This window comes from Escherichia sp. HH091_1A, from assembly GCF_030295175.1.
Lineage (GTDB): Bacteria > Pseudomonadota > Gammaproteobacteria > Enterobacterales > Enterobacteriaceae > Escherichia > Escherichia coli_F.
Genome location: NZ_AP025747.1, coordinates 2,356,393 through 2,411,894, shown reverse-complemented (window position 1 = coordinate 2,411,894; position 55,502 = coordinate 2,356,393). Strand labels below are relative to the sequence as shown.

Below are 55,502 nucleotides of genomic sequence, written 5' to 3'. Positions count from 1 at the left end.
CTTTCTTTCGAAAGACGGGGTCAAGCTTGCCATTTTGCAGTAAGGGATAAACGGATTGCCAGACTCCATCCCAGTCACTGAGCGTTCGGTTTTGTACATTGGCATCATCAAAAACACCGTTAGCCGCTTTTTGTTCGACCTCTGTTAAGGGTTTGCCGTGTGAGTGATGACCATGCGAAAAGGCAGGAGCGCTAACAATAAAGACACCTAAAGCAATAGCCAGTTTATTAAGACGAATCGCCAAAACAGTTTCCTCCAGAGTTATTGTACATGACGTGTTATGTTATATTGTAACATATGACGAAATGCAATAACTCTTAGGAAACAAGAGCATAGTTTTCTCAGGTGTATTTACCTATCTTATTGAAATGAAATAAATTATGTCGATGATTTGAGGTTGATGACAAACGAAACATAACTTGATGCGATCTGTGTGGGCCGGATAAGGCGCTCACACCGCATCCGGCAGGGATAACGCGTACTTTGTCGGCAATATGAAGTTATAGAGATGATTTGTTGTGAACCTGCTTGCGTAATCGGTTGAAAAGGGAAAGTAGCTTTTTATACCGTAAGGCTAAAAGCAGTACAGCCAGCCCAGCGTAGATGAGTGGCTGCGGTGAAATAATCTTCACTGACCACAGATAATGTATTGGAGCCAGGATCGCGACAAGATAGACGAAGTTATGCAACTGTTGCCAGTGTTTGCCGAGTTTTCGCTGCATCGCCTGGGTTGAAGTGAACGCTAAAGCAAGCAAAATTACCCAACTAATAATACCTAACGTTAAATAAGGTCGGGTGATTAACTCCTTGCCTAATAACGCCAGATTATTCACGCCCAGCTCCAGTAATGCGTAACTGGTTAAATGCAGTGTCGCCCAGGCAAAGCACCATAAGCCTAACAGGCGTCGAGTCCGCATCAATAACGGCTGTTTTGCGTAACGTGCCAGAGGTGTAATTAACAAGGTCGCCAGCAAAAATTTCAGTGCAGTGCGTCCGGTAAAATGCTGAATATCTTTCACCGGATCGGCTCCTAGTCCACCGTGATTGATCGCCCAGGCAAGCCAGAGCAACGGCAACAATCCGGCAAGATGCAGGCAAAGTTTTAGCCATGTCACCTGTTTTGCTGTCAGACGCATTTAGAAATTCTCCCGCAAATCCAGTCCACGATACAGCGATGCCACCTGGTCGGCGTAACCATTAAACAGTAGCGTTGGCTGGCGCTGTACATCGAGGATGCCGCCTGAACCAATAAATCGTTCGGTAGCCTGTGACCAGCGCGGGTGATCAACATGCGGATTAACGTTGGCGTAAAAACCGTATTCGTCAGGCGCTGCCAGATTCCAGGTGGTTGGCGGACGCTCGCGGGTCAGCTTAATACTGACGATCGATTTAATCCCTTTAAAGCCATATTTCCACGGCACAATCAGTCGCACCGGCGCGCCATTTTGTGGCGGTAACGCCTTGCCATAAACACCTACGGTCATCAGTGTGAGCGGATGCATTGCTTCGTCAAGACGTAATCCCTCGACATAAGGATATTTAAGCCCGCCGCCAATAAAGCGATCCTGCTGGCCTGGCATCTGTTCCGGCGCATAAATCGTTTCGAAAGCGACATACTTCGCATTGCTTGTGGGTTCTACAAGCGCCAGCAATTTATGCAACGGAAAACCAATCCACGGCACCACCATCGACCACGCTTCCACGCAGCGCATACGATATATACGCTCTTCCAGCGGGAAGCGACGAGTTAAATCATCGTGATCGAGTGTTAATGGTTTTGCCACTTCGCCACTGATTTTCAGTGTCCATGGATCGATTTTCAGGCTACCAGCATTAGCGGCGGGATCGGCTTTATCCAGCCCGAATTCATAGAAGTTGTTATAGCCGGAAACTTTATCTTCTGGCGTCAGCGGTAGGTTATTTTGCCAGGCGGCAGGCTTGCTGAACTCCAGCGGTTTCCCTGCGGGGGCGGGCGGACGATCGTTCCCTTTAAACCAGCTAAGCAGATCAGCATGTGCGGCGTGAGGCAAAGAAAGTGCAGCTGCGCTGATGCCCAGTGCTTTTAACACCTGCCGACGCTGCATAAAGAATACCGACTCGGCAGTAATATCAGATTCTTTTAAAAATTGATTCTTTTTCATAAGCCATCACACTGTTTTGTCGTTAACCAGTAAGAGATTGTTAATCTGTCAGGGAGTCTCCTCCCTAACAGTAGCAGAGATCTGCTTTTACATATTTACGCATTAACTGCCACGATAGGTTGAATACCCATATTGGCTAAGTAACAAAGGTACATGATAATGCTCGTTCACTTTATTAATTTGAAACTCAACAGGGATCTCAGGGAAGAAACTTTCAAGATTTTGTTTCTTAAAATATTCTCCAGTTTTAAATACAACACGGTAATCGCCCGTGGTTGCAGTTTGCTCGGGCCACAGTGCCTTGATTCGTCCATCCTTATCTGTTTTGGCGGTATTAAGTTGTAACCAGCCGTTATCCGCTTTCTTTTCCAGAGTGACTGTCACGTCGGCAGCGGGTTTTCCTGTTTGCTGGTTCAAAATGTGCACGCTAAGAATGTTTTGTTGTGCGGCATAAACCAAAGAAGGTAATGAAAATGCAGCCGTTGCAACCGAGAGTAGTAAATAACGCTTTAACATGTTTATATCCTTGTCATGTGAATGAGTTTTTGAGGATAGCGAAAAAACGTCTGTGATAACCTTACAGAAGCATTACAATTTTGTAATGAACCAGGCTGTTTCTATAACATATGATTTATGGCATATTATTTTCATGAAGATTCTACTTATTGAAGATAATCAAAGGACCCAGGAATGGGTAACGCAGGGGCTTTCAGAAGCAGGTTATGTCATTGATGCGGTTTCTGATGGCAGAGATGGGCTTTATCTTGCGCTGAAGGATGATTATGCATTGATCATTCTGGATATTATGCTTCCGGGTATGGATGGCTGGCAGATCTTACAAACGTTACGAACGGCAAAGCAAACCCCCGTTATTTGCCTTACAGCAAGGGATTCTGTCGATGACAGAGTCAGAGGGCTGGACAGTGGGGCAAATGATTATCTGGTAAAACCTTTTTCATTTTCTGAGTTGCTGGCGAGGGTTCGGGCACAATTAAGGCAACATCATGCGCTGAATTCAACATTAGAAATCAGCGGATTAAGAATGGACTCTGTCAGCCAAAGTGTGAGCAGGGACAATATCAGTATTACACTGACGCGCAAGGAGTTTCAGTTACTTTGGCTACTGGCCTCCAGAGCTGGCGAAATTATACCCAGAACGGTTATTGCGAGTGAAATTTGGGGAATCAATTTCGATAGTGATACTAATACGGTGGATGTCGCTATTCGCAGGCTCCGCGCAAAAGTTGATGATCCTTTTCCTGAAAAGCTAATCGCTACAATCCGGGGAATGGGGTATTCATTTGTAGCGGTAAAAAAATAATGAAAAGATTATCTATAACCGTCCGTTTAACCTTGCTTTTTATATTGCTACTGTCTGTCACTGGCGCTGGAATTGTCTGGACTCTCTATAATGGCCTGGCAAGTGAGTTGAAATGGCGCGATGATACAACACTCATTAACCGGACAGCGCAGATCAAGCAGTTGTTAATTGATGGGGTAAATCCAGATACGTTACCTGTGTACTTTAACCGGATGATGGATGTTAGTCAGGATATCTTGATCATTCATGGTGATGGCATCAATAAAATTGTTAACCGGACGAATGTCAGTGATGATATGTTAAATAACATACCTACGACTGAGGCAATCAGTGCAGCTGGCATTTACAGAAGCATTATTAATGACACAGAGATAGATGCTTTACGAATTAACATTGATGAAATTTCGCCATCATTAACGGTTACTGTGGCTAAATTGGCTTCAGCCAGACATAACATGCTTGAACAGTATAAAATTAATAGCATTATAATTTGCATCGTCGCCATTATACTGTGCTCAGTATTAAGTCCGCTGTTAATCAGAACGGGATTACGAGAGATCAAAAAGTTGAGTGGGGTAACGGAAGCATTAAATTATAACGACACCCGAGAGCCTGTTGAGGTTATCGCACTACCGAGTGAATTAAAACCTCTTGGTCAGGCGTTGAATAAAATGCACCATGCTTTAGTAAAAGATTTTGAGCGCCTTAGCCAATTTGCTGACGATCTCGCTCATGAACTTAGAACGCCAATTAATGCATTACTGGGTCAGAATCAGGTGACGCTCAGTCAAACCCGAAGTATCGCTGAGTATCAAAAAACAATTGCCGGAAACATTGAAGAGCTGGAAAATATTTCGCGGTTAACAGAGAATATACTGTTTCTTGCCAGAGCAGATAAAAGCAATGTTTTGGTGAAACTGGATTCGCTCTCTCTTAACAAGGAAATTGGGAATTTGTTAGACTATCTGGAATACCTTTCAGAAGAGAAAGAGATTCGTTTTCAGGTCGAGTGCAATCAGCAAATCTTTGCGGATGAAATTTTACTTCAACGAATGTTATCGAATCTTATTGTTAACGCCATTCGATATTCACCAGAAAAATCGTGCATTCATATAACCAGTTTTCTTGATGCCAACGGCTCTCTTAATATTGATATCGCCAGCCCTGGATCGAAAATTAATGAGCCGGAAAAACTCTTCCGTAGATTTTGGCGGGGAGATAATTCGCGTCATTCTGCAGGTCAGGGGCTTGGCCTTTCTTTAGTCAAAGCAATTGCCGAATTGCATGGGGGAAGTGCTACGTATCACTATTTAAATCAACATAATGTGTTCCGTATTACGTTACCGCAAAGAAATTAACCTATGGCTTCAGTACGCCACAGGTTAACCGTGAAAAAACGCAGCCACGCCGTGAGTACTCACGTGGCTGCGATTGATTATGCGCTTACATTACAATGTAACAGGGATTAACCCACGTAAGCTGCCAGCATTTCCTGTGCTGCCAGTTTACCCAACGCATTCGCTGCGAAAGGACTGTCGCCGGTGAGAACTTTACGGTCCTTATGTACTCGCCCGGTGATGTCGTCATTAATGATGTTCATGCCCATTTTCTTCAGCTCTTCGCCGAAGTACCAGGTGAGATGACCCGGCATATAGCCAATATCTGGCGTTTGTTTGTCTGCGGCGTCTGGGAATGCGCAAATGGAATAACCGTTCAGTGGGTTATCGCCGTGGCGAAGCGCCAGAAATGCCGCCGGGCCGTGGCAAAGGGAGATAACAAAACGGTTATTTTTGATTGCCCACTGCAAAGCGTTAGCCACGTCCTGGCTTTCAGGTAAACCAATAAGTGCGCCATGACCACCAGGAACAAAGATTGCTGCATATTCGCTGTCAGCATTGAGGCTGGCGACAATATCCGCGAGTTTCTTCGGATTGCGGAACAACGATTTATGCTGCTCAAAGAACGGCATTACCTTTTCATCTTTGTGTGGCATAGCCCAGTATTCAAACTTGGTCATCAGGCCGGAAATGGTCGCCACTTCGAATTCGAAACCTGCCGCATGGAGATGATACAACGGCAGCAACGTTTCAATCGGATGATTACCGGTTGAGAACAATTTGCCATTGTCGGTCGGCAAATAACGTTCGTCCGCGGCGATCACCAGAATTTTGTGTTTACCGCGATACGGTTTTGGATAGTCCACGCCATCAAGATCAGAGACAGGACTGGTATATTGGCTAAGCGAATATTCTGAAGGGAAGAATGCATTATCTTCAGCAGTATCGACCTGCGGATCTTTACTTTTTTGAACAGTCATAGTGTATTCCTTGTTGTTGCTTAGTTAGGTTAGTCACTATATTTGCGACTGAGCTGGTCGCTATTTTTAACCAGGCTGGAAAATTGAGTCAATATATCGAAAGCGGTAGGCGACGAGGGAAAATATGTAATGATGATGCTGCACTGATGTTGAATGTTTCTCACGCCAAATTTTCCTTTTTGAGTCATGTGGTCACAAGTGACTTCAATGATTTTAGACCATTATTAGAGGTCTGGGACGACGATGAGAGATTTAGTGCTATGGAATATTGTTATTCTGTTGAATATTTATATCCCGGACTGCTATAGAAAAGGCTTTTTTTATGCACTATTTTTGCAAATATTTTTATATGGGAGGCGGTTTTGTTGCGGATTAATTCATAAAGAAATGCATTTGGGGTGGCTGGAAGAGTCGCTGGTAGATGTTATTGTGCCTGGAGGGGCAGGGTAAGGTGCTGTATCGATATGTTTGGCAATTGCGTGTGCCGTAGATGGAGATGAAATGATCTTACCCAGTAATAGTGGACACTCGGCTAAGTGAGTAAACTCTCAGTCAGAGGTGACTCACATGACAAAATCTGTATCAACCAGCAAAAAAGCACGTAAACAACATTCGCCTGAATTTCGCAGTGAAGCCCTGAAACTTGCTGAACGCATCGGTGTGCTGCCGCAGCCCGTGAACTCAGCCTGTATGAATCACAGCTCTACAACTGGCGCAGTAAACAGCAACATCAGCAGACTTCTTATGAACGTGAGCTGGAGATGCCCACCGGGGTTGCACGTCTCAAACGCCAGCTGGCAGAGCGGGATGAAGAGCTGGCCATCCTCCAAAAGGCCGCGACATACTTCGCGAAGCACCTGAAATGAAGTATGTCTTTATTGAAAAACATCAGGCGGAGTTCAGCATCAAAGCAATGTGCCGTGTGCTCCGGGTGGCCCGCAGCGGCTGGTATACATGGTGTCAGCGGCGTACAAGGATAAGCAAGCGTCAGCAGTTCCGCCATCAGGTGTGTGCGCTGCTAATGTCATACTCACAGACCAGCCTTGAACGATGACCATGACGTTACAGGACTGAGAATTGGGTAACGTTGAGCAGCCAGAAGAAGTCTGTCAGTCCTATCAGGTAAATATTTCAGCAGATCAAAACCTTCAGTGTGAAGTTGTGGATGTATCCGGCACGGCGTGTTTCGGCCTCATTCTTGAGATCGACCGGGGTGTACCGACGCTGCATATCGACACAGGGAGTGATTCACTGCTGCATATTCACGCAGCTCACAACGGACTGGTACTAATACCGGATTCACCAAGCCATGGATATGAAAATGCCCCAGTAGATCGTTTTTCGTATAACAGCCCGTCCCTGTGGGTGCCAGGGGTGTAACAAGGTATTAAACCCAGCGGCATAGAAGCCAAGGGTAATTAAACAAACAACTAAATAGCTCAGGGGATTACTGATGAGCGATTTTTGATAGTTCCGTTCAGATATATAAGGTGTAATTGTGCCAGAGATCATCTCAGGCACAATTTATTAGCCCAGGACGTTAATTTAAGTCGCTGCACTGGTAACTTGGGTGTTGACAGTTAGGGCTAAGATATTCAGCGATGGTGTTAAATTCGGATTGTTGTGTATAAATTAATAGTTCATCGTGAGGAATAGCGAGGTTACTATGGTTAGTGTGACGAGTAATATATATCCAAATAAAACAGAGAATGATAATAGCCAGTTACAAAATCAGAATCTAAGGGAGAGTATCGAAAAAAGCCTCGAGAGTAATATTTCTAAGTTAAATGCGATGGAACAAAGTGGCCTGCTCGATAATTATAGGGCAAGGTCTCACGATGACAGTTTTCGTGAAGTTTTTCGCAGTTTATTATTATACATTTTAGATTCTTTTCATATCTATCGGCATGATATTAGTGATAAATTGGTTCCTTATTTTCATGTTACGCCTGAATCGGAGAATGAGAATTATAAGACATGGATTGCCGTTACAGGCATGGATAGTTATACAAAAATTGAGCAGACCGGAAGTAATAAATTTAAAGTCACTGATATGTATCGTGAGCTCAATAACAAAAAAACATGTTTTGATCAAAAGAGTAGGGAACAGGATTTTAGTGGTCGAAATGTAAAAGAGTTTATAAGGTTATTATCAGATCACGATCAATTTGAAAAACATCAACTCTCAGAATTAACAGTTGCTGCAAATGCTCTTAAGCTGGAAGTTGCTAAAAATAACTATAACATGTCCTCCTGTACTGATAAGCAAACCGAATGCCGAATGATCGAGCTTCTAAAGGAACAAAAAGATTTAATTCCAGAACAGTATTTACATCAATCAGGTATGGAAAACCTTACGCTTGGAGAGGCGGAATTTAGCTCACTCCTTGCAGATGCAGAAAGACAAGTTCTGGAGGGAAGTTCATTTGTTTTATGTTGTGGTGAAAAAATAAACAGCACTATAAGAGACTTACTTAGCGAAAAATTTCATGCCAACGAATCTTTCACTCGCTCTGGATCTCTTTCTCATGATGTTTATGAGGAAATATTCAAAAAATTTATTTTCAAATCTGATGAATGTCATCTGGTGAGAGAGTCTTTAGAGCAGGATCGTATAACGCCAGAAAAAAGAGAAGAAATTATTTCTTGTTTATCCAGTCCTACCGGGATTGGAAATTTGTTTTATGCTTGTTCACAAGCATTTCATGTTGCTAATGATAACGCTGCACATGATGTGCGTAGCGCCGCTCTAGCTGTTAGCGATAAATTAATTGATTGTCCGAGTTTTGTTGCTTTGAATGGTAGACATAACCATTTTCATGCCGATTTCTCAGCAAACGGATTCACACAAACCCTTTACGTTTTAAGAGCAGTCGTAAATAGCGAGAATAACAACTTTGATATTGCTAATTATATCTATACCACTAAAGGCGAAAGTATCATCCCTAACAACGCTGAAGATGATAATCGGTCAAGGGATAATGATATCCGCAATATAAAGAGAAATTTCTCTGGCAATATTACGATTGCAACTTACAAATAATTCGCTTTTTTCAGTAATACGCGCAAAACGCTTACCTCTCAGGTAAGCGTTTTGACGATAAACCCAACATCATTAGGCCAATACATACCCCATATCTACTTGAACAACATCGCGCTTATCGTTAAGGTATGCGCGTTTTTATCCGCCAGGATCCAATCATGATCACCGTTGCCCTTACATACCCTTACCCACAAGTTTTCTGGGATATTTCTATGTCATTAATTGACAACATTAATCGTGTTAATCCTGACCATATTGCTTTTGGGCCTGGTGGCGAATCATTTTTTCTTGCCAGATATCCTCCAGGTCTCGCCACCATTACTGTTGCTGTTTTTATATCAGGAGGATTTTTCGGAGGTGCTGTATTTTCAACAAGAAGCCAGAGGTATTTCCACTCATTTCCGGGGGAAATAAATTTGCTAGATATTTCTGGCATAGTTTTATACAATGAGGTTATATACATGATTCGCCAGGCTATTATTTAATATAGTAACGGTCTGTTTCCACAACATATTGAACCATAGCTCGCTACGACCTCCCCGATGAAGCATGGACCATCATCAAGCCCTTGTTGCCCCCTGAACCTGCCACACGACGGGCCGGGCGCCCATGTGCAGAGCATCGTAAAATCATCAACGGCATGTTCTGGGTATTGTGTTCCGGCGCACCATGGCGCGATTTACCCGAACGATTTGGGCCATGGAAAACCGTTTATAACCGCTTTAACAGGTAGTCAAAGTCAGGCGTGATTAACATCATTTTCAACAGATTGCTTTCACTACTTGATGCGAACGGCTTTGTTGACTGGTCTGCCACAGCGCTGGATGGCAGTAATATCCGGGCACTAAAATGCGCCGCCGGAGCTCAAAAAAAATTCCGATATCGACGGAGATAATGGGCTGGGTCGCTCTCGAGGCGGTTTGGGCACCAAAATCCATCTGGCAACAGACGGAAGCGGCCTCCCGTTAAATATCGTGCTAAGCCCCGGGCAGTCTCATGAAAGCCAGTTCGCGCAACGACTTCTGGACGGCATTGGCGTTCATCGTCAGAACGGTTGCATGAAACGCCGTGGTCATGTTGTGCTGGCCGCCAAAGCGTACTCCGGACTCACATTGCGCAACGAGCTGAAAAATAAAGGCATAAAGGCAGTCATCCCCCGAAAATCAAATGAAAAAATGGCATCGGATGGACGAGCACGGCTTGATCGCGATGCATATCGCAATCGCAACGTCGTTGAACGGTGCTTTGGTCGCCTGAAAGAATACCGCCGCATCGCTACGCGTTACGACAAAACGGCGAGAAATTATCTGGCGATGGTGAAACTGGGCTGCATCCGACTCTTTTATCAACGGTTGCGTAATTAAGGGACACAGCCTAGTGTTATGTTTTACAGTAACACGCCGAGGCGTGTTGGCTGATTAGAACTGGTAGACGATACCAACTGCAAATTGGTCATCAGCTGCTGCGCCAGTAATGGCGGCGTCATCTTTATCCAGCATGTTGAATTTGTATGCTGTGTAAACGTTCATGTTCTTATTGAAGTAGTACCAGGTACCAACTTCGATGTAATTAACGCGGTCAGCGTCAACACCTTTATGTCCATCACGAGCATAAAGATCTTTGCCTTTGGAATATACGTAGCCTAAAGACGGACGTAAACCGAAGTCGAACTGATACTGTACAACAGCTTCAAAGTTTTGGGTTTTATTGGCGAATGCATCATTCGCCAAAACGGTCATGTTGCGGGTTTCACCGTACATCATTGCTGCATAGATATTATTTGCATCATACTTCGCGGCTAATGACCACACTTCAGCGTTATCACCGTAGCCGTCACCAGCTTGTTCATTAGTACGATCAGACTTGCTATACGCACCTACAAAACCAAAACCATCGATGTTGTAGTCTACAGACAACGCATAGCCATCACCATTTTGTTTAGTAACGCTACGATTGCTATTCTTACCTTGATATTGAACAGCAAAATTCAGACCATCAACCAGACCAAAGAAATCAGAGTTACGGTAGGTTGCAACACCGTTGGTACGACCGTTCATGAAGTTGTCAGCGGAAGCCCAGGAATCGCCACCCCATTCAACTAACATATCGGTATAAGCTGCTGCATCATACGCAACACCGTAGTTACGACCATAGTCGAAAGATCCTAACTCGTTATATTTCAAACCCGCGAAGGTTAAACGAGTTTTTTCCTGATTAGAGCCTTCAGGCTTGCTAGCGTCGAGGTTGTATTCAAACTGACCGAAACCAGTCAGTTCGCTGGTGATTTGAGTCTCACCTTTAACACCGAAACGAGCATACGAGGTATCTTCGTTTTCGCTGTTATTATCATCAGTGTTTGACCAGATGCGTTCGCCAACCATCTTGCCGTAAAAATCAACTTTATTGCCATCTTTATTATAAATTTCAGCCGCATTTGCTGCGCCAGCAACTAATAACGCCGGGACCAGCATTGCCAGAACTTTTCTTTTCATTATGTATTCCCTTGTGATTATAATCTTCATGAATATATCAATAAGTGCCGTTATCCAAAAAAAAGCACATTTGGATACTATTCTATGAAGTTCATTTTATTTTAAGGATTACATGTAACAAATGTATTTAAAAGATTTCAAAATGTTTCCAATCTATTTAATATAATTCAGAATTATGAATTCTAGATATATACATTCATGAAAATTATGAATATATATCAATATGTTATGAGTTGATTGGAAAGATAGGGAGTGTCAATGATTTTTGCGCCAGACGGCCTATGTGATCGCGCGCACATTAATGAAGGCATAAAAAAAGCCGGCATCATGCCGGCCCAAAAAATATAAACAAGACGATAAAAGGCTAATAACGGGGTTATCATGACACAAAAATCTAAAAAGGTATAATTGTATTCAGTGCTAATGTATTGTTTGGGTGAATTAATAAAACCATTATCCAAGATAAAAATAAATCTTTATTGCTGTTTTTCCGGTAATTATTGCCGTTGCGCAAAAACTATCTATTTGCTCAAAAAATGATTGAGTCTTGACTGACTCATCCAATGTGGAAAAATGTGACTTTTATCACATAATAGTACTAAGTTTGAATTTTCCGGGTTATCTCAAAATGGAATACGGTTCGACAAAGATGGAAGAGAGACTCTCTCGCAGCCCTGGCGGCAAATTGGCCTTGTGGGCTTTCTATACATGGTGTGGCTATTTCGTCTGGGCAATGGCGCGATACATCTGGGTGATGAGCCGGATCCCCGATGCCCCCGTGTCGGGATTTGAAAGTGATTTAGGATCTACTGCGGGGAAGTGGTTAGGAGCATTGGTCGGATTTCTGTTTATGGCCCTGGTTGGTGCCTTGCTAGGCGGCATTGCCTGGTACACCCGACCTCGTCCCGCACGTAGCAGACGCTATGAATAAAAACTGCTAAGGTTGCGACTCTTTGGCAACGGAGCGCGTATGGATTTACAACACTGGCAGGCACAGTTCGAAAACTGGTTGAAAAACCATCATCAACATCAGGACGCGGCACATGACCTGTGTCATTTTCGCCGCGTCTGGGCTACGGCACAGAAACTGGCGGCAGATGACGACGTTGATATGCTGGTGATTTTAACCGCCTGTTATTTTCACGATATCGTGAGCCTGGCGAAAAATCATCCGCAACGGCAGCGTTCTTCAATACTGGCAGCAGAAGAGACGCGTCGCCTGCTGCGTGAAGAATTCGCGCAATTTCCAGCAGAAAAAATCGAGGCTGTTTGCCATGCCATTGCCGCACACAGTTTTAGCGCGCAAATCGCCCCTTTAACGGCGGAAGCTAAAATCGTTCAGGATGCGGATCGGCTGGAAGCTCTGGGGGCGATTGGCCTGGCGCGTGTGTTTGCCGTTTCGGGGGCGTTGGGCGTGGCATTGTTTGATGGCGAAGATCCGTTCGCGCAGCATCGCCCACTTGATGATAAACGTTACGCGCTGGATCATTTTCAGACTAAGTTGCTGAAGCTACCGCACACCATGCAAACCATAAAAGGCAAACAACTGGCGCAGTACAACGCGCAATTTTTAGTCGAGTTTATGGCGAAGCTCAGTGCCGAGCTGGCGGGGGAGAATGAAGGTATCGATCACAAGGTGATTGATACGTTTTCACCGGTTGGCTGAGCGCGTGGCCCTAAATGATGGTAATTATGTTAACCTGTCGACCATCTCAGATGGCCGGTTAAATCTATGCAGGAAAATATATCAGTAACCGATTCATACAGCACCGGGAATGCCGCACAGGCAATGCTGGAGCAACTGCTGCAAATTTATGATGTCAAAACGCTGGTGGCGCAGCTTAATGGTGTGGGTGAGAATCACTGGAGCGCGGCAATTTTAAAACGTGCGCTGGCGAATGACTCAGCATGGCACCGTTTAAGTGAGAAAGAGTTCGCCCATCTGCAAACGTTGTTACCCATTCCACCGGCACATCATCCGCATTATGCGTTTCGCTTTATCGATCTATTTGCCGGGATTGGTGGTATTCGTCGTGGTTTTGAATCGATTGGTGGGCAGTGCGTGTTTACCAGCGAATGGAACAAACATGCGGTACGCACTTATAAAGCCAATTATTATTGCGACCCGGCGGCGCATCACTTTAATGAAGATATTCGCGACATCACTCTCAGCCACAAAGAGGGGGTAGGTGATGACACGGCGGCGGAACATATCCGTCAACATATTCCTGAGCACGATGTTTTACTGGCCGGTTTTCCTTGTCAGCCGTTTTCTCTGGCTGGCGTATCGAAAAAGAACTCACTCGGACGAGCGCACGGTTTTGCCTGTGATACCCAGGGCACGCTGTTCTTCGATGTGGTGCGTATTATCGACGCGCGTCGCCCGGCGATTTTTGTGCTCGAAAACGTCAAAAACCTGAAAAGCCACGACCAGGGGAAAACGTTCCGTATCATCATGCAGACGTTGGATGAACTGGGCTATGACGTGGCAGATGCAGAAGATAATGGCCCGGACGATCCGAAAATCATTGACGGTAAACATTTCCTTCCGCAGCACCGTGAACGCATCGTGCTGGTGGGTTTTCGTCGCGACCTGAATCTGAAAGCCGATTTTACCCTGCGTGAGATCAGCGAATGTTTCCCTGCACAGCGAGTGACACTGGCGCAGTTGCTGGACCCGATGGTTGAGGCGAAATATATCCTGACGCCGGTGCTGTGGAAGTACCTCTATCGTTATGCGAAAAAACATCAGGCGCGCGGTAACGGCTTCGGTTATGGAATGGTTTATCCGAACAATCCGGAAAGCGTCACGCGTACGCTTTCTGCTCGTTATTACAAAGATGGCGCGGAAATTTTAATTGATCGCGGCTGGGATATAGCCACGGGTGAGAAAGACTTTGACGATCCGCAGAACCAGCAACACCGTCCACGTCGGTTAACGCCTCGTGAATGTGCGCGCTTAATGGGCTTTGAAGCACCAGGAGAAGCGAAATTTCGCATTCCGGTTTCGGACACTCAGGCCTATCGCCAGTTCGGTAACTCGGTGGTCGTGCCGGTCTTTGCCGCGGTGGCAAAACTGCTTGAGCCAAAAATCAAACAGGCAGTGGCGTTGCGTCAGCAGGAAGCAAAACATGGCCGACGTTCACGATAAGGCTACACGCAGCAAAAATATGCGCGCAATTGCCACGCGCGATACGGCGATTGAGAAGCGCCTCGCCAGTTTGTTAACCGGGCAGGGACTGGCGTTTCGCGTTCAGGACGCCAGTTTGCCCGGACGCCCGGATTTTGTTCTTGATGAATATCGCTGCGTGATATTTACCCACGGTTGCTTCTGGCACCATCATCACTGCTATCTGTTTAAAGTGCCCGCGACTCGAACCGAGTTCTGGCTGGAGAAGATAGGTAAAAATGTTGAGCGCGATCGCCGCGATATCAGTCGCTTGCAGGAGCTTGGCTGGCGCGTACTGATTGTCTGGGAGTGTGCGTTACGTGGGCGCGAGAAGCTGACGGATGAAGCGCTTAGCGAGCGTCTGGAAGAGTGGATCTGCGGCGAAGGTGCCAGCGCGCAGATCGACACGCAGGGGATTCATTTACTCGCTTGATGCGTCCTGAATAACTGGCGCAACTACGGGTTTTGCTGGGAAGAGATATTTTCCCAACGTGACCAGTACCACCGCGAAGACAATCACGCCGAGCGCCAGCCATTCAATCTTAGACAGCGTCTCTCCGCCAAGTCCCGTACCCAGCAAGACCGCGACCACTGGGTTAACGTAGGCGTAGCTGGTGGCGAGAGCCGGACTGACGTTGCGGATTAAATACATATAAGCGTTAATGGCGATAATCGAACCAAACAGCGCCAGATAGCCGACCGCAAGGAAGCCTGAAAGGGAAGGGATCGCCGTCAGTTTTTCACCCGCAATCATCGACGCGATCATTAACACCACGCCTGCCGCCAGCATCTCAATCGCACCCGCCATCATTCCTACTGGCAAGGTAATGCGCGAACCGTAAACCGAGCCAAACGCCCAGCTAATCGAGCCGATTAAAATCAGAATCGCACCCCACGGATTGCCGCTTAAATTTCCACCGCTATTGAGCATGATGATTCCGGCAAGCCCAATGGCGATACCCACCCATTCCAGTTTGCGCGTTTTAATGCCAAACAGGCGGCTGAAGCACAGGGTAAAGAGGGGCACGGTTGCAACCACTACGGCGGCGATGCCGGAAGGAACATTTTGATGTTCGGCAACCGTTACCATGCCATTACCGACAGCCAGCAATAACAGGCCAATCAGCGCGGCATTGAGCAGCGGACGTAGCGGGGGGAGTTTGTGTCCGCGCAGTAGCAAAAATGCCAGCAATAAAATACCGGCTGCCAGGAATCGAACGCCCGCCATCATTAACGGAGGCCAGCTTTCCACGCCAATCCGAATGACAAAATAGGTTGAGCCCCAAATGATATACAACGCAAACAGCGCGCCAAAAAGCGGTAACAACTGGCGGAAACGCATAATCCCTCACGGTGAAAATAAAAAGGTGGTTCATAGTAAACGTGAAAATCATTCTGCTGGCGAGAGATATAATTGCACTTGATTGTTAAAAAAATGTTGACCTATGAAGCAAGTATCAGAGCTGCCGTTTTTGCTTCATACTTACTCCCTTCAACAATAAAAATGAGAGGGAATGCTTTTGGCCGGGAGTAGTTTACTGACGTTGCTCGATGATATCGCCACACTGCTGGACGATATCTCCGTGATGGGCAAACTGGCGGCGAAGAAAACCGCCGGTGTACTAGGGGATGATTTATCGCTCAATGCACAACAAGTTTCAGGTGTGCGTGCCAACCGGGAACTTCCCGTGGTCTGGGGAGTGGCGAAAGGATCGCTGATCAATAAAGTGATTCTGGTGCCGCTGGCGCTGATCATCAGTGCATTTATCCCGTGGGCGATTACGCCTTTGTTGATGATTGGCGGCGCGTTTCTCTGCTTTGAAGGGGTAGAGAAAGTGCTGCATATGCTGGAGGCGCGTAAACACAAAGAAGATCCGGCGCAGAGTCAGCAGCGTCTGGAGAAGCTGGCGGCGCAGGATCCGCTGAAGTTTGAAAAGGACAAAATAAAAGGGGCGATTCGTACTGATTTTATTTTGTCTGCGGAAATCGTCGCCATCACGCTGGGGATTGTGGCAGAAGCGCCGTTGCTTAATCAGGTGCTGGTGCTTTCAGGCATCGCACTGGTAGTGACCGTGGGCGTCTACGGGCTGGTAGGGGTTATTGTTAAGATTGATGACCTGGGGTATTGGCTGGCGGAAAAATCCAGCGCGCTGATGCAGGCATTGGGTAAAGGGTTATTGATTATCGCGCCCTGGCTGATGAAAGCGTTATCGATTGTCGGCACGTTGGCGATGTTCCTCGTCGGTGGCGGGATTGTGGTTCATGGTATTGCGCCGCTGCATCACGCCATTGAACATTTCGCCGGGCAGCAAAGTGCAGTGGTGGCGATGATATTACCGACTGTTTTAAATCTGATACTTGGTTTTATCATCGGCGGCATTGTGGTACTTGGAGTGAAAGCGGTAGCGAAAATGCGCGGTCAGGCACATTAATACTCGCACTGGCTATTATGCAAAATTCGCCATCTTCAACTAAGGTGAACAAGTTTCACTCGAAAAAAGGAGGCGAGTATGAGCTTTATGATTAGTGAGGAAGTTTCACTCGAAAAAAGGAGGCGAGTATGAGCTTTATGATTAGTGAGGAAGTAACGGTTAAAGAGGGCGGCCCGCGGATGATTGTCACCGGCTATTCCAGCGGTATGGTTGAGTGTCGTTGGTATGACGGTTATGGGGTCAAGCGGGAAGCTTTTCATGAAACCGAGCTTGTTCCGGGGGAGGGGAGTCGTCCTGCGGAAGAAGTTTGAAAGAGTATCATTAACATCAGGCCGGATCACATCCGGCCTGATGTGCCAATGCCTGCAATGAATGATTGTCGCGTCTTGTTATGTCACCATTATAAAATTATGACTGTTTTGCGGTACGCTATCGCCAGGTTATGCCAGAATCATAAAAAAGCAGGTTGGGAGTCGTCAGGGTGCAGCACGAGACAAAAATGGAAAACCAGAGCTGGTTGAAAAAACTTGCGCGCCGCCTGGGGCCTGGTCATGTCGTTAATCTCTGCTTTATCGTAGTGCTGCTTTTTTCCACCTTGCTCACCTGGCGTGAAGTGGTGGTTCTGGAAGATGCCTATATCTCCAGCCAGCGTAATCATCTGGAAAACGTAGCTAACGCGCTCGATAAGCATCTGCAGTATAACGTCGACAAACTGATCTTTTTGCGTAATGGCATGCGCGAAGCTCTCGTAGCGCCACTGGATTTTACCTCTTTGCGTAATGCCGTAACGGAGTTCGAACAGCGTCGCGACGATCACGCCTGGCAAATCGAACTCAACCGACGACGCACCCTGCCAGTCAATGGCGTTTCGGATGCATTAGTCAGCGAGGGAAATCTCCTGTCTCGCGAAAATGAAAGCCTCGACAATGAAGTTACTGCTGCGTTGGAGGTTGGTTACTTGCTACGACTGGCGCACAATTCCTCGTCGATGGTCGAACAAGCTATGTATGTCTCGCGTGCCGGATTTTACGTTTCGACGCAGCCGACCTTGTTTACGCGCAATGTACCAACGCGTTATTACGGCTATGTCACCCAACCCTGGTTTATCGGTCATTCTCAACGAGAAAATCGTCAACGCGCGGTACGTTGGTTCACCTCGCAGTCAGAACACGCCAGCAATACTGAACCTCAGGTTACCGTCAGTGTTCCGGTAGACAGTAATAACTACTGGTATGGCGTGCTGGGGATGAATATTCCTGTACGTACCATGCAACAATTTCTACAAAACGCCATCGATAAAAACCTCGACGGTGAGTATCAGCTCTATGACAGTAAGCTGAGATTATTGACCTCTTCGAATCCTGACCATTCAACAGGGAATATTTTTGATCCTCGTGAACTCGCCTTACTGGCGCAGGCAATGGAACATGACACGCGGGGCGGCATTCGTATGAACAGTCGCTATGTTAGCTGGGAACGGCTGGATCACTTTGACGGTGTGCTGGTGCGCGTCCATACGCTAAGCGAAGGGGTGCGCGGCGATTTCGGCAGCATCAGCATTGCATTAACCCTGCTGTGGGCGCTCTTTACCTCCATGTTACTCATCTCCTGGTATGTGATTCGCCGGATGGTCAGCAACATGTATGTTCTGCAAAGCTCGTTGCAGTGGCAGGCGTGGCACGACACCTTAACCCATTTATATAACCGTGGCGCCCTGTTCGAAAAAGCCCGTCAGCTCGCTAAATTGTGTCAGACACACCAACATCCTTTTTCTGTCATTCAGGTCGACCTTGACCATTTTAAAGCGATTAATGACCGCTTTGGTCATCAGGCGGGCGACCGTGTGCTTTCTCATGCTGCCGGGTTAATTAGCAGTTCCTTGCGTGCTCTGGATGTTGCCGGGCGGGTCGGTGGCGAGGAATTTTGTGTGATTCTGCCAGGGGCGAATCTGGCGCAGGCCGCGGAAGTTGCAGAACGTATTCGCCTGAAGTTAAATGAAAAAGAGATGTTGATCGCCAAGAGTACGACGATACGCATTAGTGCCTCGCTAGGGGTAAGCAGCAGCGAGGAAACAGGTGATTATGATTTTGAACAACTCCAGTCACTGGCTGACCGTCGGCTTTATCTCGCTAAACAGGCAGGGCGCAATCGGGTGTTCGCGAGCGACAACGCTTAACGGGCAGAGAGAAAATGGTCCAGGCCTTCACGCCAGCCTTCCGGTCCTTCTCGCTGCGTTCGCCAGACGCGGGCCGGATCCTCATGATGCAGATGCACCCCTTGACGATTTAGCCCTTTCACAATCACCGCGTAATCCATTACCTTCAGTAAGGGCGCATCGTTTGGCCCATCGCCCAGGCCAAGTGTGGTTGGGCGTTTGCCTGACAATTGTTGATAAGTCGCGATAATCCAGTTGGCAGCCTGATCTTTTCCGGCAGAGGCATCCAGTACGTGCCAGAAGCGCGCACCCTGCATAAACTGCAAGCCCAGCTCGTTCAGACGGGTGGTAAATTGCGCCATCCGCTCGTCACTGTCGCGCCAGATAAGCGTTACAGATGCCTCATGTAACTGCGTCAGTGCCGCCTGGCTACGGCTTAATCCCGTCCATTCGGCGATGGTTTCATCGTCGACATCATCAAAAGTTGTGAATTTAAAATGCTCTTTCTCACGCAGCGTATTTAATACCTGGCTGATTTCGCCATGGGTAATACCTGAGATGATGCGCGGAAAACCGTCTATATCCTGCCATTGCTCAGCTAGCTGGATCACTGCGCCATTTTCGGCAATCAGCGGTAAACCTTGTAGCCCCAACGTTTTTTGCAAGTACAGCATTTCCGCTGATGTCTTACTGCTACAGAGAATGACGGGAACATTCGCTTCGCGTAAACGGCTGAGCCAGGGGGCAGCTGGTTGCCAGTCATAACTATGACTGTCCAGCAGGGTGCCATCAAGATCGCTAAAAACCAGTAGTGGTTGTTGAATTGAAAGCATGGTTGCGCAGTACTCCCCTTACCAGGATGATTCTCAAAACAGCACAAATTATCAAAGATGATTTTTTCGGGAGCGATCCCGTTGACGCCAGAGCCACCAAGGGGTGACGCGCGTCACATTTCTATTCATAAGTAGCGTTAATCATTCATATCACGAATATTTTCTTGTCAGCGAAAAAAATTGCGGATAAGGTGATGAACACATCAGATTTCCTGGTGTAACGAATTTTTTAAGTGCTTCTTGCTTAAGCAAGTTTAATCCCGACCCCCTCAGGGTCGGGATTTTTTTATTGTGCATTCAACGATTCACTTCAGAGACGCTGAAGTCATGAATGTCCAGTTCGAAGGCATCCGCCAATTCACGCCATGTATGATATTCACGTCCATCGACACTAACGTGTTCAGGATCGTGCTGGCTGCGATGAACTTCGCTTTCGCTAATTTCATTGATCGCCGCCAGCAGGGCATCGACATCGACACTGACCTCACGTTTTGCGGTATCGCTGTACTCTTTTGCGGTTTTCATCATCTTTCCTCGCAACCGTTACTCTGTTGTTGCCGCCAGTCGTTAAGTCCGCCTGGCATCTCTTAAGTATAGACCGTCGAGAAAATCAGCACTCGCGCGCGCCTGGCGCTGCCAGAAAAACGAAATTGTTCTACACTGGCACAAAGCCACAGGAGGAAAATGATGAAGGTGAATGATCGGGTAACAGTCAAAACGGATGGCGGTCCGCGTCGTCCTGGCGTGGTACTGGCAGTTGAGGAGTTTAGTGAAGGCACAATGTACCTGGTTTCGCTGGAAGACTACCCGCTCGGCATCTGGTTCTTTAATGAAGCAGGGCATCAGGACGGTATCTTTGTGGAGAAAGCAGAGTAATCTAATTCAGCCTGACTGGTGGGAAACCACCAGTCAGAATGTGTTAGCGCATGTTGACAAAAATACCATTAGTCACATTATCCGTCAGTCGGACGACATGGTAGATAACCTGTTTATTATGCGTTTTGATCTTACGTTTAATATTACCTTTATGCGATGAAACGGTCTTGGCTTTGATATTCATTTGGTCGGAGATTTGAATGGTTCCCTGACCTGCCATCCACATTCGCAACATACTCGATTCGGTTCGGCTCAATGATAACGTCGGCATATTTAAAAACGAGGTTATCGTTGTCTCTTTTTTCAGAATATCGCCAAGGATATCGTCGAGAGATTCCGGTTTAATCGATTTAGAACTGATCAATAAATTTTTTCTGACCAATAGATATTCATCAAAATGAACATTGGCAATTGCCATAAAAACGATAAATAACGTATTGGGATGTTGATTAATGATGAGCTTGATACGCTGACTGTTAGAAGCATCGTGGATGAAACAGTCCTCATTAATAAACACCACTGAAGGGCGCTGTGAATCACAAGCTATGGCAAGGTCATCAACGGTTTCAATGTCGTTGATTTCTCTTTTTTTAACCCCTCTGCTCAACAGATACCCGGTTAAACCTAGTCGGGTGTAACTACATAAATCCATAATAATCGTTGACATGGCATACCCTCACTCAATGCGTAACGATAATTCCCCTTACCTGAATATTTCATCATGACTAAACGGAACAACATGGGTCACCTAATGCGCCACTCTCGCGATTTTTCAGGCGGACTTACTATCCCGTAAAGTGTTGTATAATTTGCCTGGAATTGTCTTAAAGTAAAGTAAATGTTGCGATATGTGAGTGAGGTTAAAACAAATATTTCGCCACAGGAGTATCCTGGAAGATGTTCGTGGGTATTATTTTTCAGATAATCCTTAGGATAACAAGATAAACATTAGGGAATCATATTACAGGTAATTCGCTGATAATATCTGCCAGCAAATTAAAAATTTCACTGAATAAATGTTCGCAAAAAGGAGCAATTAACGGCATTAATGCCGCCATTAATGAGATACCGACAGTCAGAGTTAATGGAAATCCAATAACAAAAATGGATAATTGCGGGGCCATACGATTCAGTAAACCTAATGCCAGATTCAGTGTCAGCAGCAGAGTAATGAGCGGTAACGCCAGCATCAGTCCATTGAGGAAAATCAAACTCCCTGCTTTGGTGAGTGCCAGAAACGCATTGCTATTTAGCGGCTCGCCACCAATAGGCAGGGTGTGAAAGGTATCCACCAGCAGTGAAATCAGCCATAAATGACCGTTAAATGTCAGGAACAGCAGTAACGCCAGCATATCCATGATGCGCGCTAAAACGGGCATATTGAGATGGCTGCCCGGATCGACAAACGTCGCAAATGACAGTCCCATTTGCAGACCGATAATTTCGCCAGCGGTTCGCACAGCGGCAAAAGCAAACTGCATGGTAAAACCAAGCGCAATGCCGATCAGGATCTGCTGCACGGCCAGCCACAGAGCAAAGAACGAAAAAACAGGAACATCGTTGGCAGGTAAGGATGGGGCAATGGCGAACGTGATCATCATTGCGAGACCCAGTTTGACCCGTTTCGGCACGCTACGTTCGCTCAGAATTGGCGCGGTAGAAATGAGCGCCAGCACGCGCAGTAACGGCCAGAAGTACAGACTTAGCCAGGAAAGCCATTGATCGCTTGTCACCTGCAACATTATACGGGCTACCCGATGATATACGGCAGGTTAGTGAACAAGGTACGGACGTAATCCAGCATCAGATTGAGCATCCACGGTCCGGCAATAATAATGGCGATAAATACGGCGATGATTTTCGGAATAAACGACAGCGTCATTTCATTAATCTGCGTGGCGGCCTGCAAAATACTGATGATCAGGCCCGTGACCAACGCCACCAGCAACAGCGGGGCAGCCAGCGCCAGCGCAACTTTCATCGCTTCAGTCCCCATCATCATGACCGATTCAGGTGTCATTTTGCCTCTCTAGCTGTAAAAGCTCTGCGCCAGCGAACCGACCAGCAATTGCCAGCCATCCACCAGTACAAACAGCATCAGTTTAAAGGGCAGAGCAATGGTGGCAGGGGGGACCATCATCATCCCCAATGCCATCAGCACGCTGGCAATCACCAGGTCGATAATCAAAAAAGGAATGAAAATCGTGAAGCCTATCTGAAATGCGGTTTTCAGCTCGCTGGTCACGTAGGCCGGGAGCAAAATGCGCATTGGCACGGCTTCAGGTCCCTGCAACGGGCCGGTATTCGCCAGTCTGGCAAACAACCCTAAATCTGCCTCGCGGGTCTGACGCAGCATAAACTCACGCAGCGGCTGCGCCCCTTTTTCCAGCGCCTCCTGCATTGAGATTTTCTCTTCGCTGAACGGCTGGTATGCATCGACATAAATTTTGTCGATCACCGGCGACATTATAAAAAAGGTCAAAAACAGTGCCAGCCCCAGCAATACCTGGTTGGGTGGTGCGGAGGGCGTGCCCAGCGCGTTTCGCAATAATCCAAAAACAATGATGATACGGGTGAAACTGGTCATCATCAGTAAAATCGCTGGAATAAACGTCAACGAGGTGATGAACACCAGCGTCTGCACCGGGAGGGACCAACTTTGTCCACCGCCAGGCAGCGGCTGACTGGTGATACCCGGCAGTTGTGCGAAGGCGAGAGGGGTAACCAGCCAGAGAAGAACAGGTGCGACAGACAACAAACGACGCATCAGGATCTCCTGCTACGCTTAAGCAAGTTTTTCATGACCGACTGAAAATCGGTCTGCGGTATCTCTTCCGTTGGCGCAGAAGGGGGAAGTTTATGCAGCAGATTGATTTGCCCTGCGGTAACGCCGAGCACTAGGCGTGCATCTTCCACATCGACCACCACGACCCTTTCACGCGCGCCCAGCGAAGCACTGGCGCTAATTTTCAGACCGTTAACGCCAGTTCGTTTGGGGGCAAATCCCAGCCGTTTTACCAGCCAGGCAGCAGCGAGGATCAGGGCAATAATGGCGATCAGTGCGCCGCTCACCTGCAGCAGCGGTGCAGCAGAAACCGGCGCGGACGGTTGCACAGTAGCGTGGTTATTCATCGCTAACGGCTCAGGCGGCGCATTCGCTCAGACGGAGTAATGATATCGGTGATCCGCACGCCATATTTATCGGCAACGACCACCACTTCGCCCTGGGCGATTAAATAACCGTTGATCAGAATATCCAGTGGTTCGCCTGCCAGGCCGTCCAGCGCTACGACTGACCCTTGTGTCAGGCGCAACAGCTCTTTGATGGTCATCCGCGTGCGGCCCAGTTCGACGGTCAGTTTAACCGGAATATCCATAATCAGGTCGATATCCTGCAACGTTCCGCTGACATCACCGCCGCCAAATTGCTGGAATACCGCGTCTGCAGCGCTTTTACTGCTGGTTGATTTTTGTTCGCTCAACGCTTCAGCCCACAGATCGTCCATTGCGCCGTTGTTATCATCGGCCGGATTATTCAAGTCACTCATTTGGGCTGTTCCTCGTTCAGAGAATTCAAAATCGGGTTAATCAAATGTTCAATCCGTAACGCATACTGGCCGTTGAGAGTGCCGTACTGGCTGGTCAGCACCGGAACGCCGTCAACATGGGCGATGATGCGATCGGGTTTTTCTATCGGCAGGACGTCGCCGGGTTTCAGTTTTAAAATCTGCGACAGACGCAGCGATATATCGGCAAAGTTAGCGACCAGCTCCAGCTGTGAGTGCTGCACCTGACGCACCAGGTTATCGCGCCAGTTCTGATCTTCATTTCGTGAGTTTTCCAGCGGCGGGTTAACCAACAATTCCCGTAGCGGCTCGATCATGCTGAATGGCAGACAGATATTAAATTCGCCGGTCAGGTTGCCAATCTCCACATGGAACGGTGTGTTAACCACGATGTCGTTCGGCGAGGTGGTGATATTGGTAAATTTCACCTGCATTTCTGAACGCACGTACTCTACATCCAGCGGATTAATTGCTTTCCAGGCGTCGCTATAGCCTTCCAGCGCCAGCTTCAACATACGGTTGATGACGCGCTGTTCAGTATGGGTAAACTCGCGACCTTCCACTTTGGTTGGGAAGCGTCCATCGCCGCCAAACAGGTTATCCACGGCGATAAACACCAGACTCGGCGAGAACACCACCAGCCCTGTGCCGCGTAGCGGTTTCAGGTGGATTAGGTTCAGGTTGGTCGGCACCGGCAGGTTGCGGGCAAATTCATGGTACGGCTGAATGCGGATGGCCCCGACGGTAATGTCCGGGCTACGGCGCAATAGGTTGAACAGCCCCATACGGAAATGGCGGGCAAAACGCTCATTAATGATTTCCAGCGCCTGCAAACGTTCGCGTACAACCCGTCGTTGGGTATTCGGATCGTACGGACGAATGTCACTATCGCTGTTAACACTGGCCGTCGGTTCGTCTTTGACTTCGCTGTCACCATTCAACAGCGCATCAATTTCAGCTTGAGAAAGAATACTATCGCCCATGTCGTTATCGCAGAATAAAAGCGGTATACAGCACGTCGGTGACATCCTGTTTCGGTTGCCCGGCAACAAGCGGGGTGGAAAGTGTGGCTTTAATCTCAGCAATCAGGCTTTTCTTGCCTTCTTCTGTCGCCAGTACGGCAGCATCCTGACGCGAAAACAGTAACAGCAAACGGCTACGGACTTCCGGCAAATACTCACTTAGCCGCGAGCGGGTAGCTTCATCTTTTAGCCGCAGAGTTATGCCGATATAAAGTACGCGATCCGCATCACCCAAATTGACCGTAAAGGTATCCAGCGCATAGAAGACCGGGGAGGGCACGACGCGCTGCTGCGCTTTGTCGTCAGCGGCAACCTGATGCGAATGCCAGTAGCTGTAACCTGCGCTGGCACAGGCCGCGAGGGTAATGAATACCAGAATCGGGATCCAAAGCGATCGCTTGCTTTTCTTGCTTATCGCGTAATCAGTCATGTGTTGCGGTCTTCCTGTGTCGCTACTGCTTATCGGCTAATTATCCTGCGTCTTGAACGCAACAAAGCGGGGAAAAGACGCGGATTACGGTGCTACCTCTGACGTTAGGCGAAAATATCAACGCCACTGTTGTCTGTTACGCGCCCTTGTAAGGAGACGGGAACGGGTAGCGCATCGTCGTCTTCACCCGCCAGAGGTTCATGATTTGCTGTGCGCTGGCTTTGCTGTTGCTGTGAAGCGGCCTGTTGCTGACCACTAAAGCTTTCGCCACTGATGTTGCTTTGCCCTAACTGAATGCCACTTTCTGCCAGCTGCGTACGCAGTACCGGTAGCGCAGCTTCCAGCGCGGCGCGTACGTGCTGATGCGGTGACACCATCTGGATTTGCGCCTGGCTATCATCCACTTTGAGGGAGATTTGTACTTCACCTAAATCCTGCGGGTGCAGACGCAACTCTGCGCTTTGTTGCCCCTGGCGGGTAAACAGCGAAATATGCTGGCTTAATGATTGTTGCCATTCGTGAGAACCCAGCGGCGCACTCAAAACAGGTGCTGCGACGGTGGGCAGCGGCTGTGTCTGGTGCGGAGTGATGAGCGGGCTGACGGCAGCGGTCACCGGCGAAGGTGTGCTGATGACTTCCGCTTTACTCTGGGCTTCTGCTACCAGCGGTGTTACTGGCTGAGCTTGCGCGTCAGGGGCGTCATCGGGCTGTGCGGTTGTGAATTGTGCCGTAGTCAGTTTTGTGTAGAGAGTTGGTTTCTCTGTCGGTAACACGGTTGACGGCGCATCAGCCACTTTGGGCGTATTGTCAAAACCCGGCAACATCGCAAAAAGGGCGCTCAGGCTTGCGGTGACGTCTTCATTCAGATCATCCGCTTTTTCGTCTTTTGTCGTATTTTTGTCAGCCACCGCAGCCAACGTCATCGTCTGAGCGGTGGTTAACGGTGTTGATGTGGATTGTTCGTCGTTGATGACAGGCGGTATTTCATCCTCAGGGATCAGTAAATCCGCTTGTTGCACATCTGAAAGAATATCGCTAACCAGCGGCTCGCCTTTTGTTGTGGGCTTCTCTGTTGCCACCAGCAACTGGGGGGCCGCTTTGTCGGTTGTTGTTTCACCTGCTAATGCTCCGCTCAACAATGCGAGAAAATCTTGTGTAACATCGCTGGCTTTACCGCCGGGCAATATGGCGGTGTCAACGTCAGCGGTAATCAAGGGCGCTAAGCGAATCATTCGGGTTTCCTCATGGTGGCACGTTGGGCGAACTCATCCATCTTTTTCTGATCGAGACGGTTTTCTGCAAGCAGTGCCGCCGTGGATTGCCGTTCCTGCAGTGTCTGCCAGGCTTGCAAACGTTGTTTCTTTTCTCGCCAGCTGTTCAGGGCAATGTCAACTTTCTGCGTCCACTGATTAAGTTGCTGGCGATGCTGAGTAATGGCTTTTTCCAGCGTCTGGATAAACTGCTGATAGTTGATCCAGCGGTTACTGGTCATCCCGGCACTCATATCGCTGTTGAGGTTATTGCGATATTCATTCTGATAATCGATCAGCATTTTGAGTTGTTCCTCTGCCTGCTGGCATCCGCGACGCATTTCACCCAGCAGGCGTGCGGCATCTTCTACCTCTTTTTCTGCCAGATCTTTCAGGGTCGCCAGCGCGCCATGTTCTGCCATCTGCCGTTATCTCCTGCGTTTTCACACTGTCGGGAATATGCGCTCCAGCCCCTGGAGAGACTCTTCCCAGTCCGCGCGTTCAAAAATGCCTTGTTGCAAATAGCCCTCCAGCTGCGGCCACAGAGCGATGGCTTTATCGAGCATTGGATCGCTGCCTTTGGCATACGCGCCGACGCTAACCAGATCGCGGTTACGCTGAAAACTCGACAACAGCTGTTTGAAGGTGCGCACTCGCGCGTAATGTTGCTCGCTGATCAACGCCGTCATTGCACGGCTGATCGACGCTTCAATATCAATCGCCGGATAGTGTCCGGCTTCCGCCAGACGACGAGAAAGAACAATGTGACCGTCGAGGATCGCCCGTGCGGAGTCGGCAATCGGGTCCTGCTGGTCATCGCCTTCGGTGAGCACGGTATAAAACGCCGTAATTGAGCCGCCGCCGCTGATACCGTTACCGGCACGCTCGACCAGCGCCGGTAATTTGGCGAATACCGACGGTGGATAACCTTTGGTGGCAGGCGGTTCGCCAATCGCCAGCGCAATCTCACGCTGGGCCATCGCGTAGCGGGTGAGGGAGTCCATAATCAGCAACACATGCTGACCACGATCGCGAAAATCTTCGGCAATGCGCGTGGCATAGGCGGCACCTTGCATTCGCAGGAGCGGAGAAACATCCGCTGGAGCGGCAATCACCACGGAGCGTGCACGCCCTTCGGCACCGAGGATATTCTCAATAAAATCTTTTACTTCGCGCCCACGTTCACCAATCAAACCCACGACAATGACATCGGCGCGGGTGTAACGTGCCATCATCCCCAGCAGCACACTTTTACCGACACCAGAACCAGCAAATAGCCCCATACGCTGCCCGCGCCCAACGGTAAGCAGGGCATTGATTGGGCGCACGCCCGTGTCCAGCACATGTTCAATCGGTGTACGTTGCAAAGGGTTAAAAGGCGGGGTGATCAGCGCACCTGTTTCGGTCGTATCGGGGGAGGGAAGGCCATCAAGCGGTTTACCGCTGCCGTCCAGTACGCGACCTAACAACGCCGGACCGAGTGGCAACTGCTTGCCGCTTTGCAGCCCTTCAGCCGAAATGTGTTTGGCATAAACGCGCGCGCCGGGCAGGACACCTTCCACTTCTTCCAGCGGCATTAAAAACAGCCGTTGACCGTTAAAGCCAACCACTTCGCTTTCTACTTCATGCGTTTCCGACCCGTTCTGGCGCTCAATCACACAGGTTGCGCCGAGCGGCAATTGTAATCCGGTAGCCTCCAGCACCAGCCCGGTGGCGCGGGTTAATCGCCCGTAGCGACGTACCGCAGGCAACTGCGCCATTTTGGCTTCGAAGTTATCCAGCGTGGTTAGCCAGCGAGTCAGGCGCGTGGTCATTACACCACTCCTGGTGCTGCCAGACGGCAGAGTTCTTGCCAGCGAGTAGCGACGCTGGCATCGAGATCGCCTTCATCGGCGGAGACTTTGCAGCCGCCTGGATGGAGCGTGGGATCGCCCCGTAAGCGCCAGCCATGCAAACTTAAGGTTGCGCCCAGCATATCATCAACACGTTGCAGATCATCCGGGTGCACGCGCAGTTGCGGTTTGCCACTGAATAACGGTTCTTGCTGCAATAACTGTTGGATCTGTTTGATCAGCGCCGAGTTGTCCACCGTTGGCGTTTGACCGATGACCTGGCGCGCCGCCTCCAGCGCCATCTGCATCAGGCGCGAAGCAATCACACTATCAAGTGCATCAAGGGTAGTTTGAAATTCGCTGACCAGTTGCTGCATCCGGGCATGAATTGGCGCTTGCTGGGATTTTGCCTGTGCCAGCCCTTGTTCCAGCCCCTGGGCCAGACCTTCCTGATAGCCCTGTTCGTGACCTTGCTGACGACCTTCGGCAATCCCCGCCTGATAACCTTGCTCATGGGCCTGCATTTGCAGTTGTGCCAGTTGCTGCTCAAGGCTGGGTTCAGTCTCTTCAATGATGGTTTCTTCTGGCTCGTCCATTGGCACAAACTCTGCCTGTGGTGGCGCGAGATCGTCTGGCGTCCAGGTTTTCCACGGCAAATTATCAGACATAGGTATCCTCGCCGCTACCAATCACCATCTCGCCAGTTTCGGCAAGGCGGCGCACAATCAGCAGAATCGCTTTCTGTTCGTTTTCCACCTGCGACAGACGCACCGGACCACGGTTGGCGAGATCGTCGCGCAGAATATCGGCGGCACGCTGCGACATATTGCGCAGGAACTTCTCGCGCAGTGGTTGCTCGGCCCCTTTCAGCGCGATCAACAGCGATTCGGAATCCACTTCCTGCAACAGACGCTGGATGCTGCGATCGTCGACATCCACCAGATTTTCGAACAGGAACATCTCGTCGATAATTTTTTGTGCCAGCTCGCCGTCGAATTCACGCACGGCGGTAATAACGGCTTCTTCCTGCTGCGTTTTCATCAGGTTGATAATTTCGGCTGCCGTTCTCACGCCGCCCATTTTGCTGCGCTTGAGATTCTGACCGTCGAGCAAGCCATTCAGTACTTCGGTCAGTTCCGCCAGCGCGGCTGGCTGCACGCCGCCAAAGGTGGCGATACGCAACATCACGTCGTGGCGCAGACGTTCATCGAACAACGCCAGAATATCGGCGGCTTGCGCACGCTTCAGATGCACCAGAATGGTGGCGATAATCTGCGGATGCTCATCGCGAATCAGATCGGCGGCGCTCTGCGGCTCCATAAAGTTGAGCGTTTCAATACCGCTGGCGGTATCGCGGGTTTCGAGAATATCTTCCAGTAGGCTGGCGGCACGTTCTTCACCGAGGGCTTTGACCAGCACCGAACGCAGATAATCGTTGGCGTTGATATTCAGTGCGGCGAACTGTTCAGCTTCTTGCTCAAACTCCGCCAGCACATCGGTTAGCTGCTTGTTGGAGATCTGCGTGACGTTCGCCATTGCTGCACTCAGGGTTTGCACTTCGCGCTGGGAGAGGTGCTTGAACACCTCTGCCGCCCGGTCTTCGCCAATGGTCATCAGCAGGATGACGCTTTTATCGGTGCCTGTCAGGTTACTCATGATCGTTATTTATCCACTGGCGAATGACCAGCGCCACCACGCGCGGATCGTTATCAGACATTTCACGGATACGCTGGCTCATGACCTCTGCCCCCAGACGTTGGTTCGCGCGTCGTTGTTGGAGTTGTTCATCTTTGCTCAGGCGGACTTCCACCGCATCTTCCACTTCCTCGCGGGCCTGCGCCTGTTGCTGCACAGCTTTCATCGCCTCAGCGCGACGAGTTAGCTGTGGACGTACCGCTTTACGCCACAGTAGCCACGCCACCAGCAGTACCAGCAACCAGCGTCCGGCGCTCAGCAACTGATCGATAAATACCTGTTGTTGCCAGAACGGCAGTTCTCCACCGCTTTCGTCGCTGCTATTGAACGGCGAGTTAACGACATTGAGCGAGTCACCGCGTTTTTCAGAAAAGCCCATCGCCTCGCGGGTCAGATCTTCAATTTGCTTCATCTGTTCGTTGCTGAGAGGCAACGGTTTGCCATCTGGCAAGGTTTTGTAATTCACCACTACCGCGACTGACAGACGTTGCACATCGCCCACGTTCATTTTGGTATGACGAATGGTGCGATCGACCTCGTAGTTACTAGTTTCATTACGTTGTGTGCTACGCGGCCCACTATTGCTGGTTGTGCTTGCCTGCTGCTGGCGATTATTTTGATTTGCCGGAGGCGTGCTGATCGGCGCGTTATTTGCGGGTGCTGGTTGATTCGACAACGCACCCGGTACGCCGCCTGGATAACCGGAACCGCTTTGCTCGCTCTCATTAAGCTGGCGTGAGCGGAGCGCCGCCTGAGATTTATCACCGTTAGGGCGATACTGCTCTTCGGTTTGCTCCTTACTGGCGAAGTCCAGTTGCGCCGTAACCTGGGCGTGAATATTGCCGTTGCCGACAATAGGCGACAGGATCGCTTCAATACGCCGCTGAATTCGGCCTTCGACATCACTGGCATATTTCAACTGAGCATCATTAAGATCGCGCCCGCTGGTGTTGGACTGGGTTAACAGATGTCCGCCCTGATCCACCAACGTGACGTTCCCCGGAGGCAGACCAGCCACCGCGCTGGAAACCAGATGCACAATGGCGCTAATTTGCCCTTCATCGAGTGCGCGGCCGGGTAACAGATTTACCGTCACCGATGCAGAAGGGGATTTTTGCTCACGGACAAATAAAGAGGGTTTCGGCAATGCCAAATGGACACGCGCCCCTTTTACCGGGCCGATAGTTTCGATGGTACGAGAAAGCTCGCCTTCCAGCGCCCGCTGATAATTCACCTGTTCGCTGAACTGGCTAATGCCAAACTTTTCCTGATCGAGCAGTTCGAAACCGACCGCGCCGCCTTTGGGCAAACCTTGTTGCGCCAGGCGCAGACGCAGTTCGTGAACTTTTTCTGCCGGAACTTCAATCGCGCCGCTGGCTTCGCTAAAGCGGTAAGGAATATTCATTTGCGTCAGTTGGCTGACGATTGCGCCACCATCCTGATCGGACAGATTGCTGAATAATGTGCGGTAGTCGGGGGCTTTCGCCCACAGGATCAGTGCGACCATGACCGCCACTGCCGCGGAACCGGCAACAATCAATGGAATTTTCGGATTCGCACGCAGGCGATTAAGCCACTCAAGAGATTTTGTCTGGGCTGCAGTCGCATTCATCGCGCACCTCGTGGCTGATTATGGACGGCGTTATTGGCAAAGTGGAACAAGACTCACTCCCGGGTCAGCAAACTCGAAAAATTGACGCTTCCATTATTTGTGCTTTCGTTTTTTTCTATCCGCCAATAAACCCGTTTTTTTGTTGCTATTTAGCGCCTTTGTCTTATTGACTTACTGGTAGGCTTTGCTACCAGAAATTATCCGGGAGATGAAAATGTCAGCGATACAGGGGATTGAAGGGGTTATCAGCCAGTTACAGGCTACGGCGATGAGTGCGCGTGCGCAGGAATCACTACCGCAACCGACCATTAGTTTTGCCGGGCAGCTGCATGCCGCGCTCGATCGCATAAGCGATACACAAACCGCCGCCCGCACGCAGGCAGAAAAATTCACCCTCGGCGAACCCGGCGTGGCGTTAAACGATGTGATGACCGATATGCAAAAAGCCTCAGTTTCAATGCAAATGGGGATTCAGGTGCGTAATAAGCTGGTGGCGGCGTATCAGGAAGTGATGAGCATGCAGGTGTAAGTTGTGTAACCTGTTGTTGATTACATCCGATCTCACCGCGTGGGGCATGGATGGGGTAAACTCACTCGTTTTCTGGTTTGAAATGGATACCTGATCCTGAAAGTTTTCTGCCATCCACGATCTGTAAACGCGATAACATGTTTTGTCTTCGCTTTGCTCATAGGAAGAGTGAACTCTTTTGTTAGCCTGGGGTTCCTTCTGATCATTATTGTTCCTGCCTTTATCTCTTGCCACGCCAGAGCCCCCTGGATACACATACACCAGGATGAAAACGGTGAGTTGTGTTCAAACTGTAGTACAATTCTCTCCAGTATGAACAGGAAAGAATATGCTATGAACCCTTATATTTATCTTGGTGGCGCAATACTTGCAGAGGTCATTGGTACAACCTTAATGAAGTTTTCAGAGGGGTTTACACGGTTATGGCCCTCTGTTGGCACAATTATTTGTTATTGTGCATCATTCTGGTTATTAGCTCAGACGCTGGCTTATATACCTACAGGGATTGCTTATGCTATTTGGTCAGGAGTCGGTATCGTTCTGATTAGTTTGCTTTCCTGGGGATTTTTTAGCCAACGACTGGACCTGCCAGCCATCATAGGCATGATGTTGATTTGTGCCGGTGTGTTAGTCATTAACTTGTTGTCACGAAGTGCACCGCATTAAAAAATAATTATCCTTGAGACAACAGGAATGTAATTTGTGCATATTATGGCTAATGCTGAGGGCAACTTTATAATTATGATTGTATTTGCACGATCATTGCGCCTTTATGCATAATGAGAGCAAGGCACATCAAATAAAATAACGATAGGTCACAACAAAGAGGTTTTTATGAAAAAGCTTATCGTTTCAAGTGTATTGGCATTCATAACATTTTCTGCGCAGGCCGCAGCATTTCAGGTCACTAGTAATGAAATAAAAACAGGAGAGCAACTTACAACGTCTCATGTATTTTCTGGATTTGGGTGTGAGGGGGGTAATACATCGCCCTCATTAACCTGGTCTGGTGCTCCAGAAGGCACCAAAAGCTTTGCCGTAACTGTGTATGATCCAGATGCGCCTACAGGCAGTGGATGGTGGCACTGGACTGTTGCTAATATTCCAGCAACGGTAACATATTTGCCCGCTGATGCAGGAAGACGTGATGGTACAAAACTTCCGACTGGTGCTGTCCAGGGCCGAAATGATTTTGGCTATGCAGGATTTGGTGGAGCATGTCCTCCCAAAGGAGATAAACCCCATCATTACCAGTTTAAAGTATGGGCTCTAAAAACTGATAAGATTCCTGTGGATTCTAATTCCAGCGGAGCGTTAGTTGGTTATATGCTTAATGCCAATAAAATTGCAACCGCTGAGATAACACCAGTTTATGAGGTAAAGTAGGGTAAGAGTATGCTGGCAAAAGATAGGACTAACCTAAAGATTGAAGAAATACGGATGCATAAACATCATGAGATTCACAGGGTTAAGCCTCTTATGCCAGCTTTATGTCGTATCCGTCAGGGAAAAAAAGTTATCAATTGGGAAACGCATAGTCTAACTGTTGATAATAATCAGATAATTTTATTTCCCTGTGGATATGAATTTTATATTGCGAATTACCCAGAAGCAGGTCTTTATCTTGCAGAAATGCTTTATTATCCCATTGATCTAATTGAAAAGTTCCAAAATCTTTATGCGATAACCGATCAAATTCGTAACACGACAGGTTTCTGCTTACCTCAGAATCCCGAGTTAATATATTGTTGGGAGCAACTAAAAACATCTGTTTCCCGAGGCTTCTCAACGCAAATTCAGGAACACTTAGCAATGGGCGTTCTACTTTCATTAGGAGCACATCATGTTAATTGTTTACTTTTATCAGATAGTAAACAATCATTAATAAGTCGTTGTTATAACCTAATGCTATCCGAACCTGGAACAAAATGGACAGCAAACAAGGTAGCGAGATATCTCTACATTTCTGTTTCCACATTGCATCGCCGTCTGGCAAGCGAGGGAGTAAGTTTTCAAAGTATATTGGACGACGTGAGGTTAAATAATGCGTTGTCTGCTATACAAACGACAGTAAAACCTATCAGCGAGATTGCCAGGGAAAATGGTTACAAGTGTCCTTCTCGTTTTACTGAAAGGTTCCATAATCGTTTTAAGATAACACCAAGAGAGCTAAGAAAAGCGTCCAGAGAGTAAAAGTATTTTATGAAGGAGCAACAGCATCGATTTTTATTTTGGAAAATAAATACGGCATACTCAACCTATTGGAGCCTGAACAATCCGGTGACTTCTGCGCTAATCGGGGACGTTTATAAGCACATATAATTGATACTATCTTCCTCCATCACAATTTCAGAAATGCACGTGTGATTTTTTTGCATCCGGCGTTTGGACTATGTGGAGTTCAAGAGTGGGAAAGTTACAAGAGGTTGAGGGGATAATTAAAGGGATGCTTATGACATTAGATATCCGGATAGGTACGGTTATCGTTGTTATTAAATCTAGTTTATACGTTAAGATGCAGCTACAGCAGAAATTGCCACTGTTAATTTTTTCATCGTGAGCCCTTTTATTTGAACTATTATTTAAAAATGATGTCACTGCACTACAAATACTCATCTAATCAATGAGATTATTTCAAGATGTAAGTTTTAGTTTCTCATTTAAATTGTGAAGTAGATCCCTATTTTTATCTGAACTGTTTCTATTGCGCACAATGCATGACTATTTTGTGAACGAATATAAATTTGGTAGTCAAATTATATTAAAGGTTGTTATTTATGATTGACTCATAATTTATTTATTTAATTTAAATGGCCTAAAAATAACCATGGAGATTATTTGCATGATATTTGTTTAGATTTATTAATGTAATTGAGGTGATTTTATTTAATACGCAATATAGCGCCGCTTGATATTAGTTCTATTTTTTTTGCGTAAGATAGATGAGACAAACTGAGACGCATAATGGTTTGCAAGCAAGGCTCTAATACTTTGATGTTGAGGATGTGATGGGGCATGTACGGGGCATAGTACAATGATGTCCATGCAGGTGTAGATAATCTCCAGGCTTATCCAGTGCGCTGTAAAACCCCGTCCTTCAGGGTGGGGATATAAGGCTCGGTTTTTCACCTAACCAGGTGTTTGCTGTTGTTCAATGTATTGGCGGATGACGGATATTGGCGCACCTCCGCAGCTACTGGCAAAATAGCCGGGACTCCACAAAACGCCTTTGTAGTAATACCTGACTGCAATATCTGGTCGATCTAGTCGCAGTAATCTACTCGATACGCCTTTGAGGCTGTTTACCAGACTGGATATCGCCAGTTTGGGAGGATAGTTAATTAACAAATGGACGTGATCTGGTTCGCCATCCATTTCAACCAGTTCTGAACCGCCCCGGAAATCCTGGAGACTAAACTCCCTGAGAAAGAGGTAAACAGGATGACTAAAAATACTCGTTTTTCCCCCGAAGTCCGTCAGCGGGCGATTCGTATGGTTCTGGAAAGTCAGGATGAATATGACTCACAGTGGGCGGCAATTTGTTCCATTGCCCCAAAGATTGGCTGTACGCCGGAGACTCTGCGTGTCTGGGTTCGCCAGCATGAGCGGGATACCGGGGGCGGTGATGGTGGGCTCACCAGCGCTGAACGTCAGCGTCTGAAAGAGCTGGAACGTGAAAATCGTGAACTGCGCCGCAGTAACGATATCCTTCGCCAGGCTTCCGCTTATTTTGCGAAGGCGGAGTTCGACCGCCTCTGGAAAAAATGATGCCACTGCTGGATAAGCTGCGTGAGCAGTACGGGGTCGGACCGGTATGCAGCGAACTGCATATTGCCCCGTCAACGTATTACCATTGTCAGCAACAGCGACATCATCCGGATAAACGCAGTGCCCGTGCGCAGCACGATGACTGGCTGAAGAGAGAGATACAGCGCGTATACGATGAAAATCATCAGGTGTACGGTGTGCGTAAAGTCTGGCGTCAGTTGTTACGGGAAGGAATCAGGGTGGCCAGATGTACAGTGGCGCGCCTCATGGCGGTTATGGGACTTGCCGGTGTTCTCCGGGGTAAAAAGGTCCGCACTACCGTCAGCCGGAAAACCGTTGCCACAGGTGACCGCGTAAACCGTCAGTTCGTGGCAGAACGTCCTGACCAGCTGTGGGTGGCTGATTTTACTTACGTCAGCACATGGCAGGGCTTCGTCTATGTGGCGTTTATCATTGATGTGTTTGCCGGATACATCGTGGGGTGGCGGGTCTCATCGTCTATGGAAACGACATTCGTGCTGGATGCGCTGGAGCAGGCGTTGTGGGCCCGTCGTCCGTCTGGCACCATCCATCACAGCGATAAAGGCTCTCAGTATGTGTCACTGGCCTATACGGAGCGACTAAAAGAAGCCGGATTACTGGCATCAACAGGGAGTACAGGCGACTCGTATGACAACGCGATGGCTGAGAGCATCAATGGTCTTTACAAAGCGGAGGTAATACACCGTAAGAGCTGGAAAAACCGTGCAGAAGTGGAACTGGCCACACTAACGTGGGTGGACTGGTATAACAATCGACGATTGCTGGGAAGGCTGGGCCATACTCCTCCGGCAGAAGCAGAAAAAGCTTATTATGCTTCCATCGGAAACAATGATCTGGCAGCCTGAGTTCACAGATAAAACACTCTCCAGGAAACCCGGGGCGGTTCATTCAGCTTCAAAATCAGCACATACATTTGAAAAGTAAGTGCGTAGTTTTTCTGTCGCGTCATGGTCAAAAATCTGACGTCGGTATCTGGTGACAAAGACCCGGTGAACATGCATCAGAAAAACACAGTGCCTTCCACGCCGGATATCGGTTTCTTTTTTCACAGACCAAAGTATCATTTGGCCTGTGAAACGACTACAAGCATTTAAATTCCAGTTAAGACCAGGTGGTCAACAGGAGCGTGAAATGAGGCGCTTCGCAGGCGCATGTCGTTTCGTTTTCAATCGTGCTCTGGCGCTTCAGAATGAGAATCATGAGGCCGGCAATAAATACATCCCTTACGGGAAAATGGCTTCCTGGTTGGTTGAGTGGAAAAACGCCACTGAAACGCAATGGCTTAAAGATTCGCCCTCACAGCCATTGCAACAGTCACTGAAAGACCTTGAGCGGGCTTACAAAAACTTCTTCCAGAAGCGGGCTGCTTTTCCCCGATTCAAAAAGCGTGGACAGAATGATGCATTCCACTACTCGCAGGGCGTTAAGCTCGATCAGGAAAACAGCCGTATTTTTCTGCCGAAACTGGGCTGGATGCGCTACCGGAATAGCCGTCAGGTCACGGGTGTTGTGAAAAATGTCACTGTCAGCCAGTCCTGCGGTAAGTGGTACATCAGTATTCAGACAGAAAGTGAAGTATCAACTCCGGTTCACCCTTCAGCATCAATGGTCGGGCTGGATGCTGGCGTGGCTAAACTCGCCACGCTGTCAGATGGCACAGTCTTTGGGTCTGTAAACAGTTTTCAGAAAAACCAGAAGACTCTGGCGAGACTTCAGCGACAGTTAAGCCGCAAGGTCAAATTCAGCAACAACTGGCAGAAGCAGAAACGCAAAATACAGCGACTGCGTTCCTGTATCGCAAATATCCGCAGGGACTACCTTCACAAAGTCACAACGACCGTCAGCAAAAACCACGCAATGATAGTCATTGAGGATTTGAAGGTCAGCAACATGTCAAAGTCAGCAGCGGGTACGGTCAGCCAGCCGGGGCGCAATGTCCGGGCAAAATCAGGTTTAAACCGTTCGATACTGGATCAGGGCTGGTATGAAATGCGCCGTCAGCTTGAGTACAAGCAGCTCTGGAGTGGCGGTCAGGTGCTTGCTGTTCCGCCAGCGTACACAAGCCAGCGTTGCGCGTGCTGTGGTCATACAGCGAAAGAAAATCGCCTGTCACAAAGTAAATTCAGATGCCAGGTATGTGGATATACAGCGAACGCCGATGTAAATGGCGCTCGTAACATTTTAGCGGCGGGGCACGCCGTTCTTGCCTGTGGAGAGATGGTGCCGTCAGGCCGCTCGTTGAAGCAGGAACCCACCGAAATGATTCAGGCGACAGCCTGAACGTAGCAGGGATCCACGTCCTTCAGGGCGTGGAGGATGTCAACAAACAGGTTGAATTAACTCCGCGCCCTGGTTTTTGACATTACCCACCGCGCGCGATACCGGGTGCCAGGTGAACTGGTTTGCTGGAACACATCCCCTGGCTGCGATTTCAGATGCTTCTTTACCACCAATATCTTGCCGCATCCATTCCCGCGCAGCTTCTGGCGACAGTACCAGCGGGCGGCGGTCATGAATATCCACCAGACCCTGGTCTGCCGCCGCAGTGACAATCAAAAAACCTTCGGCCTCGTCACCGCGCTCAAACGGTGTGCTACCTATCGCGGCTATAAAAACAGGTTGTCCATCAGCGCGATAGATAAAATAAGGCTGTTTTTTGTCGCCTTCTTTTTTCCACTCAAACCAGCCATCGGCAAAACAGATTGCCCGACCATGTTGCCAGAGCGGTTTAAACATACGACTGGTTGCCGCAGTTTCTACGCGGGCGTTAATCAGCGGCGATTTATCCCACCATCCGGGAGAATATCCCCAGACAACGGGATCGAGATGAAGGTGTTCATCACGTTCACTGAGCAGAAGAACTTTGGTTCCCGGCGCGACGTTGTATCTGCCAATGGGTTCGGGATCGTAGGGAATATCGCGTTCAATATCTTCCGCGAGAAGCGCAAGGTAATCTTCACGCGTTTGGGATTGGGCAAAGCGTCCACACATAGCAACCTCCTGAGATCACCCTGAAAAGAATAGGAGAGGGGGCGGGTAAAATCTATATGATACAGAGACAACGATGTTCCCGCTGTGGGACACAGCGGGAAGGAGGGATTATTTCTGAATTAAATAACGAATGGTCGGCCCGTCTTGCTGAATATCCAGCACCGTATAGCCGTGATTACGCGCATCCAGTGGAATATTATTGATCGACTGCGGACAGTCGCTCACCACTTCCAGGATCTCACCTTTTTTTAATTGCGGCATCGCCTCAAGGGTTGCAACTGCCGGATAAGGGCAGGGTTCACCCACCATATCAAGGCGGTAATCAGGAACGATATTTTTCATGCGATCTCCTTAGCTGTCTGCGGTGCCGCATGGCGGAAGAAGCGTTTTTCCCAGCCGATAATCAACATCAGCGCAGCAAACAGCAGCAAATATGTCACCAGCAGGCCACCCATCGGGCCAAAGGTTTTCAGGAGGTTGATTTTGTCCCAGTCGGTGGCCAGCGCCGGAGCGAAATCATCCCAGTAATACGCCAGAATCGTTGAGCCGATCACATTGCCCAGACCGACCCACCAGTAGTGCACCTGGCCTTCTACCGCGCGGTACATCCAGCCGGTTTCGCAGCCGCCTGCCAGCACGATGCCAAATCCAAACAGCAAACCACCAATTACCGCGTTTGGTCCTGCCCACATGATTTTGGGTTCAACGCCTAACTGTACGTAACTTAAGATCCCGATGGCACTTACCGCCATACCGATAATGATTGCTTTCGCCATGTGGGTACGTCCGGTGATCCACATATCGCGGAACGCCGAAGTAAAGCAGATTTGCGCACGTTCAATCAGTAAACCAAAGCCGACGCCAAACAGCATTGCCAGCCCCAGTTTTGGTTGGTTCATCGCCGTCAGCAGCGCCCAGCCCAGCATGCCGAAAAAGACCAGCATCCCGAGACGAAAACGACGCCGCGCCTGATCCGGTTTTTGCGTCAGCGGTGAGGCAGCAGAAACTTTCTGCATTTTCACGGGAATACGGAAGATGGGCAGCAGGGTAAAGCGCGCGCCAAACCATGAACCGATGGCAGTGGCGATGGCAAAGAACCAGGCATGCAGCGAGAACTGAGGAATGCCGGTAAAGAACGCCGCCAGGTTACAGCCCATTGCCAGACGCGCGCCAAAACCGGCGATAATGCCGCCAATGATGGCCTGCATAATGCGGATACGGCTGCGCGGCATGCGTAGTTTGACATTGTTGGCCCACAGCGCTGCAGCAAAGCAGCCGCCAAACATACCGAGGATCATCATGCCGTCGATGCGGGTTAATGGCGATCCTTCCAGATGGATAATTTTAAAATAACCCCACTCTTCAGCATGGACGCCGAACAGCTGCAGGAGCTGACCGCCCCAACGGGTAAATTCACCCGTGACAGCCCAAAAGGTGCCAGTGATGCCAAAGTAGTAAGTGGAGAGAATACCCGCCGCGATGACCGCAGGGATGGGTGCCCAGAATTTAATCAACCAGGCGTGTTTGAATTGCTGCCATGACATGTATGTAGCCTCTGAACTCAGAAGGTTTGAAATAAGAGTCGCGAATCATACATCAAGCAAATTTATTTTCGGGGTAATAATTCACAAAAATAATAGTTAGATCAAATTTCTCTCTGAACCTGGAAAGGCTGGCGACATCAGGGCTTTAATGCCACAATCCTCTTTTCTTCTCATGCAGGACGAATGATGAAAAAACTCGCAATTGCAGGCGCGCTCATGTTGCTGGCGGGCTGTGCCGAAGTCGAAAACTATAACAATGTCGTTAAAACCCCCGCGCCGGACTGGCTGGCGGGCTACTGGCAGACCAAAGGGCCGCAACGTGCGCTGGTCAGTCCGGAAGCGATAGGCAGCCTGATTGTCACTAAAGAGGGCGATACCCTCGATTGCCGTCAGTGGCAGCGGGTGATTGCCGTGCCGGGTAAGTTGACATTGATGTCTGATGATCTCACTAACGTTACCGTAAAACGTGAGCTGTATGAGGTTGAGCGTGACGGTAACACCATTGAGTACGATGGTATGACAATGGAGCGTGTGGATCGCCCGACGGCAGAGTGTGCCGCCGCGCTGGATAAAGCGCCGTTACCGACGCCACTGCCGTAATGAAATCTCCCCGGCTTGCCGCCGGGGATGAATTTAAATCACCTCTTCGATAACCCACACGCTGACGCTGCCGCCGTTGCAAAAGAAGGTCGCTTCGCCGTTTTCGTCGGTCACTACGCTCTCTTGCCGGTTCCCCAGAAAATCACGCCAGGTTTTATTGCCGTAATTCTCTCCCAGATGAATGGTTTTTTCGCCATCATCTCCGTTCGACATGACCACCACGCAGCCGGGATATTCGTCGGTGCCACTGCGGCTAAAGGCAATGCAGTTCGGATGGTCGAAAAATAACGTCTGTACACCGTGGGCGAAACGCTGACGGGCGAGAATTAACTCATCAAGTTGTTCGATTATTGGCATATCTATCGGATAGGTTTGCCCGTCACCACCGACATCTTCGTAATGCGCGCCATAGAGGTCAGGATAGAACACCGAAGGAACGCCATTTTCCCGCAACAAAATTAGGGCGTACGCCAGCGGTTTAAACCACGGTTCGACCGGCGCTTCGAGGGCTTGCAACGGTTGGGTGTCGTGGTTGGCAACGAGGGTTACGGCGTGAAAAGGATCGGCTTCCACAAGCGTCCCAGTGAAAATCTGCGTCATGTCGTAGTCGCGTCCCATGCGCGATGCTTCATGGAATTTCATCTGCAGCGGCGCATCGAACAGCATGGTTTTGCCTTCCACCTGATCAATATACGTTTGCAGCTTATCAACTTCATGCGACCAGTATTCCGCCACAATAAACAGCGGCTTTGGCGCAACTTCCTGTACGTGTTCGATCCACTCTTTATAAAACCACGCCGGAATATGTTTGACCGCATCAAGACGAAAACCGTCGCATTGCGTTTGTTCCATCACCCAGCGCGCCCAGTATTTAATCTCTTCCGTCACGGCATGATTGCGAAAATCGATATTCTCGCCCATCAGGTAATCGAAATTACCGAGTTCATCATCAACCTGATCGTTCCAGCCTTCGCCGGTGTAGTCGTTAACAATTTTAAAAATGCCATCTTCATCAGGATTTTCGATATGGTCGATACCGCTAAAACATTTGAAATCCCAGATAAACTGTGAGTATTGCCCGGCACGGGCGGGGAAGGTGTAACGCGTCCAGCCTTCGCATTCAATGATTTCTTCATCAATTTGCGTACGGTCGTCAGCATTAACGCGCTGCACGCGAATAGCTTCTTTTTCATCCGCGCCCATTTTGTGATTGACTACCACGTCCAGCAGCACCGCAATGTCATTACGTTTCAGGGCGTCAATGGCGGCCAGCAGTTGTGCTTTATCGCCATATTTAGTAGGGATGCTGCCTTTCTGATCAAACTCGCCTAAATCAAATAAATCATAGGAGTCGTAGCCGACCGAATACCCGCCCGATGCGCCTTTATAGGCGGGCGGCAACCAGACCATATTGATACCAATATCATTAAAACCGTCGGCGCGCTCGGCCAGTTCAGGCCAGAGCTTACCGCCTTCCGGGTAATACCAGTGAAAACATTGTAACAGCGTGGGATTACGCATTCTTCGACTCCATTCAAGGGGAACATTAGAAGCGTAGCCGTAATCGGATTATTCGCGAGCCATCGGCTCGTTAAGATTCAAAAGAGGTTATCCTGCGGAGCCAGCACAAAGCCGCCCTGATCGCCATAGGCACTTAACACCGATTTTTGCACTGATGACTGACCGACCAGTTTCGCCAGTTCATCCATCCGAATCTGCAATAACTGCTTTACCCTGCTTTCGTTGTCGAGAATCAGGCGCAGCATCGGGCGGAGTTGCTCCTGCATCGTGGTGGACGGATCAATCTCTTCAGTCAGATGTGCAATCTCCTGCACCGCATTCACATACGCCATTTCGCTGGCGATGAGTTCGTCCCATTGTTCTTCCGTTGCCAGGCGTAACATGAGCTGGCTTTTTTCGACGAGTTGTTGCCAGGCGAAATACAAATGCGGTGCATGGTTCATCAGACTGGGTCCTGAATCAAAGAAGGGGAGAGTAAAGACTCTTTCCAGGCATCGGCAATATTGCGCATTAATGCTTCCACTTCTTCGACTGCGGAGACATCGTTGCGTAAATTGGCTTGCAGCAAGCGCCTGACCATATAGCTATAAAGAGCAATCAAGTTTTGGGTTAGTTCGTCTTTGCTCTCTTCATCAAGACTCACCCGAAGTCCGTTCTCAATGATGTTGATCGCTTTTGACAAAGAGACGCCTTTGCCTTGCTGATTGTTGTCCTGCATAAACAGGCGCGCTCTAACCAGTGCGCTCAGCACTCCATCAAATAGCATGGTGACCAGCTGCTGCTGGCTGGCGCTCATTACGGCGCTTTCGACGCCAATTTGTGCATAGGCCTGGGTGCCTTTTGCCGCGTACATGACCTGTCTCCCGATAAATAATGATTACTTGGAATTACTGTTGTTTTCGAACTGCTGCGTTAAGTAGCTGCTGGTGCTATTTAACGAGGTCATTAAAACGTCCAGTTGGGTAAATTGTTCTTTGTAGCGAGCGACCTGCGCATCAATGCGATCGCTGGCGGCGTTGTAGTCTTTAGTTAACTTATTCAGGGTCTTACTAACGCCATCGGTAGCGGCTTTAATAATGCCCGTTGTCGAAAGCCAACTGGTCAGGTTGCTGCCGATGGTGGTCGTGATGCCGGTTTTTTTACCATCGCCAACAATCAATGCACCTACGCCGCTGGCATCTTTTTTCAATGCAGCGGTGAGTTTGTCGGCATCCAGTTCCAGTTTGCCATCGCTGGGATCGGTCGTGATACCAATCTGCGCCAACGTTTTATAGTTGGAAGAACTAACGGTATTACTCAGCATCGATTTCAACTGCGTCTGAATCGTCCGCAACGTGGAGTCGCCGAGCAGTGCGCCATTGCTAGAACTCTGGCTATCAGCCCCCGCATCTACGGCGGTGTATTTGGTCAGGCTGCTGAAGGTATCTATTAGCGAGTTATAGGCATTCACCCAGTCTTTAATTGCCGTTTGCGCTTTGGAGGTGTCCTGAGTGATGGTTAGCGTCTGGTTGCCCGTGGTGACATCGTTCAGGTTCAGGGTGATGTTTTCCAGCGCGTCGCTGATGGTGTTGCTGCTGTTCTCAATGGCGACGTTGTTGACCGTCAGCTGCGCATTCTGGGCGGCGACCGAGACCTCCATGCCGTTGCTGCTGGCACTGGCGTCATAGCCCATAAAACTTTGTAGCGCATCATCACCGCTAACCGAGAGCGTCATCGCATTGTCAAGGCCGGTGTCATTTGATGTGACTGACAGACGATATTCACCGTTACCCACGTTAATGATGCTCGCACTTACGCCCGCTTTTGCGTTGTTGATGGCATCACGGATCCCGCTTAACGATGAGTTAGCCGCGCTGATATCAATGGTAATCGGATCTTTGTCGCCACCTTGTTGAATGGTGAGTTTACTGTCGCTGGTGGCGATCGCCGTTTTCGTATCGTCTCTGGTGGTGCGCGTTGTCAGGGTTTGCGCCTGCGCCAGATGGGTGACGCTGATGGTGTATTTCCCGGCGATGGCGTTACCCGCGGTGGTGGCACTGAACGCGGTGGTGCTGCTGGTAGTGCTGGTGGCGGAAAAAAGATCGGCTTTAGACAATGCAGTATTGGCGGTCTGGAAAGTCGTCAACGCGCTTTTCAGCGTACCGTAGGCGCTAAGTTTAGCGGTAAACGACGATTGCTGATTTGAAATAGGGGTTAGCGTCGCTTTTTGCGCGGCGGTGAGGCTATCGAGGATTGAACTTAAATCCAGACCTGACCCGACTCCCAGCGATGAAATACTTGCCATGCGATTTCCTTTTATCTTTCGACACGTAAAACGAATACCGGGTTTATCGGCCTGAATTGCGCAAAGTTTACGTTTAATTGTTTTTTTTAATAGCGGGAATAAGGGGCAGAGAAAAGAGTATTTCGGCGACTAACAAAAAATGGCTGTTTGTGAAAAAAATTCTAAAGGTTGTTTTACGACAGACGATAACAGGGTTGACGGCGATTGAGCCGACGGGTGGAAACCCAATACGTAATCAACGACTTGCAATATAGGATAACGAATCATGGCACAAGTCATTAATACCAACAGCCTCTCGCTGATCACTCAAAATAATATCAACAAGAACCAGTCTGCGCTGTCGAGTTCTATCGAGCGTCTGTCTTCTGGCTTGCGTATCAACAGCGCGAAGGATGACGCAGCGGGTCAGGCGATTGCTAACCGCTTCACTTCTAACATTAAAGGCCTGACTCAGGCCGCACGTAACGCTAACGACGGTATCTCCGTTGCGCAGACCACTGAAGGCGCGCTGTCCGAAATCAACAACAACTTACAGCGTATTCGTGAACTGACGGTTCAGGCCACTACAGGGACTAACTCCGATTCTGACCTGGACTCCATCCAGGACGAAATCAAATCCCGTCTCGACGAAATTGACCGCGTATCCGGCCAGACCCAGTTCAACGGCGTGAACGTACTGGCAAAAGACGGTTCGATGAAAATTCAGGTTGGTGCGAATGACGGCCAGACTATCACTATTGATCTGAAGAAAATTGACTCTGATACGCTGGGGCTGAATGGGTTTAACGTTAACGGCAAAGGTACTATTGCGAACAAAGCTGCTACAGTCAGCGATCTGACCGCTGCTGGTGCAACGGGAACAGGTCCTTATGCTGTGACCACAAACAATACAGCTCTCAGCGCTAGCGATGCACTGTCTCGCCTGAAAACCGGAGATACAGTTACTACTACTGGCTCGAGTGCTGCGACCTATACTTATGATGCGGCTAAAGGGAACTTCACCACTCAAGCAACAGTTGCAGATGGTGATGTTGTTAACTTTGCAAATACTCTGAAACCAGCGGCTGGCACTACTGCATCAGGTGTTTATACTCGTAGTACTGGTGATGTGAAGTTTGATGTAGATGCTAATGGCGATGTGACCATCGGTGGTAAAGCCGCGTACCTGGACGCCACTGGTAACCTATCTACAAACAACGCCGGCATTGCATCTTCAGCGAAATTGTCCGATCTGTTTGCTAGCGGTAGTACTTTAGCGACAACTGGTTCTATCCAGCTGTCTGGCACAACTTATAACTTTGGTGCTGCGGCAACTTCTGGCGTTACCTACACCAAAACGGTAAGTGCTGATACTGTTCTGAGCACAGTACAGAGTGCTGCAACGGCTAACACAGCAGTTACTGGTGCGACAATTAAGTATAATACAGGTATTCAGTCTGCAACTGCGTCTTTCGGTGGTGCGAATACTAATGGTGCTGGTAATTCGAATGACACCTATACTGATGCAGACAAAGAGCTCACCACAACCGCATCTTACACTATCAACTACAACGTCGATAAGGATACCGGTACAGTAACTGTAGCTTCAAATGGCGCAGGTGCAACTGGTAAATTTGCAGCTACTGTTGGGGCACAGGCTTATGTTAACTCTACAGGTAAACTGACCACTGAAACCACCAGTGCAGGCACTGCAACCAAAGATCCTCTGGCTGCCCTGGACGACGCTATCAGCTCCATCGACAAATTCCGTTCATCCCTGGGTGCTATCCAGAACCGTCTGGATTCTGCGGTGACTAACCTGAACAACACCACTACCAACCTGTCTGAAGCGCAGTCCCGTATTCAGGACGCCGACTATGCGACCGAAGTGTCCAACATGTCGAAAGCGCAGATCATCCAGCAGGCCGGTAACTCCGTGCTGGCAAAAGCTAACCAGGTACCGCAGCAGGTTCTGTCTCTGCTGCAGGGTTAATCGTCGTAACCTGATTAACTGAGACTGACGGCAACGCCAAATTGCCTGATGCGCTGCGCTTATCAGGCCTACAAGGTGAATTGCAATTTATTGAATTTGCACATTTTTGTAGGCCGGATAAGGCGTTTACGCCGCATCCGGCAACATGAATGGTAATTTGCCAGCAACGTGCTTCCCCGCCACCGGCGGGGTTTTTTCTGTCCGCAATTTACCGGTAACCCCCAAATAACCCCTCATTTCACCCACTAATCGTCCGATTAAAAACCCTGCAGAAACGGATAATCATGCCGATAACTCATATAACGCAGGGCTGTTTATCGTGAATTCACTCTATACCGCTGAAGGTGTAATGGATAAACACTCGCTGTGGCAGCGTTATGTCCCGCTGGTGCGTCACGAAGCATTGCGCCTGCAGGTTCGACTGCCCGCGAGCGTGGAACTTGACGATCTGCTACAGGCGGGCGGCATTGGGTTACTTAATGCCGTCGAACGCTATGACGCCCTACAAGGAACGGCATTTACAACTTACGCAGTGCAGCGTATCCGTGGCGCTATGCTGGATGAACTTCGCAGCCGTGACTGGGTGCCGCGCAGCGTGCGACGCAACGCGCGTGAAGTGGCACAGGCAATAGGGCAACTGGAGCAGGAACTTGGCCGCAACGCCACGGAAACTGAGGTAGCGGAACGTTTAGGGATCGATATTGCCGACTATCGCCAAATGTTGCTCGACACCAATAACAGCCAGCTCTTCTCCTACGATGAGTGGCGCGAAGAGCACGGCGATAGTATCGAACTGGTTACTGATGATCATCAGCGAGAAAACCCGCTACAACAACTGCTGGACAGTAATCTGCGCCAGCGGGTGATGGAAGCTATCGAAACGTTGCCGGAGCGCGAAAAACTGGTATTAACCCTCTATTACCAGGAAGAGCTGAATCTCAAAGAGATTGGTGCGGTGCTGGAGGTCGGGGAATCGCGGGTCAGTCAGTTACATAGTCAGGCCATTAAACGGTTACGCACTAAACTGGGTAAGTTATAACGTCAGTAAATGCCGCACTTTAATTTTGACTACCGGGAGTTCTTAATGATGGTGCAGCACCTGAAAAGACGGCCATTAAGCCGCTATCTTAAAGACTTTAAACACAGCCAGACCCATTGCGCGCATTGCCGTAAATTACTCGATCGCATTACCCTCGTTCGCGACGGCAAAATAGTGAATAAAATCGAGATTTCCCGCCTGGACACGCTGCTTGATGAAAATGGCTGGCAAGTGGAACAAAAATCATGGGCGGCATTGTGCCGATTCTGCGGTGATTTACATTGCAAAACACAGAGTGATTTTTTCGATATTATCGGCTTTAAGCAATTTCTTTTTGAGCAAACTGAAATGAGCCCAGGTACGGTGCGTGAATATGTCGTTCGTCTGCGCCGTTTGGGTAATCATCTTCACGAGCAAAATATTTCCCTCGATCAGCTGCAGGACGGTTTCCTTGATGAAATCCTCGCCCCGTGGCTGCCCACTACCAGCACCAACAATTACCGCATTGCGTTACGGAAGTATCAACACTATCAGCGTCAAACGTGTACCGGACTTGTGCAGAAATCCACCAGCCTGCCTGCTTCTGATATATATTAAATAAGAATAAGATGTAGCGGAGTTGTTTTTGTGTTTACAAACAATGGCTCTACACTGCAAACAGACATAACAACATTCGGGGTGAATATGAAATTAGCACATCTGGGACGTCAGGCATTGATGGGTGTGATGGCCGTGGCGCTGGTTGCGGGCATGAGCGTTAAAAGTTTTGCAGATGAAGGTCTGCTTAATAAAGTTAAAGAGCGCGGTACGCTGCTCGTAGGGCTGGAAGGAACTTATCCGCCGTTCAGTTTTCAGGGGGATGACGGCAAATTAACCGGTTTTGAAGTGGAATTTGCCCAACAGCTGGCAAAACATCTTGGCGTTGAGGCGTCACTAAAACCGACCAAATGGGACGGTATGCTGGCGTCGCTGGACTCTAAACGCATTGATGTGGTGATTAACCAGGTCACTATTTCTGACGAGCGCAAGAAAAAATACGATTTCTCTACCCCGTACACCATTTCCGGTATTCAGGCGCTGGTGAAAAAAGGTAACGAAGGCAGCATTAAAACGGCTGATGATCTGAAAGGCAAAAAAGTGGGTGTCGGTCTGGGCACTAACTATGAAGAGTGGCTGCGCCAAAATGTTCAGGGCGTCGATGTGCGTACCTATGATGATGACCCGACCAAATATCAGGATCTGCGCGTAGGCCGTATTGATGCGATCCTCGTTGACCGTCTGGCTGCGCTGGATCTGGTGAAGAAAACCAACGATACGCTGGCAGTAACCGGTGAAGCATTCTCCCGTCAGGAGTCCGGCGTAGCGCTGCGTAAAGGAAATGAAGACCTGCTGAAAGCGGTGAATGATGCAATTGCGGAAATGCAAAAAGATGGCACTCTGCAAGCCCTTTCTGAAAAATGGTTTGGTGCTGATGTGACCAAATAATCAGCATAATGACAAAAAAGGGCGCTTTCACTAGCGCCTTTTTTATTTACGCGTTTTCAGCGTGCATAATAAGAAAATCACAACAACACACATCGGAGGCTGTTATGCCACTGCATAATTTAACCCGTTTTCCACGGCTGGAATTTATCGGCGCGCCAACGCCGCTCGAATATCTGCCACGCTTTTCTGATTATCTTGGACGGGAAATTTTCATCAAACGGGATGACGTCACCCCCATGGCAATGGGCGGCAATAAATTACGTAAGCTGGAATTTCTTGCGGCAGATGCTCTGCGCGAAGGTGCCGATACGCTGATTACTGCCGGGGCGATCCAGTCTAACCATGTGCGCCAGACTGCCGCAGTCGCTGCGAAACTCGGTCTGCACTGCGTGGCGCTGCTGGAAAATCCTATTGGCACAACCGCAGAAAACTATTTAACCAACGGCAATCGTTTGTTGCTGGATCTGTTCAATACCCAGATTGAAATGTGCGACGCACTGACCGATCCCAATGCCCAACTGGAGGAGCTGGCGACGCGAGTCGAAGCACAAGGCTTTCGCCCGTATGTCATTCCGGTTGGCGGTTCTAATGCTTTGGGTGCGCTGGGTTATGTGGAGAGTGCGCTGGAAATCGCGCAACAGTGTGAAGGGGCGGTTAATATTTCGTCGGTGGTGGTCGCATCGGGCAGTGCCGGAACTCACGCCGGACTGGCTGTTGGGCTGGAACACCTGATGCCTGAAAGCGAACTGATTGGCGTGACCGTGTCGCGTTCCGTTGCCGATCAATTACCGAAAGTGGTTAACCTTCAACAGGCGATTGCGAAAGAACTGGAGCTGACCGCATCAGCGGAAATTTTACTCTGGGATGACTATTTTGCACCTGGCTACGGCGTGCCGAACGACGAAGGCATGGAAGCAGTGAAATTGCTGGCGCGGCTGGAAGGCATTCTGCTTGATCCTGTGTATACCGGAAAAGCGATGGCGGGGCTGATTGACGGTATCAGTCAGAAACGCTTCAAAGATGAAGGGCCGATTCTGTTTATTCATACCGGCGGCGCGCCTGCGCTGTTCGCCTATCATCCCCACGTTTAGCTCCGGAAACGCTCATGCAAGAAAGTATACAACTGGTTATTGATTCCTTGCCGTTCCTGCTGAAAGGGGCTGGGTATACGCTGCAACTCAGTATCGGCGGCATGTTTTTTGGCTTACTGCTAGGGTTTATTCTCGCGCTGATGCGCCTGTCGCCAATCTGGCCCGTGCGCTGGCTGGCGCGTTTTTATATCTCTATTTTTCGTGGTACGCCACTCATCGCACAATTGTTTATGATCTATTACGGCTTGCCGCAGTTTGGCATCGAACTAGATCCCATTCCGTCAGCAATGATTGGTCTGTCGCTAAACACTGCCGCCTATGCTGCCGAAACGCTGCGCGCCGCCATTTCTTCTATTGATAAAGGTCAGTGGGAAGCTGCTGCCAGTATTGGTATGACGCCGTGGCAGACCATGCGTCGCGCGATTTTGCCACAGGCGGCGCGGGTGGCGTTGCCGCCGCTGTCGAACAGCTTTATCAGCCTGGTAAAAGATACATCGCTGGCCGCGACAATCCAGGTGCCGGAGCTGTTCCGTCAGGCGCAGTTGATTACCTCGCGTACGCTGGAGGTGTTCACCATGTATCTGGCGGCTTCGCTCATCTACTGGATCATGGCGACAGTGTTATCGACGTTGCAGAACCATTTTGAGAATCAACTTAATCGCCAGGAGAGAGAACCAAAATGAGTGCCATTGAAGTTAAGAACCTGGTGAAAAAATTCCACGGTCAGACGGTGCTGCACGGTATCGACCTTGAGGTGAAGCCTGGCGAAGTAGTGGCAATTATCGGTCCGAGTGGTTCCGGCAAAACCACGTTGCTACGCAGCATAAATCTGCTGGAACAACCGGAAGTGGGAACCATCACCGTTGGCGATATCACCATTGATACTGCACGTTCATTAAGTCAGCAAAAATCGCTGATTCGCCAGTTGCGTCAGCACGTCGGGTTTGTCTTCCAGAACTTTAATTTGTTTCCGCATCGTACGGTGCTGGAAAACATTATTGAAGGGCCGGTGATCGTCAAAGGCGAACCGAAAGAAGAGGCCACGGCGCGTGCTCGCGAGCTGTTGGCGAAAGTTGGGCTGGCAGGTAAAGAAACCAGCTATCCACGTCGTTTGTCTGGCGGTCAACAGCAGCGTGTCGCGATTGCGCGAGCGCTGGCTATGCGTCCTGAGGTGATTTTGTTTGACGAGCCAACGTCGGCGCTGGATCCAGAGCTGGTGGGCGAAGTCCTGAACACCATCCGTCAGCTGGCGCAGGAAAAGCGCACGATGGTGATTGTGACGCACGAAATGAGCTTTGCCCGGGATGTTGCGGACCGGGCGATCTTTATGGACCAGGGGCGGATAGTCGAGCAGGGGGCCGCAAAAGCGTTATTTGCCGATCCTCAGCAGCCTCGCACTCGCCAGTTTCTCGAGAAGTTTCTGCTGCAATAATAAGAAAAAATCAGCCCCGACGGCGCTCTTGTCGGGGCTGAACGCCATTTCAAGTGTGATAAAAGTGCTTAATGAATCAGCCTAACTCATTAATAACATAAGAGAATGTGATATCTTGCAAAAGTACTTTATTACCTGAATAATATAATTTATATATAAATCTTATTTATGTGATAGTTTGAATTATCATTATAAATGATACTCACTCTCAGGGGCGTTGCGGTTTACTATGCAGGATACGGATTTTTTCAGCTGGCGTCGCACGATGCTGTTGCGTTTTCAGAGGATGGAGGCCGCAGAAGAGGTCTACCATGAAATCGAGCTTCAGGCTCAGCAGCTGGAGTACGATTACTATTCGTTATGTGTTCGCCACCCGGTACCATTCACGCGACCTAAAGTAGCTTTCTACACCAATTACCCTGAGTCGTGGGTGAGTTATTATCAGGCAAAAAACTTTCTCGCCATTGATCCTGTGCTGAACCCTGAAAACTTTAGTCAGGGCCATTTAATGTGGAATGATGACTTATTCAGCGAAGCACAGCCGTTATGGGAAGCCGCGCGCGCACACGGTTTACGCCGTGGTGTCACCCAGTATTTAATGCTGCCAAACCGGGCGCTGGGCTTTTTGTCCTTTTCCCGTTGCAGCGCGCGCGAAATACCCATTCTTAGTGATGAACTGCAATTAAAAATGCAGTTACTGGTGCGCGAAAGTCTGATGGCTCTGATGCGTTTAAATGATGAAATAGTGATGACGCCAGAGATGAATTTCAGCAAGCGCGAAAAAGAAATTCTGAAATGGACGGCGGAAGGGAAGACATCAGCAGAGATAGCGATGATTTTGTCAATCTCTGAGAATACGGTCAATTTCCATCAGAAAAACATGCAGAAAAAAATCAATGCACCGAATAAGACCCAGGTTGCCTGTTACGCGGCCGCTACTGGCTTAATTTGATCGCTTTTCTTTCTGCGTGCCAGATGCAAAAACCGGCTGAAAGGCACGCTCTCAGCCGGTTTTATATTACTGACGGTAGGCTTGTTTAATTTGCTTAACCGTTTTGGAAAATACAGCAGCCTGGGTTTCGTCTTCGATCAGCGCAAGCTGTTTTTCCATCTTTAACATCACGCGGCCCGCGTCAGCTTGTCCCATCGCCTGCAGCATCAGCGTCAGCATCGCTTTCAGGCAGGAGACTTCATTTGCCAGTTCTTGATTATTCTCGGCAGTAGAAAAATCAGGCGTACTCATTTATTTTCCTCGTCATGTTGCAATGAAAATTTGCGGTGAAAAATGTTAAGGCGGCGGAGTATACCATAAGCTTTGCTAAAAATAGCAGTGGTTGTTTTTTGAGCGTGCCGTCAACGGTGCTATTAAATGCGTTAATATAATGACCAATAAATATTTTTATCATGAATGTTTTTTGCCCGTATTGTTCGGGTTAATTAATGTTACATATTCAGCGGGCTGATTTTCATTTTTGCTGAATAAAGGTAATTTTTGTCACATTTCGTCGCAGGGCTTACTGTGAAACGATCCGGTAAGCCGTTGGTGACGGGCGTGACCATAACTGTGGACAATCGAATTGACAAAAACGAGAGAAAAATCGAATACCCACCATTTTTAACGTTTCAAAGTTGCAATAAAAACCGCTAATATACGAATGACTAACTATCAGTAGCGTTATCCCTATTTCTGGAGATATTCCTTTGATCAACGTTCTACTTGTTGATGACCACGAACTGGTGCGCGCAGGGATACGACGCATTCTGGAAGATATAAAGGGTATAAAAGTCGTTGGTGAGGCATCGTGCGGTGAAGACGCCGTTAAGTGGTGCCGGGCAAATGCCGTTGACGTGGTGCTAATGGACATGAGTATGCCGGGCATTGGCGGTCTTGAGGCGACGCGTAAAATCGCGCGTTCCACAGCTGATGTAAAAATCATCATGCTTACGGTCCATACAGAAAACCCTTTACCAGCGAAAGTCATGCAGGCCGGTGCTGCTGGCTACCTCAGCAAAGGCGCGGCTCCGCAGGAAGTCGTGAGTGCGATTCGTTCTGTTTATTCTGGACAGCGTTACATTGCTTCTGACATCGCTCAACAAATGGCGTTAAGCCAGATCGAACCAGAAAAAACAGAAAGCCCATTTGCCAGTTTGTCTGAACGTGAATTGCAGATTATGCTGATGATCACCAAGGGCCAGAAGGTCAATGAGATCTCAGAACAGCTCAATCTCAGTCCGAAAACGGTGAACAGCTACCGCTATCGTATGTTCAGTAAACTAAACATTCATGGCGATGTTGAGCTGACTCACCTGGCAATTCGCCATGGTCTGTGTAATGCGGAGACATTATCAAGTCAGTGAGTGATCAGTTTGACGCAAAAGCGTTTTTAAAAACCGTAACCAGCCAGCCAGGCGTTTATCGCATGTACGATGCTGGTGGTACGGTTATCTATGTCGGCAAAGCGAAAGACCTGAAAAAACGGCTTTCCAGCTATTTCCGTAGCAACCTCGCTTCGCGCAAAACCGAAGCGCTGGTCGCCCAGATCCAGCAAATTGATGTAACGGTTACTCATACAGAAACCGAAGCGCTGTTGCTGGAACACAACTACATCAAACTCTATCAGCCGCGTTATAACGTTTTGCTACGCGATGATAAATCTTATCCTTTTATCTTCCTGAGTGGCGATACCCACCCGCGTCTGGCGATGCATCGTGGTGCGAAGCATGCCAAAGGTGAATATTTCGGCCCGTTCCCGAATGGCTATGCCGTACGTGAAACACTGGCGTTACTGCAAAAGATATTCCCCATTCGCCAGTGCGAAAATAGTGTTTATCGCAATCGCTCGCGTCCGTGTCTGCAATATCAGATAGGGCGCTGTCTGGGACCGTGCGTTGAAGGACTGGTGAGTGAAGAAGAATACGCTCAGCAGGTCGAGTATGTGCGCCTGTTTTTGTCTGGCAAAGATGATCAGGTGCTTACGCAACTCATTAGCCGTATGGAAACTGCCAGCCAGAATCTGG

63 protein-coding genes, 4 pseudogenes and 1 other annotated feature (2 of these 68 only partly in view) are annotated in these 55,502 nt (G+C 48.9%); of the genes and pseudogenes, 32 read left to right on the top strand and 35 right to left on the bottom strand.

Translation table 11 applies throughout. The features are described from left to right. From zinT to hiuH, 4 genes are all read right to left on the bottom strand, one after another. On the bottom strand, positions 1-244 hold the 5' end (the start) of the coding sequence (gene zinT, locus QUF14_RS12145) for a metal-binding protein ZinT (RefSeq protein WP_001007795.1). The gene continues 407 nt to the left of window position 1, outside the view; only the first 244 of its 651 coding nucleotides appear in the window; it begins with the start codon at positions 242-244; the stop codon falls past the left edge of the window. Positions 245-500: 256 nt separating this feature from the next. Then, on the bottom strand, positions 501-1,136 hold the full coding sequence (gene msrQ / locus QUF14_RS12140; RefSeq protein WP_001240067.1) for a protein-methionine-sulfoxide reductase heme-binding subunit MsrQ: 636 nt from the start codon (positions 1,134-1,136) through the stop codon (positions 501-503). Next, entirely contained in the window at positions 1,137-2,141 is a 1,005-nt protein-coding gene (gene msrP, locus QUF14_RS12135; protein WP_000740057.1) for a protein-methionine-sulfoxide reductase catalytic subunit MsrP, read from the bottom strand. Positions 2,142-2,243: 102 nt separating this feature from the next. Continuing rightward, on the bottom strand, positions 2,244-2,657 hold the full coding sequence (gene hiuH, locus QUF14_RS12130) for a hydroxyisourate hydrolase (protein WP_000920116.1): 414 nt from the start codon (positions 2,655-2,657) through the stop codon (positions 2,244-2,246). A gap of 133 nt (positions 2,658-2,790) precedes the next feature. On the opposite strand from hiuH, the gene hprR reads away from it, so the two are divergent. Then, on the top strand, positions 2,791-3,462 hold the full coding sequence (hprR, locus tag QUF14_RS12125) for a response regulator transcription factor HprR (RefSeq protein WP_001339045.1): 672 nt from the start codon (positions 2,791-2,793) through the stop codon (positions 3,460-3,462). Next, a complete protein-coding gene (gene hprS, locus QUF14_RS12120; RefSeq protein ID WP_000826806.1) occupies positions 3,462-4,820 on the top strand; it encodes a two-component system sensor histidine kinase HprS in 1,359 nt (452 codons plus the stop codon). Before hprR ends, hprS begins: the two co-directional genes overlap by 1 nt. A 107-nt stretch (positions 4,821-4,927) precedes the next feature. On the opposite strand, the gene hchA is transcribed toward hprS, so the two are convergent. Continuing rightward, positions 4,928-5,779, bottom strand: coding sequence for a glyoxalase III HchA (gene hchA / locus QUF14_RS12115; protein ID WP_000218042.1), 852 nt, complete (start codon positions 5,777-5,779; stop codon positions 4,928-4,930). Between the two features lie 567 nt (positions 5,780-6,346). Here hchA and QUF14_RS12110 point away from each other — a divergent pair. The 5 genes and pseudogenes from QUF14_RS12110 to QUF14_RS12090 form a co-directional block, all read left to right on the top strand. Beyond that, positions 6,347-6,779: pseudogene (locus QUF14_RS12110) on the top strand (transposase); the annotation flags it as partial. Between the two features lie 77 nt (positions 6,780-6,856). Continuing rightward, positions 6,857-7,159 (top strand): hypothetical protein, encoded by a 303-nt coding sequence (locus QUF14_RS12105; protein ID WP_000528690.1) that lies wholly within the window; start codon positions 6,857-6,859, stop codon positions 7,157-7,159. 286 nt (positions 7,160-7,445) lie between these two features. Further along, the gene (locus QUF14_RS12100; RefSeq protein ID WP_000255419.1) at positions 7,446-8,822 is read left to right on the top strand and encodes a hypothetical protein; all 1,377 of its coding nucleotides are present in this window, start codon (positions 7,446-7,448) and stop codon (positions 8,820-8,822) included. A 158-nt stretch (positions 8,823-8,980) separates the two neighbouring features. After that, positions 8,981-9,307 (top strand): hypothetical protein, encoded by a 327-nt coding sequence (locus QUF14_RS29030; protein WP_000633687.1) that lies wholly within the window; start codon positions 8,981-8,983, stop codon positions 9,305-9,307. 35 nt (positions 9,308-9,342) lie between these two features. Beyond that, positions 9,343-10,186: pseudogene (locus tag QUF14_RS12090) on the top strand (IS5 family transposase). Positions 10,187-10,240: 54 nt separating this feature from the next. Here QUF14_RS12090 and QUF14_RS12085 read toward each other — a convergent pair. Further along, positions 10,241-11,314 carry a porin gene (locus QUF14_RS12085; RefSeq protein WP_000824366.1) on the bottom strand — a complete coding sequence of 358 codons (1,074 nt, stop codon included), beginning with the start codon at positions 11,312-11,314 and terminating at the stop codon, positions 10,241-10,243. Positions 11,315-11,963: 649 nt separating this feature from the next. On the opposite strand from QUF14_RS12085, the gene drpB reads away from it, so the two are divergent. The 4 genes from drpB to vsr all read left to right on the top strand — a co-directional run bounded on the left by drpB (position 11,964) and on the right by vsr (position 14,916). Beyond that, positions 11,964-12,245 carry a cell division protein DrpB gene (drpB, locus tag QUF14_RS12080; RefSeq protein ID WP_243040254.1) on the top strand — a complete coding sequence of 94 codons (282 nt, stop codon included), beginning with the start codon at positions 11,964-11,966 and terminating at the stop codon, positions 12,243-12,245. A 39-nt stretch (positions 12,246-12,284) separates the two neighbouring features. After that, on the top strand, positions 12,285-12,980 hold the full coding sequence (locus QUF14_RS12075) for a phosphohydrolase (protein ID WP_000365549.1): 696 nt from the start codon (positions 12,285-12,287) through the stop codon (positions 12,978-12,980). A 66-nt stretch (positions 12,981-13,046) separates the two neighbouring features. Then, entirely contained in the window at positions 13,047-14,465 is a 1,419-nt protein-coding gene (gene dcm / locus QUF14_RS12070; protein WP_100734030.1) for a DNA-cytosine methyltransferase, read from the top strand. Further along, the gene (vsr, locus tag QUF14_RS12065; protein WP_000785992.1) at positions 14,446-14,916 is read left to right on the top strand and encodes a VSPR family DNA mismatch endonuclease; all 471 of its coding nucleotides are present in this window, start codon (positions 14,446-14,448) and stop codon (positions 14,914-14,916) included. The genes dcm and vsr overlap by 20 nt, the downstream gene beginning before the upstream one ends. Here vsr and yedA read toward each other — a convergent pair. Next, a complete protein-coding gene (gene yedA / locus QUF14_RS12060; RefSeq protein WP_001212218.1) occupies positions 14,905-15,825 on the bottom strand; it encodes a drug/metabolite exporter YedA in 921 nt (306 codons plus the stop codon). The genes vsr and yedA overlap by 12 nt on opposite strands. 172 nt (positions 15,826-15,997) lie before the next feature. On the opposite strand from yedA, the gene QUF14_RS12055 reads away from it, so the two are divergent. The 3 genes from QUF14_RS12055 (at position 15,998) to dgcQ (ending at position 19,091) form a co-directional block, all read left to right on the top strand. Then, positions 15,998-16,915, top strand: coding sequence for a DUF808 domain-containing protein (locus QUF14_RS12055; RefSeq protein WP_000922683.1), 918 nt, complete (start codon positions 15,998-16,000; stop codon positions 16,913-16,915). Between the two features lie 128 nt (positions 16,916-17,043). After that, positions 17,044-17,226 (top strand): YodC family protein, encoded by a 183-nt coding sequence (locus tag QUF14_RS12050; RefSeq protein WP_000009244.1) that lies wholly within the window; start codon positions 17,044-17,046, stop codon positions 17,224-17,226. Positions 17,227-17,396: 170 nt separating this feature from the next. After that, positions 17,397-19,091 (top strand): cellulose biosynthesis regulator diguanylate cyclase DgcQ, encoded by a 1,695-nt coding sequence (gene dgcQ, locus QUF14_RS12045; RefSeq protein WP_001354739.1) that lies wholly within the window; start codon positions 17,397-17,399, stop codon positions 19,089-19,091. Here the strand turns inward: dgcQ and QUF14_RS12040 are convergent. Together QUF14_RS12040 and yodD are read right to left on the bottom strand one after the other, a co-directional pair. Then, positions 19,088-19,903 (bottom strand): mannosyl-3-phosphoglycerate phosphatase-related protein, encoded by an 816-nt coding sequence (locus tag QUF14_RS12040; RefSeq protein ID WP_000949116.1) that lies wholly within the window; start codon positions 19,901-19,903, stop codon positions 19,088-19,090. The two genes, dgcQ and QUF14_RS12040, sit on opposite strands and share 4 nt — an antisense overlap. Before the next feature lie 297 nt (positions 19,904-20,200). Next, positions 20,201-20,428 carry a peroxide/acid resistance protein YodD gene (gene yodD, locus QUF14_RS12035; RefSeq protein ID WP_001353131.1) on the bottom strand — a complete coding sequence of 76 codons (228 nt, stop codon included), beginning with the start codon at positions 20,426-20,428 and terminating at the stop codon, positions 20,201-20,203. A gap of 162 nt (positions 20,429-20,590) precedes the next feature. Here yodD and dsrB point away from each other — a divergent pair, with 162 nt between their 5' ends. Then, positions 20,591-20,779: a protein DsrB gene (dsrB, locus tag QUF14_RS12030; RefSeq protein WP_000867217.1), complete on the top strand. Its 189-nt coding sequence runs from the start codon at positions 20,591-20,593 to the stop codon at positions 20,777-20,779. 43 nt (positions 20,780-20,822) lie between these two features. Here the strand turns inward: dsrB and rcsA are convergent, their stop codons facing one another. The 14 genes from rcsA to fliF all read right to left on the bottom strand — a co-directional run bounded on the left by rcsA (position 20,823) and on the right by fliF (position 32,186). Then, entirely contained in the window at positions 20,823-21,446 is a 624-nt protein-coding gene (rcsA, locus tag QUF14_RS12025) for a transcriptional regulator RcsA (protein ID WP_000104001.1), read from the bottom strand. Between the two features lie 289 nt (positions 21,447-21,735). After that, positions 21,736-22,521 (bottom strand): flagellar biosynthetic protein FliR, encoded by a 786-nt coding sequence (gene fliR / locus QUF14_RS12020; protein WP_000942317.1) that lies wholly within the window; start codon positions 22,519-22,521, stop codon positions 21,736-21,738. A gap of 8 nt (positions 22,522-22,529) precedes the next feature. After that, positions 22,530-22,799 (bottom strand): flagellar biosynthesis protein FliQ, encoded by a 270-nt coding sequence (gene fliQ / locus QUF14_RS12015; protein ID WP_000187360.1) that lies wholly within the window; start codon positions 22,797-22,799, stop codon positions 22,530-22,532. Between the two features lie 9 nt (positions 22,800-22,808). Then, positions 22,809-23,546 (bottom strand): flagellar type III secretion system pore protein FliP, encoded by a 738-nt coding sequence (gene fliP / locus QUF14_RS12010; RefSeq protein ID WP_001253450.1) that lies wholly within the window; start codon positions 23,544-23,546, stop codon positions 22,809-22,811. Further along, entirely contained in the window at positions 23,546-23,911 is a 366-nt protein-coding gene (gene fliO / locus QUF14_RS12005; protein WP_001059108.1) for a flagellar biosynthetic protein FliO, read from the bottom strand. The genes fliP and fliO overlap by 1 nt, the downstream gene beginning before the upstream one ends. Before the next feature lie 2 nt (positions 23,912-23,913). Then, positions 23,914-24,327 carry a flagellar motor switch protein FliN gene (gene fliN / locus QUF14_RS12000; RefSeq protein ID WP_001281692.1) on the bottom strand — a complete coding sequence of 138 codons (414 nt, stop codon included), beginning with the start codon at positions 24,325-24,327 and terminating at the stop codon, positions 23,914-23,916. After that, the gene (gene fliM / locus QUF14_RS11995; RefSeq protein ID WP_024212254.1) at positions 24,324-25,328 is read right to left on the bottom strand and encodes a flagellar motor switch protein FliM; all 1,005 of its coding nucleotides are present in this window, start codon (positions 25,326-25,328) and stop codon (positions 24,324-24,326) included. The genes fliN and fliM overlap by 4 nt, the downstream gene beginning before the upstream one ends. Positions 25,329-25,332: 4 nt before the next feature. Continuing rightward, positions 25,333-25,797, bottom strand: a complete 465-nt coding sequence (gene fliL, locus QUF14_RS11990) for a flagellar basal body-associated protein FliL (RefSeq protein WP_000133109.1) — start codon at positions 25,795-25,797, stop codon at positions 25,333-25,335. A gap of 104 nt (positions 25,798-25,901) precedes the next feature. Further along, entirely contained in the window at positions 25,902-27,029 is a 1,128-nt protein-coding gene (locus QUF14_RS11985; RefSeq protein ID WP_000620048.1) for a flagellar hook-length control protein FliK, read from the bottom strand. Beyond that, positions 27,026-27,469: a flagellar export protein FliJ gene (fliJ, locus tag QUF14_RS11980; protein ID WP_000807585.1), complete on the bottom strand. Its 444-nt coding sequence runs from the start codon at positions 27,467-27,469 to the stop codon at positions 27,026-27,028. Before fliJ ends, QUF14_RS11985 begins: the two co-directional genes overlap by 4 nt. Positions 27,470-27,490: 21 nt before the next feature. After that, positions 27,491-28,861: a flagellar protein export ATPase FliI gene (fliI, locus tag QUF14_RS11975; protein ID WP_000213273.1), complete on the bottom strand. Its 1,371-nt coding sequence runs from the start codon at positions 28,859-28,861 to the stop codon at positions 27,491-27,493. Beyond that, on the bottom strand, positions 28,861-29,547 hold the full coding sequence (gene fliH, locus QUF14_RS11970) for a flagellar assembly protein FliH (protein WP_001282688.1): 687 nt from the start codon (positions 29,545-29,547) through the stop codon (positions 28,861-28,863). Before fliH ends, fliI begins: the two co-directional genes overlap by 1 nt. Beyond that, positions 29,540-30,535 carry a flagellar motor switch protein FliG gene (fliG, locus tag QUF14_RS11965; RefSeq protein WP_000067950.1) on the bottom strand — a complete coding sequence of 332 codons (996 nt, stop codon included), beginning with the start codon at positions 30,533-30,535 and terminating at the stop codon, positions 29,540-29,542. Before fliG ends, fliH begins: the two co-directional genes overlap by 8 nt. Then, positions 30,528-32,186 carry a flagellar basal-body MS-ring/collar protein FliF gene (fliF, locus tag QUF14_RS11960; RefSeq protein ID WP_000994448.1) on the bottom strand — a complete coding sequence of 553 codons (1,659 nt, stop codon included), beginning with the start codon at positions 32,184-32,186 and terminating at the stop codon, positions 30,528-30,530. The genes fliG and fliF overlap by 8 nt, the downstream gene beginning before the upstream one ends. Before the next feature lie 214 nt (positions 32,187-32,400). On the opposite strand from fliF, the gene fliE reads away from it, so the two are divergent. The 4 genes from fliE (at position 32,401) to QUF14_RS11940 (ending at position 34,908) form a co-directional block, all read left to right on the top strand. Further along, positions 32,401-32,715: a flagellar hook-basal body complex protein FliE gene (gene fliE / locus QUF14_RS11955; RefSeq protein ID WP_001274299.1), complete on the top strand. Its 315-nt coding sequence runs from the start codon at positions 32,401-32,403 to the stop codon at positions 32,713-32,715. A 333-nt stretch (positions 32,716-33,048) separates the two neighbouring features. After that, entirely contained in the window at positions 33,049-33,381 is a 333-nt protein-coding gene (gene emrE, locus QUF14_RS11950) for a multidrug efflux SMR transporter EmrE (protein WP_001070447.1), read from the top strand. A 168-nt stretch (positions 33,382-33,549) separates the two neighbouring features. Then, on the top strand, positions 33,550-34,101 hold the full coding sequence (gene ybcL / locus QUF14_RS11945) for a Raf kinase inhibitor-like protein YbcL (RefSeq protein ID WP_001353134.1): 552 nt from the start codon (positions 33,550-33,552) through the stop codon (positions 34,099-34,101). A 9-nt stretch (positions 34,102-34,110) separates the two neighbouring features. Further along, positions 34,111-34,908 (top strand): helix-turn-helix transcriptional regulator, encoded by a 798-nt coding sequence (locus QUF14_RS11940; RefSeq protein ID WP_000879837.1) that lies wholly within the window; start codon positions 34,111-34,113, stop codon positions 34,906-34,908. A gap of 942 nt (positions 34,909-35,850) precedes the next feature. Here the strand turns inward: QUF14_RS11940 and tnpA are convergent. Continuing rightward, positions 35,851-36,105, bottom strand: a pseudogene (tnpA, locus tag QUF14_RS11935) (IS200/IS605 family transposase); the annotation flags it as partial. A 51-nt stretch (positions 36,106-36,156) separates the two neighbouring features. Here tnpA and QUF14_RS11930 point away from each other — a divergent pair. Next, positions 36,157-37,370, top strand: a protein-coding gene (locus QUF14_RS11930; protein WP_371829233.1) for an IS3 family transposase whose coding sequence is annotated in 2 segments (ribosomal slippage) — positions 36,157-36,445 and positions 36,445-37,370 — 1,215 coding nt in all. Because the reading frame shifts where the segments join, the coding sequence is not laid out codon by codon here. After that, positions 36,438-36,554, top strand: a sequence feature (AL1L pseudoknot). It overlaps the preceding gene by 117 nt. A gap of 42 nt (positions 37,371-37,412) precedes the next feature. On the opposite strand, the pseudogene QUF14_RS11925 reads toward QUF14_RS11930, so the two are convergent. Continuing rightward, positions 37,413-37,589: pseudogene (locus QUF14_RS11925) on the bottom strand (transposase); the annotation flags it as partial. A gap of 7 nt (positions 37,590-37,596) precedes the next feature. Between QUF14_RS11925 and QUF14_RS11920 the strand changes: the two are divergent. Further along, positions 37,597-38,805: an RNA-guided endonuclease InsQ/TnpB family protein gene (locus QUF14_RS11920; RefSeq protein ID WP_000826443.1), complete on the top strand. Its 1,209-nt coding sequence runs from the start codon at positions 37,597-37,599 to the stop codon at positions 38,803-38,805. Between the two features lie 39 nt (positions 38,806-38,844). Here QUF14_RS11920 and QUF14_RS11915 read toward each other — a convergent pair whose 3' ends face one another. The 3 genes from QUF14_RS11915 to yedE form a co-directional block, all read right to left on the bottom strand. Beyond that, positions 38,845-39,516, bottom strand: a complete 672-nt coding sequence (locus tag QUF14_RS11915; protein ID WP_000334624.1) for an SOS response-associated peptidase — start codon at positions 39,514-39,516, stop codon at positions 38,845-38,847. A gap of 108 nt (positions 39,517-39,624) precedes the next feature. Continuing rightward, positions 39,625-39,858 carry a sulfurtransferase-like selenium metabolism protein YedF gene (yedF, locus tag QUF14_RS11910; RefSeq protein ID WP_000790504.1) on the bottom strand — a complete coding sequence of 78 codons (234 nt, stop codon included), beginning with the start codon at positions 39,856-39,858 and terminating at the stop codon, positions 39,625-39,627. Further along, positions 39,855-41,060, bottom strand: coding sequence for a selenium metabolism membrane protein YedE/FdhT (gene yedE / locus QUF14_RS11905; RefSeq protein ID WP_000118905.1), 1,206 nt, complete (start codon positions 41,058-41,060; stop codon positions 39,855-39,857). The genes yedF and yedE overlap by 4 nt, the downstream gene beginning before the upstream one ends. 186 nt (positions 41,061-41,246) lie before the next feature. Here yedE and yedD point away from each other — a divergent pair, with 186 nt between their 5' ends. Continuing rightward, on the top strand, positions 41,247-41,660 hold the full coding sequence (gene yedD, locus QUF14_RS11900; RefSeq protein WP_001295642.1) for a lipoprotein YedD: 414 nt from the start codon (positions 41,247-41,249) through the stop codon (positions 41,658-41,660). A gap of 33 nt (positions 41,661-41,693) precedes the next feature. Here the strand turns inward: yedD and amyA are convergent, their stop codons facing one another. The 4 genes from amyA to fliD all read right to left on the bottom strand — a co-directional run bounded on the left by amyA (position 41,694) and on the right by fliD (position 45,465). Continuing rightward, positions 41,694-43,181, bottom strand: coding sequence for an alpha-amylase (gene amyA / locus QUF14_RS11895; protein WP_001245699.1), 1,488 nt, complete (start codon positions 43,179-43,181; stop codon positions 41,694-41,696). 77 nt (positions 43,182-43,258) lie between these two features. Beyond that, the gene (gene fliT / locus QUF14_RS11890; protein WP_001015026.1) at positions 43,259-43,624 is read right to left on the bottom strand and encodes a flagella biosynthesis regulatory protein FliT; all 366 of its coding nucleotides are present in this window, start codon (positions 43,622-43,624) and stop codon (positions 43,259-43,261) included. Next, positions 43,624-44,034: a flagellar export chaperone FliS gene (gene fliS, locus QUF14_RS11885; RefSeq protein ID WP_000270663.1), complete on the bottom strand. Its 411-nt coding sequence runs from the start codon at positions 44,032-44,034 to the stop codon at positions 43,624-43,626. The genes fliT and fliS overlap by 1 nt, the downstream gene beginning before the upstream one ends. A gap of 24 nt (positions 44,035-44,058) precedes the next feature. Continuing rightward, a complete protein-coding gene (gene fliD, locus QUF14_RS11880) occupies positions 44,059-45,465 on the bottom strand; it encodes a flagellar filament capping protein FliD (protein ID WP_000146781.1) in 1,407 nt (468 codons plus the stop codon). A gap of 265 nt (positions 45,466-45,730) precedes the next feature. Between fliD and QUF14_RS11875 the strand changes: the two genes are divergently transcribed. The 8 genes from QUF14_RS11875 (at position 45,731) to sdiA (ending at position 53,436) form a co-directional block, all read left to right on the top strand. Next, positions 45,731-47,437, top strand: a complete 1,707-nt coding sequence (locus QUF14_RS11875; protein ID WP_000079725.1) for a FliC/FljB family flagellin — start codon at positions 45,731-45,733, stop codon at positions 47,435-47,437. Positions 47,438-47,756: 319 nt separating this feature from the next. Then, positions 47,757-48,476 (top strand): RNA polymerase sigma factor FliA, encoded by a 720-nt coding sequence (gene fliA, locus QUF14_RS11870; protein WP_001087467.1) that lies wholly within the window; start codon positions 47,757-47,759, stop codon positions 48,474-48,476. Positions 48,477-48,521: 45 nt separating this feature from the next. Next, positions 48,522-49,073, top strand: coding sequence for a flagella biosynthesis regulatory protein FliZ (gene fliZ / locus QUF14_RS11865; protein WP_001354737.1), 552 nt, complete (start codon positions 48,522-48,524; stop codon positions 49,071-49,073). 87 nt (positions 49,074-49,160) lie between these two features. Continuing rightward, positions 49,161-49,961: a cystine ABC transporter substrate-binding protein gene (tcyJ, locus tag QUF14_RS11860; RefSeq protein WP_001353139.1), complete on the top strand. Its 801-nt coding sequence runs from the start codon at positions 49,161-49,163 to the stop codon at positions 49,959-49,961. A gap of 104 nt (positions 49,962-50,065) precedes the next feature. After that, positions 50,066-51,052 (top strand): D-cysteine desulfhydrase, encoded by a 987-nt coding sequence (dcyD, locus tag QUF14_RS11855; RefSeq protein ID WP_001128215.1) that lies wholly within the window; start codon positions 50,066-50,068, stop codon positions 51,050-51,052. Positions 51,053-51,066: 14 nt separating this feature from the next. Next, on the top strand, positions 51,067-51,735 hold the full coding sequence (gene tcyL / locus QUF14_RS11850; protein ID WP_001158220.1) for a cystine ABC transporter permease: 669 nt from the start codon (positions 51,067-51,069) through the stop codon (positions 51,733-51,735). Then, positions 51,732-52,484, top strand: coding sequence for an L-cystine ABC transporter ATP-binding protein TcyN (tcyN, locus tag QUF14_RS11845; RefSeq protein ID WP_001273014.1), 753 nt, complete (start codon positions 51,732-51,734; stop codon positions 52,482-52,484). Before tcyL ends, tcyN begins: the two co-directional genes overlap by 4 nt. A gap of 229 nt (positions 52,485-52,713) precedes the next feature. Next, positions 52,714-53,436 carry a quorum-sensing transcriptional regulator SdiA gene (sdiA, locus tag QUF14_RS11840; protein ID WP_001154279.1) on the top strand — a complete coding sequence of 241 codons (723 nt, stop codon included), beginning with the start codon at positions 52,714-52,716 and terminating at the stop codon, positions 53,434-53,436. A gap of 66 nt (positions 53,437-53,502) precedes the next feature. On the opposite strand, the gene yecF is transcribed toward sdiA, so the two are convergent. From yecF to QUF14_RS28910, 3 genes are read right to left on the bottom strand one after another with little or no spacing between them, the layout of a single operon-like run. Continuing rightward, positions 53,503-53,727, bottom strand: coding sequence for a DUF2594 family protein YecF (gene yecF, locus QUF14_RS11835; protein ID WP_000106474.1), 225 nt, complete (start codon positions 53,725-53,727; stop codon positions 53,503-53,505). Next, positions 53,714-53,890: a protein YecU gene (yecU, locus tag QUF14_RS11830; protein WP_001302050.1), complete on the bottom strand. Its 177-nt coding sequence runs from the start codon at positions 53,888-53,890 to the stop codon at positions 53,714-53,716. The genes yecF and yecU overlap by 14 nt, the downstream gene beginning before the upstream one ends. Before the next feature lie 37 nt (positions 53,891-53,927). Then, entirely contained in the window at positions 53,928-54,044 is a 117-nt protein-coding gene (locus QUF14_RS28910; RefSeq protein ID WP_001302039.1) for a hypothetical protein, read from the bottom strand. A 141-nt stretch (positions 54,045-54,185) separates the two neighbouring features. Between QUF14_RS28910 and uvrY the strand changes: the two genes are divergently transcribed. Continuing rightward, a complete protein-coding gene (uvrY, locus tag QUF14_RS11825; RefSeq protein WP_000611328.1) occupies positions 54,186-54,842 on the top strand; it encodes a UvrY/SirA/GacA family response regulator transcription factor in 657 nt (218 codons plus the stop codon). Further along, positions 54,839-55,502 carry the start of an excinuclease ABC subunit UvrC gene (gene uvrC, locus QUF14_RS11820; RefSeq protein WP_001283421.1) on the top strand. It continues 1,169 nt past the right edge of the window, so the window shows 664 of its 1,833 coding nt (coding positions 1-664); it begins with the start codon at positions 54,839-54,841; its stop codon lies off the right edge, out of view. The genes uvrY and uvrC overlap by 4 nt, the downstream gene beginning before the upstream one ends.

Bases quoted from the DNA above. Each gene is read 5' to 3' on its own strand.
- msrQ (WP_001240067.1), bottom strand. From the start codon at position 1,136: ATGCGTCTGACAGCAAAACAGGTGACATGGCTAAAACTTTGCCTGCAT.
- msrP (WP_000740057.1), bottom strand. From the start codon at position 2,141: ATGAAAAAGAATCAATTTTTAAAAGAATCTGATATTACTGCCGAGTCG.
- hiuH (WP_000920116.1), bottom strand. From the start codon at position 2,657: ATGTTAAAGCGTTATTTACTACTCTCGGTTGCAACGGCTGCATTTTCA.
- hprR (WP_001339045.1), top strand. From the start codon at position 2,791: ATGAAGATTCTACTTATTGAAGATAATCAAAGGACCCAGGAATGGGTA.
- hprS (WP_000826806.1), top strand. From the start codon at position 3,462: ATGAAAAGATTATCTATAACCGTCCGTTTAACCTTGCTTTTTATATTG.
- hchA (WP_000218042.1), bottom strand. From the start codon at position 5,779: ATGACTGTTCAAAAAAGTAAAGATCCGCAGGTCGATACTGCTGAAGAT.
- QUF14_RS12100 (WP_000255419.1), top strand. From the start codon at position 7,446: ATGGTTAGTGTGACGAGTAATATATATCCAAATAAAACAGAGAATGAT.
- QUF14_RS29030 (WP_000633687.1), top strand. From the start codon at position 8,981: ATGATCACCGTTGCCCTTACATACCCTTACCCACAAGTTTTCTGGGAT.
- QUF14_RS12085 (WP_000824366.1), bottom strand. From the start codon at position 11,314: ATGAAAAGAAAAGTTCTGGCAATGCTGGTCCCGGCGTTATTAGTTGCT.
- drpB (WP_243040254.1), top strand. From the start codon at position 11,964: ATGGAAGAGAGACTCTCTCGCAGCCCTGGCGGCAAATTGGCCTTGTGG.
- QUF14_RS12075 (WP_000365549.1), top strand. From the start codon at position 12,285: ATGGATTTACAACACTGGCAGGCACAGTTCGAAAACTGGTTGAAAAAC.
- dcm (WP_100734030.1), top strand. From the start codon at position 13,047: ATGCAGGAAAATATATCAGTAACCGATTCATACAGCACCGGGAATGCC.
- vsr (WP_000785992.1), top strand. From the start codon at position 14,446: ATGGCCGACGTTCACGATAAGGCTACACGCAGCAAAAATATGCGCGCA.
- yedA (WP_001212218.1), bottom strand. From the start codon at position 15,825: ATGCGTTTCCGCCAGTTGTTACCGCTTTTTGGCGCGCTGTTTGCGTTG.
- QUF14_RS12055 (WP_000922683.1), top strand. From the start codon at position 15,998: ATGCTTTTGGCCGGGAGTAGTTTACTGACGTTGCTCGATGATATCGCC.
- QUF14_RS12050 (WP_000009244.1), top strand. From the start codon at position 17,044: ATGAGCTTTATGATTAGTGAGGAAGTAACGGTTAAAGAGGGCGGCCCG.
- QUF14_RS12040 (WP_000949116.1), bottom strand. From the start codon at position 19,903: ATGCTTTCAATTCAACAACCACTACTGGTTTTTAGCGATCTTGATGGC.
- yodD (WP_001353131.1), bottom strand. From the start codon at position 20,428: ATGAAAACCGCAAAAGAGTACAGCGATACCGCAAAACGTGAGGTCAGT.
- dsrB (WP_000867217.1), top strand. From the start codon at position 20,591: ATGAAGGTGAATGATCGGGTAACAGTCAAAACGGATGGCGGTCCGCGT.
- rcsA (WP_000104001.1), bottom strand. From the start codon at position 21,446: ATGTCAACGATTATTATGGATTTATGTAGTTACACCCGACTAGGTTTA.
- fliR (WP_000942317.1), bottom strand. From the start codon at position 22,521: ATGTTGCAGGTGACAAGCGATCAATGGCTTTCCTGGCTAAGTCTGTAC.
- fliQ (WP_000187360.1), bottom strand. From the start codon at position 22,799: ATGACACCTGAATCGGTCATGATGATGGGGACTGAAGCGATGAAAGTT.
- fliP (WP_001253450.1), bottom strand. From the start codon at position 23,546: ATGCGTCGTTTGTTGTCTGTCGCACCTGTTCTTCTCTGGCTGGTTACC.
- fliO (WP_001059108.1), bottom strand. From the start codon at position 23,911: ATGAATAACCACGCTACTGTGCAACCGTCCGCGCCGGTTTCTGCTGCA.
- fliN (WP_001281692.1), bottom strand. From the start codon at position 24,327: ATGAGTGACTTGAATAATCCGGCCGATGATAACAACGGCGCAATGGAC.
- fliM (WP_024212254.1), bottom strand. From the start codon at position 25,328: ATGGGCGATAGTATTCTTTCTCAAGCTGAAATTGATGCGCTGTTGAAT.
- fliL (WP_000133109.1), bottom strand. From the start codon at position 25,797: ATGACTGATTACGCGATAAGCAAGAAAAGCAAGCGATCGCTTTGGATC.
- QUF14_RS11985 (WP_000620048.1), bottom strand. From the start codon at position 27,029: ATGATTCGCTTAGCGCCCTTGATTACCGCTGACGTTGACACCGCCATA.
- fliJ (WP_000807585.1), bottom strand. From the start codon at position 27,469: ATGGCAGAACATGGCGCGCTGGCGACCCTGAAAGATCTGGCAGAAAAA.
- fliI (WP_000213273.1), bottom strand. From the start codon at position 28,861: ATGACCACGCGCCTGACTCGCTGGCTAACCACGCTGGATAACTTCGAA.
- fliH (WP_001282688.1), bottom strand. From the start codon at position 29,547: ATGTCTGATAATTTGCCGTGGAAAACCTGGACGCCAGACGATCTCGCG.
- fliG (WP_000067950.1), bottom strand. From the start codon at position 30,535: ATGAGTAACCTGACAGGCACCGATAAAAGCGTCATCCTGCTGATGACC.
- fliF (WP_000994448.1), bottom strand. From the start codon at position 32,186: ATGAATGCGACTGCAGCCCAGACAAAATCTCTTGAGTGGCTTAATCGC.
- fliE (WP_001274299.1), top strand. From the start codon at position 32,401: ATGTCAGCGATACAGGGGATTGAAGGGGTTATCAGCCAGTTACAGGCT.
- emrE (WP_001070447.1), top strand. From the start codon at position 33,049: ATGAACCCTTATATTTATCTTGGTGGCGCAATACTTGCAGAGGTCATT.
- ybcL (WP_001353134.1), top strand. From the start codon at position 33,550: ATGAAAAAGCTTATCGTTTCAAGTGTATTGGCATTCATAACATTTTCT.
- QUF14_RS11940 (WP_000879837.1), top strand. From the start codon at position 34,111: ATGCTGGCAAAAGATAGGACTAACCTAAAGATTGAAGAAATACGGATG.
- QUF14_RS11915 (WP_000334624.1), bottom strand. From the start codon at position 39,516: ATGTGTGGACGCTTTGCCCAATCCCAAACGCGTGAAGATTACCTTGCG.
- yedF (WP_000790504.1), bottom strand. From the start codon at position 39,858: ATGAAAAATATCGTTCCTGATTACCGCCTTGATATGGTGGGTGAACCC.
- yedE (WP_000118905.1), bottom strand. From the start codon at position 41,060: ATGTCATGGCAGCAATTCAAACACGCCTGGTTGATTAAATTCTGGGCA.
- yedD (WP_001295642.1), top strand. From the start codon at position 41,247: ATGAAAAAACTCGCAATTGCAGGCGCGCTCATGTTGCTGGCGGGCTGT.
- amyA (WP_001245699.1), bottom strand. From the start codon at position 43,181: ATGCGTAATCCCACGCTGTTACAATGTTTTCACTGGTATTACCCGGAA.
- fliT (WP_001015026.1), bottom strand. From the start codon at position 43,624: ATGAACCATGCACCGCATTTGTATTTCGCCTGGCAACAACTCGTCGAA.
- fliS (WP_000270663.1), bottom strand. From the start codon at position 44,034: ATGTACGCGGCAAAAGGCACCCAGGCCTATGCACAAATTGGCGTCGAA.
- fliD (WP_000146781.1), bottom strand. From the start codon at position 45,465: ATGGCAAGTATTTCATCGCTGGGAGTCGGGTCAGGTCTGGATTTAAGT.
- QUF14_RS11875 (WP_000079725.1), top strand. From the start codon at position 45,731: ATGGCACAAGTCATTAATACCAACAGCCTCTCGCTGATCACTCAAAAT.
- fliZ (WP_001354737.1), top strand. From the start codon at position 48,522: ATGATGGTGCAGCACCTGAAAAGACGGCCATTAAGCCGCTATCTTAAA.
- tcyJ (WP_001353139.1), top strand. From the start codon at position 49,161: ATGAAATTAGCACATCTGGGACGTCAGGCATTGATGGGTGTGATGGCC.
- dcyD (WP_001128215.1), top strand. From the start codon at position 50,066: ATGCCACTGCATAATTTAACCCGTTTTCCACGGCTGGAATTTATCGGC.
- tcyL (WP_001158220.1), top strand. From the start codon at position 51,067: ATGCAAGAAAGTATACAACTGGTTATTGATTCCTTGCCGTTCCTGCTG.
- tcyN (WP_001273014.1), top strand. From the start codon at position 51,732: ATGAGTGCCATTGAAGTTAAGAACCTGGTGAAAAAATTCCACGGTCAG.
- sdiA (WP_001154279.1), top strand. From the start codon at position 52,714: ATGCAGGATACGGATTTTTTCAGCTGGCGTCGCACGATGCTGTTGCGT.
- yecF (WP_000106474.1), bottom strand. From the start codon at position 53,727: ATGAGTACGCCTGATTTTTCTACTGCCGAGAATAATCAAGAACTGGCA.
- yecU (WP_001302050.1), bottom strand. From the start codon at position 53,890: ATGATAAAAATATTTATTGGTCATTATATTAACGCATTTAATAGCACC.
- QUF14_RS28910 (WP_001302039.1), bottom strand. From the start codon at position 54,044: ATGGTCACGCCCGTCACCAACGGCTTACCGGATCGTTTCACAGTAAGC.